General features: G+C 65.1%; 49 protein-coding genes and 3 tRNA genes (2 of these 52 only partly in view). 30 read left to right on the top strand and 22 right to left on the bottom strand.

The genetic code is table 11. The features are described from left to right. Positions 1-713, bottom strand: partial view of a 1-(5-phosphoribosyl)-5-[(5-phosphoribosylamino)methylideneamino]imidazole-4-carboxamide isomerase gene (gene hisA, locus AC5STI_RS07870; RefSeq protein WP_039189700.1) — the 5' portion only. Its footprint begins 10 nt before the window's first position; the window shows 713 of its 723 coding nt (coding positions 1-713); it begins with the start codon at positions 711-713; its stop codon lies off the left edge, out of view. A gap of 134 nt (positions 714-847) precedes the next feature. Between hisA and AC5STI_RS07865 the strand changes: the two genes are divergently transcribed. After that, positions 848-1,234 (top strand): DUF2147 domain-containing protein, encoded by a 387-nt coding sequence (locus AC5STI_RS07865; protein WP_495446271.1) that lies wholly within the window; start codon positions 848-850, stop codon positions 1,232-1,234. 14 nt (positions 1,235-1,248) lie between these two features. Here AC5STI_RS07865 and AC5STI_RS07860 read toward each other — a convergent pair whose 3' ends face one another. Together AC5STI_RS07860 and AC5STI_RS07855 are read right to left on the bottom strand one after the other, a co-directional pair. Beyond that, the gene (locus AC5STI_RS07860; RefSeq protein WP_058284404.1) at positions 1,249-1,500 is read right to left on the bottom strand and encodes a WGR domain-containing protein; all 252 of its coding nucleotides are present in this window, start codon (positions 1,498-1,500) and stop codon (positions 1,249-1,251) included. 108 nt (positions 1,501-1,608) lie between these two features. Further along, complete coding sequence (locus AC5STI_RS07855) at positions 1,609-2,145, bottom strand: peroxiredoxin-like family protein (protein WP_495446270.1); 537 nt, start codon at positions 2,143-2,145, stop codon at positions 1,609-1,611. Between the two features lie 106 nt (positions 2,146-2,251). Between AC5STI_RS07855 and AC5STI_RS07850 the strand changes: the two genes are divergently transcribed. Then, positions 2,252-2,983, top strand: a complete 732-nt coding sequence (locus tag AC5STI_RS07850) for an AraC family transcriptional regulator (RefSeq protein ID WP_495446269.1) — start codon at positions 2,252-2,254, stop codon at positions 2,981-2,983. A 66-nt stretch (positions 2,984-3,049) separates the two neighbouring features. Here the strand turns inward: AC5STI_RS07850 and hisH are convergent, their stop codons facing one another. Both hisH and hisB read right to left on the bottom strand, forming a co-directional pair. Further along, positions 3,050-3,688 carry an imidazole glycerol phosphate synthase subunit HisH gene (hisH, locus tag AC5STI_RS07845; protein ID WP_495446268.1) on the bottom strand — a complete coding sequence of 213 codons (639 nt, stop codon included), beginning with the start codon at positions 3,686-3,688 and terminating at the stop codon, positions 3,050-3,052. 1 nt (position 3,689) lies between these two features. Beyond that, complete coding sequence (gene hisB, locus AC5STI_RS07840) at positions 3,690-4,277, bottom strand: imidazoleglycerol-phosphate dehydratase HisB (RefSeq protein ID WP_027236985.1); 588 nt, start codon at positions 4,275-4,277, stop codon at positions 3,690-3,692. Between the two features lie 203 nt (positions 4,278-4,480). Between hisB and AC5STI_RS07835 the strand changes: the two genes are divergently transcribed. Then, a complete protein-coding gene (locus tag AC5STI_RS07835; RefSeq protein WP_027236986.1) occupies positions 4,481-4,720 on the top strand; it encodes an Lrp/AsnC family transcriptional regulator in 240 nt (79 codons plus the stop codon). Between the two features lie 75 nt (positions 4,721-4,795). Here the strand turns inward: AC5STI_RS07835 and AC5STI_RS07830 are convergent, their stop codons facing one another. The 7 genes from AC5STI_RS07830 to AC5STI_RS07800 form a co-directional block, all read right to left on the bottom strand. Continuing rightward, a complete protein-coding gene (locus AC5STI_RS07830) occupies positions 4,796-6,148 on the bottom strand; it encodes an aminotransferase (protein ID WP_475046530.1) in 1,353 nt (450 codons plus the stop codon). Between the two features lie 163 nt (positions 6,149-6,311). Further along, positions 6,312-6,386, bottom strand: a tRNA-Gly gene (locus AC5STI_RS07825). 144 nt (positions 6,387-6,530) lie between these two features. After that, a tRNA-Gly gene (locus AC5STI_RS07820) sits at positions 6,531-6,605 on the bottom strand. A 90-nt stretch (positions 6,606-6,695) separates the two neighbouring features. Then, positions 6,696-7,109 (bottom strand): very short patch repair endonuclease, encoded by a 414-nt coding sequence (locus AC5STI_RS07815; protein ID WP_495446267.1) that lies wholly within the window; start codon positions 7,107-7,109, stop codon positions 6,696-6,698. After that, positions 7,094-7,996, bottom strand: a complete 903-nt coding sequence (locus AC5STI_RS07810; RefSeq protein ID WP_495446266.1) for a NaeI family type II restriction endonuclease — start codon at positions 7,994-7,996, stop codon at positions 7,094-7,096. The genes AC5STI_RS07815 and AC5STI_RS07810 overlap by 16 nt, the downstream gene beginning before the upstream one ends. Before the next feature lie 105 nt (positions 7,997-8,101). Continuing rightward, on the bottom strand, positions 8,102-9,061 hold the full coding sequence (locus tag AC5STI_RS07805) for a DNA cytosine methyltransferase (RefSeq protein WP_366661516.1): 960 nt from the start codon (positions 9,059-9,061) through the stop codon (positions 8,102-8,104). A 145-nt stretch (positions 9,062-9,206) separates the two neighbouring features. Further along, a tRNA-Gly gene (locus tag AC5STI_RS07800) sits at positions 9,207-9,281 on the bottom strand. An 11-nt stretch (positions 9,282-9,292) separates the two neighbouring features. Between AC5STI_RS07800 and AC5STI_RS07795 the strand changes: the two genes are divergently transcribed. Then, positions 9,293-9,610 (top strand): hypothetical protein, encoded by a 318-nt coding sequence (locus AC5STI_RS07795; RefSeq protein ID WP_495446265.1) that lies wholly within the window; start codon positions 9,293-9,295, stop codon positions 9,608-9,610. A 201-nt stretch (positions 9,611-9,811) separates the two neighbouring features. On the opposite strand, the gene AC5STI_RS07790 is transcribed toward AC5STI_RS07795, so the two are convergent. Next, complete coding sequence (locus AC5STI_RS07790) at positions 9,812-13,255, bottom strand: pyruvate carboxylase (RefSeq protein ID WP_490399097.1); 3,444 nt, start codon at positions 13,253-13,255, stop codon at positions 9,812-9,814. 408 nt (positions 13,256-13,663) lie between these two features. Here AC5STI_RS07790 and AC5STI_RS07785 point away from each other — a divergent pair, with 408 nt between their 5' ends. Further along, complete coding sequence (locus AC5STI_RS07785; RefSeq protein WP_495446264.1) at positions 13,664-14,101, top strand: BLUF domain-containing protein; 438 nt, start codon at positions 13,664-13,666, stop codon at positions 14,099-14,101. A 13-nt stretch (positions 14,102-14,114) separates the two neighbouring features. Here AC5STI_RS07785 and AC5STI_RS07780 read toward each other — a convergent pair whose 3' ends face one another. Further along, positions 14,115-15,266 carry an alpha-hydroxy acid oxidase gene (locus AC5STI_RS07780; RefSeq protein WP_495446263.1) on the bottom strand — a complete coding sequence of 384 codons (1,152 nt, stop codon included), beginning with the start codon at positions 15,264-15,266 and terminating at the stop codon, positions 14,115-14,117. Between the two features lie 83 nt (positions 15,267-15,349). After that, positions 15,350-17,140, bottom strand: coding sequence for a sensor domain-containing diguanylate cyclase (locus AC5STI_RS07775; protein ID WP_495446262.1), 1,791 nt, complete (start codon positions 17,138-17,140; stop codon positions 15,350-15,352). Between the two features lie 225 nt (positions 17,141-17,365). Here AC5STI_RS07775 and AC5STI_RS07770 point away from each other — a divergent pair, with 225 nt between their 5' ends. Beyond that, complete coding sequence (locus tag AC5STI_RS07770) at positions 17,366-19,735, top strand: ATP-dependent helicase (protein ID WP_495446261.1); 2,370 nt, start codon at positions 17,366-17,368, stop codon at positions 19,733-19,735. Between the two features lie 395 nt (positions 19,736-20,130). Here AC5STI_RS07770 and AC5STI_RS07765 read toward each other — a convergent pair whose 3' ends face one another. Beyond that, positions 20,131-20,340 (bottom strand): DUF1127 domain-containing protein, encoded by a 210-nt coding sequence (locus AC5STI_RS07765; protein WP_490399889.1) that lies wholly within the window; start codon positions 20,338-20,340, stop codon positions 20,131-20,133. 364 nt (positions 20,341-20,704) lie between these two features. Here AC5STI_RS07765 and AC5STI_RS07760 point away from each other — a divergent pair, with 364 nt between their 5' ends. The 8 genes from AC5STI_RS07760 to mraY all read left to right on the top strand — a co-directional run bounded on the left by AC5STI_RS07760 (position 20,705) and on the right by mraY (position 30,249). Then, positions 20,705-21,769 (top strand): Mrp/NBP35 family ATP-binding protein, encoded by a 1,065-nt coding sequence (locus tag AC5STI_RS07760; protein ID WP_475046515.1) that lies wholly within the window; start codon positions 20,705-20,707, stop codon positions 21,767-21,769. 846 nt (positions 21,770-22,615) lie between these two features. Then, positions 22,616-23,119 (top strand): division/cell wall cluster transcriptional repressor MraZ, encoded by a 504-nt coding sequence (gene mraZ / locus AC5STI_RS07755; RefSeq protein ID WP_475046513.1) that lies wholly within the window; start codon positions 22,616-22,618, stop codon positions 23,117-23,119. Between the two features lie 3 nt (positions 23,120-23,122). After that, entirely contained in the window at positions 23,123-24,115 is a 993-nt protein-coding gene (gene rsmH / locus AC5STI_RS07750; RefSeq protein WP_495446260.1) for a 16S rRNA (cytosine(1402)-N(4))-methyltransferase RsmH, read from the top strand. Then, positions 24,112-24,462 (top strand): cell division protein FtsL, encoded by a 351-nt coding sequence (gene ftsL, locus AC5STI_RS07745; protein ID WP_495446259.1) that lies wholly within the window; start codon positions 24,112-24,114, stop codon positions 24,460-24,462. Before rsmH ends, ftsL begins: the two co-directional genes overlap by 4 nt. Beyond that, complete coding sequence (locus AC5STI_RS07740) at positions 24,459-26,243, top strand: peptidoglycan D,D-transpeptidase FtsI family protein (protein ID WP_475046507.1); 1,785 nt, start codon at positions 24,459-24,461, stop codon at positions 26,241-26,243. The genes ftsL and AC5STI_RS07740 overlap by 4 nt, the downstream gene beginning before the upstream one ends. A gap of 17 nt (positions 26,244-26,260) precedes the next feature. After that, on the top strand, positions 26,261-27,748 hold the full coding sequence (locus tag AC5STI_RS07735) for a UDP-N-acetylmuramoyl-L-alanyl-D-glutamate--2,6-diaminopimelate ligase (RefSeq protein ID WP_495446258.1): 1,488 nt from the start codon (positions 26,261-26,263) through the stop codon (positions 27,746-27,748). Continuing rightward, positions 27,745-29,145: a UDP-N-acetylmuramoyl-tripeptide--D-alanyl-D-alanine ligase gene (locus tag AC5STI_RS07730; protein ID WP_495446257.1), complete on the top strand. Its 1,401-nt coding sequence runs from the start codon at positions 27,745-27,747 to the stop codon at positions 29,143-29,145. Before AC5STI_RS07735 ends, AC5STI_RS07730 begins: the two co-directional genes overlap by 4 nt. A gap of 21 nt (positions 29,146-29,166) precedes the next feature. After that, positions 29,167-30,249 carry a phospho-N-acetylmuramoyl-pentapeptide-transferase gene (gene mraY / locus AC5STI_RS07725; RefSeq protein ID WP_475046501.1) on the top strand — a complete coding sequence of 361 codons (1,083 nt, stop codon included), beginning with the start codon at positions 29,167-29,169 and terminating at the stop codon, positions 30,247-30,249. Between the two features lie 599 nt (positions 30,250-30,848). Here the strand turns inward: mraY and AC5STI_RS07720 are convergent. After that, complete coding sequence (locus tag AC5STI_RS07720) at positions 30,849-31,763, bottom strand: glutaminase (RefSeq protein ID WP_490399894.1); 915 nt, start codon at positions 31,761-31,763, stop codon at positions 30,849-30,851. 129 nt (positions 31,764-31,892) lie between these two features. Here AC5STI_RS07720 and murD point away from each other — a divergent pair, with 129 nt between their 5' ends. Then, a complete protein-coding gene (murD, locus tag AC5STI_RS07715) occupies positions 31,893-33,290 on the top strand; it encodes a UDP-N-acetylmuramoyl-L-alanine--D-glutamate ligase (RefSeq protein ID WP_495446256.1) in 1,398 nt (465 codons plus the stop codon). A gap of 217 nt (positions 33,291-33,507) precedes the next feature. Here the strand turns inward: murD and AC5STI_RS07710 are convergent, their stop codons facing one another. Then, positions 33,508-34,689, bottom strand: a complete 1,182-nt coding sequence (locus tag AC5STI_RS07710) for a BaiN/RdsA family NAD(P)/FAD-dependent oxidoreductase (RefSeq protein WP_495446255.1) — start codon at positions 34,687-34,689, stop codon at positions 33,508-33,510. Between the two features lie 235 nt (positions 34,690-34,924). On the opposite strand from AC5STI_RS07710, the gene ftsW reads away from it, so the two are divergent. The 15 genes from ftsW to AC5STI_RS07635 all read left to right on the top strand — a co-directional run bounded on the left by ftsW (position 34,925) and on the right by AC5STI_RS07635 (position 51,930). Beyond that, the gene (gene ftsW, locus AC5STI_RS07705; RefSeq protein WP_495446254.1) at positions 34,925-36,091 is read left to right on the top strand and encodes a putative lipid II flippase FtsW; all 1,167 of its coding nucleotides are present in this window, start codon (positions 34,925-34,927) and stop codon (positions 36,089-36,091) included. Positions 36,092-36,119: 28 nt separating this feature from the next. Beyond that, positions 36,120-37,211, top strand: a complete 1,092-nt coding sequence (locus AC5STI_RS07700; RefSeq protein WP_475046492.1) for a UDP-N-acetylglucosamine--N-acetylmuramyl-(pentapeptide) pyrophosphoryl-undecaprenol N-acetylglucosamine transferase — start codon at positions 36,120-36,122, stop codon at positions 37,209-37,211. A gap of 4 nt (positions 37,212-37,215) precedes the next feature. Continuing rightward, positions 37,216-38,613 (top strand): UDP-N-acetylmuramate--L-alanine ligase, encoded by a 1,398-nt coding sequence (murC, locus tag AC5STI_RS07695; RefSeq protein WP_495446253.1) that lies wholly within the window; start codon positions 37,216-37,218, stop codon positions 38,611-38,613. Positions 38,614-38,712: 99 nt separating this feature from the next. Beyond that, entirely contained in the window at positions 38,713-38,961 is a 249-nt protein-coding gene (locus tag AC5STI_RS07690; protein WP_475046489.1) for a DUF2484 family protein, read from the top strand. 123 nt (positions 38,962-39,084) lie between these two features. Then, positions 39,085-39,396: a hypothetical protein gene (locus tag AC5STI_RS07685; protein WP_495446252.1), complete on the top strand. Its 312-nt coding sequence runs from the start codon at positions 39,085-39,087 to the stop codon at positions 39,394-39,396. Next, complete coding sequence (gene murB / locus AC5STI_RS07680) at positions 39,348-40,289, top strand: UDP-N-acetylmuramate dehydrogenase (RefSeq protein ID WP_495446251.1); 942 nt, start codon at positions 39,348-39,350, stop codon at positions 40,287-40,289. The genes AC5STI_RS07685 and murB overlap by 49 nt, the downstream gene beginning before the upstream one ends. 357 nt (positions 40,290-40,646) lie before the next feature. Further along, the gene (locus tag AC5STI_RS07675; RefSeq protein ID WP_495447740.1) at positions 40,647-41,525 is read left to right on the top strand and encodes a D-alanine--D-alanine ligase; all 879 of its coding nucleotides are present in this window, start codon (positions 40,647-40,649) and stop codon (positions 41,523-41,525) included. Next, complete coding sequence (locus tag AC5STI_RS07670; protein WP_495446250.1) at positions 41,513-42,406, top strand: cell division protein FtsQ/DivIB; 894 nt, start codon at positions 41,513-41,515, stop codon at positions 42,404-42,406. Before AC5STI_RS07675 ends, AC5STI_RS07670 begins: the two co-directional genes overlap by 13 nt. Before the next feature lies 1 nt (position 42,407). Continuing rightward, entirely contained in the window at positions 42,408-43,742 is a 1,335-nt protein-coding gene (gene ftsA / locus AC5STI_RS07665) for a cell division protein FtsA (RefSeq protein ID WP_495446249.1), read from the top strand. 372 nt (positions 43,743-44,114) lie between these two features. Continuing rightward, positions 44,115-45,830 (top strand): cell division protein FtsZ, encoded by a 1,716-nt coding sequence (gene ftsZ / locus AC5STI_RS07660; protein WP_495446248.1) that lies wholly within the window; start codon positions 44,115-44,117, stop codon positions 45,828-45,830. Between the two features lie 199 nt (positions 45,831-46,029). Continuing rightward, entirely contained in the window at positions 46,030-46,977 is a 948-nt protein-coding gene (lpxC, locus tag AC5STI_RS07655) for a UDP-3-O-acyl-N-acetylglucosamine deacetylase (protein WP_475046479.1), read from the top strand. A 240-nt stretch (positions 46,978-47,217) separates the two neighbouring features. Continuing rightward, on the top strand, positions 47,218-48,066 hold the full coding sequence (locus AC5STI_RS07650; protein ID WP_490399904.1) for an outer membrane protein assembly factor BamD: 849 nt from the start codon (positions 47,218-47,220) through the stop codon (positions 48,064-48,066). A 27-nt stretch (positions 48,067-48,093) separates the two neighbouring features. Next, on the top strand, positions 48,094-49,743 hold the full coding sequence (gene recN / locus AC5STI_RS07645) for a DNA repair protein RecN (protein WP_495446247.1): 1,650 nt from the start codon (positions 48,094-48,096) through the stop codon (positions 49,741-49,743). 91 nt (positions 49,744-49,834) lie between these two features. Then, positions 49,835-51,517, top strand: coding sequence for a chloride channel protein (locus AC5STI_RS07640; protein ID WP_495446246.1), 1,683 nt, complete (start codon positions 49,835-49,837; stop codon positions 51,515-51,517). A gap of 221 nt (positions 51,518-51,738) precedes the next feature. Beyond that, complete coding sequence (locus AC5STI_RS07635; RefSeq protein ID WP_475046473.1) at positions 51,739-51,930, top strand: hypothetical protein; 192 nt, start codon at positions 51,739-51,741, stop codon at positions 51,928-51,930. A gap of 192 nt (positions 51,931-52,122) precedes the next feature. Here AC5STI_RS07635 and AC5STI_RS07630 read toward each other — a convergent pair whose 3' ends face one another. The 4 genes from AC5STI_RS07630 to cobS all read right to left on the bottom strand — a co-directional run. Further along, positions 52,123-52,464 carry a DUF427 domain-containing protein gene (locus AC5STI_RS07630; RefSeq protein ID WP_490399907.1) on the bottom strand — a complete coding sequence of 114 codons (342 nt, stop codon included), beginning with the start codon at positions 52,462-52,464 and terminating at the stop codon, positions 52,123-52,125. Positions 52,465-52,537: 73 nt separating this feature from the next. Beyond that, on the bottom strand, positions 52,538-54,328 hold the full coding sequence (locus AC5STI_RS07625; protein WP_495446245.1) for an aminopeptidase P family protein: 1,791 nt from the start codon (positions 54,326-54,328) through the stop codon (positions 52,538-52,540). A gap of 372 nt (positions 54,329-54,700) precedes the next feature. Continuing rightward, a complete protein-coding gene (gene cobT, locus AC5STI_RS07620) occupies positions 54,701-56,578 on the bottom strand; it encodes a cobaltochelatase subunit CobT (RefSeq protein WP_495446244.1) in 1,878 nt (625 codons plus the stop codon). A gap of 193 nt (positions 56,579-56,771) precedes the next feature. Further along, positions 56,772-57,024, bottom strand: the end of a protein-coding gene (gene cobS, locus AC5STI_RS07615) for a cobaltochelatase subunit CobS (RefSeq protein WP_058284445.1). The gene runs 734 nt beyond the window's last position; only the last 253 of its 987 coding nucleotides appear in the window; the start codon falls outside the window, past its right edge; it ends in the stop codon at positions 56,772-56,774.

Genomic DNA, 57,024 nt, shown 5'->3' with positions numbered 1-57,024 from the left:
AGAACCGCCAGCGCCTCTTTCAGGTCGATGGCGCCATCATAAAGCGCCCGGCCCGAAATCGCACCATTGAGCGGCGCACCGCAGGATTTCAGCGCCCGCAGGTCATCCAGCGAGGACACGCCGCCGGACGCGATCACCGGGATGCTGACCGCATTGGCCAGATCGGCGGTGGCTTCCACATTCGGGCCTTTCATCGCGCCGTCGCGCAGGATGTCGGTATAGATGATCGCGGCAACGCCCGCGTCCTCAAATGACTTGGCGAGGTCGGTGACCATGACATCGGTCTCCTCGGCCCAGCCCTTGGTCGCGACCTTGCCGTTGCGGGCGTCGATGCCGACGGCGACCTTGCCGGGGAATTCCCGTGCCGCTTCGCGCACAAGGTCCGGGTTTTCCACCGCCACGGTGCCCAGGATGACCCGCGCCAGTCCCTTATCAATCCAGCGCTCGATGGTCGCCATGTCGCGGATGCCGCCGCCTAGCTGCGCGGGCACCTTTGTCTGCTTCAGAATTTCCTCGACCGGAGCCGCGTTCACTGGCTCGCCGGCAAAGGCGCCGTTCAGATCCACCAGATGCAGCCACTCGCAGCCCGCCTCGACAAACTCCAGCGCCTGGGCGGCGGGGTTGTCGTTGAACACGGTGGTCTTGTCCATCTCGCCATGCAGCAGGCGCACGGCCTGGCCGTCTTTGAGGTCAATCGCGGGGTAGAGGATCATCCGGGCGGTCCTTCGTGAAATCAAGCTGGCGGTGTTTTGCACAACGCGAGGGCAGATTGCAACGCGACCCGAAGTCAACCTTGCCAGAAGCGGCGCATCAGGGACAGGCTGCCTGAAAACAGGGAGGAAATGGAATGAAACATCTACTGGCAGGCATGGCTTTGGCCTTGGGGCTGGCAGGCGCCGCAGCGGCGGATCCGGTTCTGGGCGTCTGGAAGACGCAGCCCGACGACGGCTCCTATGCCCATGTCCAGATGGCTAAATGCGGTGCCGCCGTCTGCGGCAAGATCGCCCGCACCTTCAACAGCGAGGGGGAGTATAAATCCCCGAACCTCGGCAAGACGCTGGTGATCGACATGGTGCCGAACGGCGACGGCTCCTACGAGGGCAAGGTCTGGCGGCCGTCCAACAACAAGGTCTACATCGGCAAGATGGATCTGGCAGGCAGCTCCTTAGCCTTGCGCGGCTGCGTGGCGGGCGGGCTGATCTGCTCGAAACAGACCTGGACCCGGATCAAGTAAGTCCGGCGGGGGCTTTACAGCAGCCCCAGCTGCACCGGGATCGGCGCATAACCGCGTTTCAGCTGCCGGTCCCGGAACCCTTCGAAAATCGCCAGCGCCTCGGCATGGCCTGCAAAATAGGTCCGCTTCTGCGCCCCGCCCGGAGCGTTCAGCGGCCCCGAGACACGCTCAACACACCAGTCGCCGAACAGCGTCGGCGTCAGGCTCAGCAAGCAATAGCGGTGCTTGCCGTCGGCGTGGTCGTATTTCTCGAAACGGATGTGCAATGGGGGCTGCCGCAGTGACAATAGGTCCGCCCCGTATGCATCGAAGCGGACCCCTTGTCTATTGTTCAATCCGGCGAATTGCACCGGCCCCTGCGGCAGCTGTGACGCTTAGACCTCACCAGTGTATTCGCCGCGCGCCGGGTAGTTATTGGGGATCGCAAAATCCAGCGCCGCCACCAGCTCCGCGAAATGCGGGCGCACAAACGGCATGGTCTGGACCGAGCCATAGTACAGCGTCTGCTCCGGCGTCACCATGAACAGGCCGGGCTCGGAGAACAGCTCGGGCTCCTCGATCCCGATCGAGGTCTTGCCGCGCGAGGTTGAGATATAAAGCCCCCACTCCTTGGCCACGGACAGCGGCAGGTCATAGCCGAACCGCAGCTCCTTGGCCTCGATCTTGTCGGCCATCGCGCGGGTGCGCTCCTCGCCGTCGGAGCTGATCGCGATGCAGTTGACGCCGCGCTCGGCAAAGGCCGCAACCTTTTTCTCGAATTCCTTCAGGTAGGTCGCGCAGATCGGGCAATGCAGGCCGCGGTAAAAGCAGATCACGGTGCCGCGCTCGGCGTTTTCCGCCGACAGGTCAAACTGGCCGTGGTCCAGCGTCGGCAGGGTCAGGTCCGGGGTCTTCTGGCGGGGAATCAGCATAGTGACGCTCCATTTGTGTGATGTGAGTGGTGGTGGTGCTTGCTCAAAGGTATCGCGCAGTTTACTGTCGCATAAATCCGAAAAACCTGACGGGAACCCCGGAATTATGGATCGCCTGACCACATTGATGGACCGCTTTCAGCTGGCCGTGCAGGCGGCAGGACCGGGGGAGGCCAATCTGGCAGCGCTGGCGGACAGCACCGGCGCGCCGGTGCGCATTCTCTACTGCACAAAAGGGGTGATGCAGGGGCTGGATCCGGCCACGGTCATGTGGTCCGCGCGGGTGGAGTGGTCGGGGCAGAGCAACCCGTTTCTGGCCGCCTTGCCGCAGATGGTGGACTACGGCATCGCCGGCAATGCCGAAGCCCAGGGGCTGGTGCGGCTCATGCAGGAGGAAGCCGAGGGCCAGCACTGCGGCGCGCAGTCGGTGATCAACCGCCTGGGCGAGGTGCTGATGGTGCGCCTGTTGCGTAATCAGATCCAGAAGGGGGCGACAGAGCCGGGTCTTCTGGCGGGCCTCGCCGATCCGCGCCTCAGCCGGGCCATCGTCGCGATGCATGATCACCCCGGCAGGCTCTGGACCAATGCCGATCTGGCGCAGGAGGCGGGATTGTCGCTCTCACGCTTTGCAGAGCTGTTCGCTGCAGAGGTGGGCGAAACCCCGATGGGCTACCTGCGCCGCTGGCGGCTGATCCTGGCGCATCAGGATCTCGCGCGCGGCGACAGGGTGGAGGCGGTGGCCCGCCGCTATGCCTACACCAGCCCCGAAGGCTTTACGCGTGCTTTCCGCAAGGCCTATGGCGTGGCGCCGGTTTCGCTGAGGACGGCTGCCGCCTGAGCGCCGCGGCTTTCATCTTTCCCCAAATACTCCCGCCGGAGGCAACGGCGCGTCAGCGCCGTCCCCTTATGGTTTCCAGGTCAGGAAGTTTCCGATCATCCGCAGCCCGGTGGCCTGGCTTTTCTCCGGATGAAACTGCATCCCGACCATTGTGTCCCGGCCAATGACCGCGGTCACGTCGCCGGCATAATCCACATGCGCCAGCCGTTCCGCCGGATTGGCCACGCGGAAGTGGTAGGAGTGCACGAAATACACGTGATCGCCGCTCTGAATGCCGTCAAATACCGGGTGCGCGTGGTCGATCACCAGATCGTTCCAGCCCATGTGCGGCACCTTCAGCACCGGGTCTGCCGGCGTGATCTTCACGACATCGCCGCCGACCCACCCCAAACCCGGAGTGTCCTGATACTCGTGCCCGGTGGTCGCCATCAGCTGCATGCCGACGCAGATGCCCAGGAACGGACGGCCTTTCTGCTCCACCGCCTCAACCATCGCGTCATAGATGCCCTTGTGGCCGCGCAGTTCCGCCGCACAGGCGGGGAAGGCGCCGTCGCCGGGCAGCACCAGCCGGTCGGCACGCGCAACCACATCGGCGTCGGAGGTCACCACGACCTCGCCCGCATCCACTTCCCGCGCCATGCGCTGGAACGCCTTCTCGGCGGAGTGCAGGTTGCCGGATTCGTAGTCGATAATTGCCGTCAGCATGTCAGAGTGCACCCTTGGTGGAGGGAATCGCATCCGCCTTGCGCGGGTCGGTTTCCACCGCCAGCCGCAGCGCACGGGCGACGGCCTTGAACGCCGCCTCGGCGATATGGTGGCTGTTGAACCCGTGCAGCTGGTCGATGTGCAGGGTGATGCCGCCGTGGGTGCTCAGGGCTTGGAAGAACTCGCGCACCAGCTCGGTGTCGAACGCGCCGATCTTCTGGGTGGGCAGCTCAACGTTCCAGATCAGGAACGGGCGCGCCGACAGGTCCAGCGCGCAGCGCACCTGGGCGTCATCCATCGGCAGGTGGCACTCGCCATAGCGGCGGATGCCCTTCTTGTCCCCCAGCGCCTGCACCAGCGCCTGACCCAGCGCGATGCCGGTGTCCTCCACCGTGTGGTGATCGTCGATGTGGTAATCGCCCTTGGCCCGGATGGTCATGTCGATCAGCGAATGGCGCGCCAGCTGGTCCAGCATGTGGTCGAAAAAGCCGACGCCGGTCTGGTTGTCGTAAACCCCGGTGCCGTCGAGGTTGATTTCGACCGAGATATCGGTTTCCGCGGTCTTGCGGGTCACTTTGGCGGTACGCATCAGCGGCTTTTCCTTCGTCATGCTGCAAGAACTTTGGTTCTGCCCCGGCGCTTATAGGGCGGGCAGGGGGGCTGGCTCAAGTGCGGCATTGTGCAAGCAGGGCAATCTGTTGCAGCAATCCCGGTCCCATCCCGGTCTCTTGCGCCCGGATGCGGCGCGTGCGAGCTTGGGCGCAAATTCCTGATCAGCCATGAGGGCCTCCCATGTCCACCTGCGTCTTTGTCCAGATCCGCTGCAAGCCCGGCACCACCTACAAGGTGGCCGAAGAGATTGCGCTGCGGGAAATCCACTCCGAACTCTACTCCACCAGCGGCAACTTCGACCTGCTGATGAAGCTCTATATCCCCAGCGGCGAGGATGTGGGCAAGTACATCAACGACCAGCTGCTGCAGATCGAAGGGATTGAGCGGTCGCTGACCACGATGACCTACAAGGTGTTCTGAGGCCACTGGCAGCCAAGAGGCAGACAGCAAAACGCCCCGCAGTGCGGGGCGTTTCTCGTTTCCGGCACAGGCTGGTCAGGCAGCAATCAGGCCTTTGTCCTGCAATTCTGCATAAGCCGTATCTACCGCGGTCTTCATCCGGGCCAGCATGTCGTCCACTTCTGCCTTGGTGATGATCAGCGGCGGGCACAGCGCCAGCGCATTGCCGGCGACTGCCCGCAGGATCAGCCCGTTGTCCTGGCAGGCCTTCTGCGCGGCGGCACCCGCGGCCCCCTTGTCAAAGCTCGCGCCGGTGGTCTTGTTCGACACCAGCTCCAGCGCCGCGATCAGGCCCTTGCCGCGGACCTCGCCCACAAGCGGGTGGCTGCTGAACACCTCGCGCAGCTGCGCCTGCATGTAAGCCCCCACTTCGGCGGCGTGCTCGAACAGGTTGTCGCGCTCGTAGATCTCCAGCGTCTTCAGCGCTGCGGCGCAGGCCGCCGGGTGGCCGGAGTAGGTGTAGCCGTGGCCGAACACGCCGACTTCATTGGTCTGCGCGATCATCGCCTCATACATCCAGCCGGGGATCACAGAGGCCGAGATCGGGAAATAGGCCGAGCTCAGCTGCTTGGCAAAGGTCATCAGGTCCGGCTTGATGCCCATGGTGGTGCAGCCAAAGTCAGCACCGGTGCGTCCGAAGCCGCAGATCACCTCATCGGCCCAGACCAGGATGCCATGCTTGCGCAGCAGTGCCTGCAGCTTCTCATAGTACCCTTCCGGCGGCACGATCACGCCGGACGCGCCGGTGATCGGCTCGACGATCATCGCGGCGATGGTGTCGGGGTCTTCGGCCAGAATCTGCTCTTCCAGATTGCTGATGATCCGGTCGACGAACTGCTCTTCGGTCTCATTGCCCTGGCGGCCGGTGTAATAATGCGGCGCGTCCGAACGCAGGATATGCAGCGCCTCCAGCGGCGCGTCGAAATGCGCCAGGTTCGCGGGCAGGGAGGTCAGCGAACCGGCCGCCACGGTCACCCCGTGATAGCCGCGCTCGCGGGTGATGATCTTGCGCTTCTCCGGCTTGCCGATGGCATTGAAGTAATAGCGCAGCATCTTGTAGTGGGTGTCGTTGGCGTCCGAGCCGGAGTTGCCAAAGAAGATATAGGCATCCTCCACCGGCACCATCGCCTTGAGCTTCTCGGCCAGCTTCATGATCGGCTCATGGGTCTTGCCGCCGAAGGTGTGCGAGAATGGCAGCTTGTGAAGCTGCTCGGTGATCGCATCCATCACCTCGGTGTTGCTGTAGCCCAGCGAGGTGCACCACAGGCCCGCCAGGCCTTCGATGTATTTGTTGCCGTCCGTGTCATAGACATAGATGCCTTCGCCGCGGTCCAGGCACAGCTGCTCGGTCGCGGTGAAATTGGTGGTGGGATAGATGACAGGGGCCATGTCCAAACTCCTACAATGACCTGCCGCAGGGGCTGTTTGGCAGTAGCTTTGGCGTGTTTTGCAGCGCGCGTCAAAGGGAATTTGATCAAATTCCAGGATGCAGGAGCCCGGGTGCCTGAAAAAGCGAAAGGCCGCCCCGAAGGGCGGCCTGTTCGTTTCCCGATGGAGCGGGCGATGAGATTCGAACTCACGACCCTTACCTTGGCAAGGTAATGCTCTACCCCTGAGCTACGCCCGCGCTGCCATCCGGTGAGGCGGTGAATAGGAAATCCGGCAGGAGGCTGCAAGCGGAAAGTGACAGTCTGATGAAGAAAATGCCGCTGGTGCCGCGGGGCGGAAAAGCGAAAGGCCGCCCCGAGGGACGGCCTTTTCGGCTTTCGAATGGAGCGGGCGATGAGATTCGAACTCACGACCCTTACCTTGGCAAGGTAATGCTCTACCCCTGAGCTACGCCCGCGCTGCCATTCGGTGAGGCGGTGTTTAGGGTTTTCCCAAACGGGCCGCAAGAGGAAATTTTCAGAACCGCGCAAGTATCTGTGGATAAGCGTTATTCTGTGGATTTCAGAAAGTCCGCGAGGCGGTTTTTCAAGGCCGCGCGATCCTTGGTTTCGCATTCCCAGATCGTCAGTACCTGCCAGCCCGCTGCCCGCAGCGCGGCCAGCTGCTCTGCGTCGCGTTCGGAATTGCGCCGCAGTTTCGGCTCCCAGTAGTCGCGGCGGCTGGACGGAATGCGCCCGTCGCGGCACTCATGCAGATGCCAGAAACAGCCATGCACAAAAATCACTTTGCGGCGCGGCCCGAACACCAGGTCCGGCTTGCCGGGCAGGTCTTTGCGGTGCAGCCGGTAGCGGAAGCCCATCCCGTGCACCATCCGCCGCACCAGCATTTCGGGCTTGGTGTGCTTGGCGCGGATCTTCGCCATATTGGCGCTGCGCCGTTCCGGTGTCAGCTTGTCGGCCATTCCAACTTGTGCCTGGATTGTTCCACCATGCGGGCATGGTAGCTGCTTTCAATCCGGCAGGAAATAAACGCGCTGGCCGGGCAGGGCGGCAGACCCAGTGCCTTGATCAGCTGGGCATCCTTCTGGCCTTCCAGCAGCACGATCTGCTCGCGCGCCAGCATATCGCGGGTGCCGTGGCCGCCATCGGCCCGGATGCGGCGCATGAAGTCCTTCTGCTGCGCCACCGCCTCCACCACGTCGCGCGGCACCGGGCGGCCCTGAATCAGCCGGAACAGCCGCGCCATCCGCTCGTTGCCAGTCTCACCGGTAAAGATCTGCTCCACCGCCGCCTCATCGGCGGTGCGCCAGAAATTCGCCGGATACGGCTGATCCTTCAGCAGCCACAGGATATGGCGGAACCCCTCGGCCGAGATGCTGCGCTTGGCGTCCTTGTTTTGCCCCGCGGTCAGATACTCAGGCCGGGCCACAATCAGCCCGAGATAGCAGCGCGCCCGCACCTCATCCGCGGCGACCAGCAGGCAGGCGCAATCAATCGCCTCTGTCGGAATCATCCAATTGCCGCCCATGGTGTGCTTGATGTCGACATCCTGGCCCAGGATCTCGGTGTCCAGCCGCCCCTTGCGCAAGCGCAGCAGCGCCCGCAGCTCGATCTCGACCCGGGTGCCGATATAGGTCTTTTCGGTCTTCTCCAGCTCTTCATAGGCGCGCCGCCCGGTCTTGGGCGTCATGATCACATCATCAATGCACTGCCGCAGCATCTGCGGCACATCGTATTCCAGCGCCAAGGCGCCGCCCGCACGGGTGGTGATTTCGTCTGCCAGCGGGAAAAGGATGCCGAAATCCGGATGGCCGGGAAGGACAAGGCTGTCGGGGAGCTTCTGTTTCAAGTGAGGATCTCCCGCCCGGCGGCACGCCGGGCAGTGCCCGACCGCCCCCATGGGCGGGCACTTCGTTTCCGCCCGCGGCCGGGCACTGCCCTTAACGCTCTGTTGCTACGCCCGCACAGCATGCAGCTTCGGCTTGGCAATCGCCGCCTTCAGTTCCCGCGCCACGGCTTCGGCCACCGGCGGCGGGAAGGCGTTGCCGACCTGGCGGTAGGCATTGGTCTTGGCACCTGTGAAATGCCAGGCATCCGGGAAGCCCTGAATGCGCGCCACCATCCGCACCGTCAGGCGCGGCATGTCGTTGTGAAACGGATCCGGCGCCTCGTTCGCGATGGTGCGGCCCTCGACGCCCAAAGCCGCCCAGGCGCGCCGTGCGCGGGTCGGGCCCAGGTCGGGGCCGCCATGTTTCTTGGAGCCGCCTACGATGGTTGGCGCGATCTCATCTGCCTTGGCGGCCCAGTCATCGGCCCCGCGCCAGCCGCGTTCCTTCATCAGGTCGATCAGGGTGGCACCAACGGTCGGCGGGTTATGCGGCAGCGGCTCGGGCCAGTTGAACTGACCTGCGAATTCCTTGCGCAGGGCGACAATCGCCACCCGCGGCCGCAGCTGCGGCACCCCGAAGTCGGAGGCATTGAGCAGCCGCCAGTCGGTCTCATACCCCAGCTTAGACAGCTGCTTCTTCAGCTTCTCGCGGTAGTCATGGAAAACCGCATCCAGAAAGCCGCGCACGTTCTCGATCATCACCGCACGGGGGCGGGTAGCGTCGACAATCTCGATCGCGTCATCGAACAGGTTGCGCTCGTCCTTCTCTCCCAGCTGCTTGCCGGCCACCGAAAACGGCGGGCAGGGCAGGCCGCCCGCCAGCAGGTCGATGCCCTTGTAGTCGCCCGCAACCTCCTTGAACTTGCGCACGTCCTCTTCCAGTACGTTCCACTGCGGCCGGTTGTGGCGCAGGGTGGCACAGCAGTGCTTGTCGATCTCAACCAGCGCCGTGTGGTCAAAGCCTGCCTTTTCCAGCCCAAGGGCCTGGCCGCCCGCACCTGCGCATAGTTCTACCGATGTCAGCATTCTGCTCCGCCCGTATTTTTCGCGTTCTTGCTCTGTTCCTAGGCGGAAAGGTGATTCCGCACAAGGGATTCCGCACCGGGGCAGAGTAGGGGCAAACCGGCAAAAGCGAAAGGCCGCCCCGAAGGGCGGCCTGTCCGTTTCCCGATGGAGCGGGCGATGAGATTCGAACTCACGACCCTTACCTTGGCAAGGTAATGCTCTACCCCTGAGCTACGCCCGCGCTGCCATCCGGTGAGCGGTGAAATAGGGTTTTGGGGGCTGGGCTGCAAGAGGAAAATCGGCAGCAGGAGAAAAAAATCTGCACAGGCAGCGACGGAACGGCGCAAGACGCGCGTTTCATCCTCAAAGACCGGATTGTCAGGGGAGATTGATAGGATGCTTTGCAAGGATTTCCTGCGGATTGGCAGCCTCTGTGCCGCGATTGGCCTTGGGCTGCTGGCGCACAGCAAACCACCGCAGGCGGACAGCTGGGCGGGAAGGATTAATGTGATCAAGCCTGTGCAGGTCGAAACCGTGACCTTGCCGGAGCCTGCGGCGCTGCGTGTCTGAAACCTTGCGGCAGACCGTTTCCCGGCACGGGAAACGGCCAAAAATCCTGCGAGGATTTTCTGGCTTCGCACGCGAGCGAAGCCCCCAGTTTTCCGGGCCGGAAAACTGGCCGGAATTCTCGCAGAATTCCGGTTCCGCCGCGCAATGAAAAGGGCGCCCTGCCACTGGCAGGACGCCCTTGTTTCAAATCCGCCTAGCAGCTTATTCCAGCTCGACCAGCAGGTCCTTGGCGTCGATCTGGCCGCCGGCCTGAACATGCACTGCTTTCACAACCGCGTCGCGCTCTGCGTGGATGCCGGTTTCCATCTTCATCGCTTCGATGGTCAGCAGCATGTCGCCTTCATGCACCTGCTGGCCTGCCTGTACCGCGACCGATGCGACAACACCCGGCATCGGCGCGCCGACGTGGTTGGGGTTGCCCGCTTCCGCCTTGGGGTTGGCCTGGGTTGAAGCCTTGACCAGACGGTTCGGCACCCGGATCACGCGGGGCTGGCCGTTGAGTTCAAAGAAGACCTTCACCTCGCCCTTCTCGTCGGTTTCGGAGATGGCCTGCAGGCGGATTTCCAGGGTTTTGCCCGGGTCGATCTCGGCAGTGATCTCCTCGCCCGGCTCCATGCCGTAGAAGAAGGTCCGGGTCGGCAGGGTGCGCACCGGGCCGTACTGGCGGTGGCGGCCCATGTAGTCCAGGAACACCTTGGGATACATCAGGTAGCCGTTCAGGTCCTCGTCATCGACCTTGAAGCCTTCCAGCTGCTTGGACAGATCGGCACGGACCGCTTCCAGGTCGACCGGCTCCAGATGCGCGCCGGGGCGTTCGGTGTTCGGTGCCTCGCCTTTCAGAACCTTGCTGACGATGCCCTCGGGGAAGCCGCCCGGGGGCTGGCCCAGGTTGCCGCGCATCATGTCGACCACCGAGTCGGGGAAGGCCACGTCGGTGGCGGGATCCTCGACCTGCGCACGGGTCAGGCCCTGGCTGACCATCATCAGCGCCATGTCGCCAACCACTTTGGAGGACGGGGTCACCTTGACGATGTCGCCGAACATCTGGTTCACGTCAGCATAGGTCTGCGCCACATCCGCCCATTTCTCTTCCAGCCCCAGCGAGCGCGCCTGCGCCTTCAGGTTGGTGAACTGGCCGCCCGGCATTTCGTGCAGGTAGACCTCGGAGGCCGGGGCCTGCAGGCCGCTCTCAAACGCCACGTACTGCGCCCGCACCTGTTCCCAGTAGCCGGAGATCTCGCGCACCTTGGCGATGTCGATGCCGGTGTCGCGGTCGGTGTTGCGCAGCGCCTCCACGATGGAGCCCAGGCAAGGCTGCGAGGTGCCGCCGGAGAAGGCGTCCATGGCCGCATCCACCGCATCGACGCCCGCATCAGCCGCCGCCAGGATGGTGGCACCGGCCACGCCCGAGGTGTCGTGGGTGTGGAAGTGGACCGGCAGGCCGACTTCTTCTTTCAGCGCCTTGACCAGCTGGCGGGCGGCGGCGGGCTTCAAGAGGCCTGCCATGTCCTTCAGGCCCAGGATGTGGGCACCGGCGGCTTCCAGCTCCTTGGCCATGCCGACATAGTACTTGAGGCCGTACTTGGCGCGGTTCGGGTCCAGGATGTCGCCGGTATAGCAGATGGTGCCTTCGCAGACCTTGCCGCTCTCGACCACCGCGTCCATCGCGACGCGCATGTTCTCGACCCAGTTCAGCGAGTCGAAGACGCGGAACACGTCGACACCGGTCGTGGCCGCCTGACGCACGAACTCCCGCACCACATTGTCCGGATAGTTGGTATAGCCGACGCCGTTGGAGGCGCGCAGCAGCATCTGGGTCATCAGGTTCGGCATCCGCTCGCGCAGGTCGCGCAGGCGCTGCCACGGGCATTCCTGCAAGAAGCGGTAGGCCACGTCAAAGGTCGCACCGCCCCAGCACTCGACCGAGAACAGCTGGCTGAGGTTCTGCGCATAGGCCGGCGCCACCTTGATCATGTCGATCGAGCGCATCCGCGTCGCAAGCAGCGACTGGTGGCCGTCACGCATGGTGGTGTCGGTGAGCAGCAGCTGGCGCTGCGCCTTCATCCAGTCGGCAACGGCTTGCGCGCCTTTCTGCTCCAGCAGGTTGCGGGTGCCATAGGGCAGGTTGCCCGGCTCCGCCTTGGGCGCGCGCGGCTCTTTCAGGTCGGCAGCGGGGGCCGGGCGGCCTTCGGTCTCCGGGTGGCCGTTCACGGTGATGTCCGCGATATAGGTCAGCACCTTGGTGCCGCGGTCGCGGCGCTTCTTGAACTGGAACAGGTCCGGGGTCTCGTCGATGAATTTGGTGGTGTATTCATTCGACAGGAAGGTCGGGTGCTTCAGCAGGTTTTCGACAAACGCGATGTTCGTCGACACACCGCGGACCCGGAATTCGCGCAGCGCGCGGTCCATGCGGGCAATCGCCTTCTCCGGCGTCGGCGCCCAGGCGGTGACCTTGGTCAGGAGCGAGTCGTAATACCGGGTGATCACGCCGCCCGCATATGCGGTGCCGCCGTCCAGGCGGATACCCATGCCGGTGGCCGAACGGTAGGCGGTGATGCGGCCGTAGTCCGGGATGAAGTTGTTCAGCGGATCCTCGGTGGTGACGCGCGTCTGCAGCGCGTGGCCGTTCAGGCGGATGTCGTCCTGGCTCGCCTTGCCGGTCGCCTCGGCAATGGTCTTGCCCTCGGCGATCAGGATCTGCGCCTGCACGATGTCGATGCCGGTGACCTCTTCGGTCACGGTATGCTCCACCTGCACCCGCGGGTTCACTTCGATGAAGTAGAAGTTGCCGGATTCCATATCCATCAGGAATTCGACGGTGCCCGCGCACTCATAGTTCACATGCTGGCAGATCTTGCGGCCCAGGTCGCACAGCTCGGCGCGCTGCGTGTCGCTCAGGTACGGGGCAGGGGCACGCTCAACCACTTTCTGGTTGCGGCGCTGGACCGAACAGTCCCGCTCATAAAGGTGATAGATGTTGCCGTCCTTGTCGCCCAGGATCTGCACCTCGACGTGGCGGGCGCGGGTGATCATCTTCTCCAGATACCCCTCGCCGTTGCCGAATGCGGCTTCTGCCTCGCGGCGGCCTTCCAGCACCTTCTCTTCCAGCTCCTTTTCGGCGTGGATCGGACGCATGCCGCGGCCGCCGCCGCCCCAGGAGGCCTTCAGCATCAAGGGGTAGCCGATCTCAGCCGCTTCCTTGCGGATCGCGTCCATGTCGTCGCCCAGCACCTCGGTCGCGGGAATGACCGGCACGCCGGCTGCAATCGCCACCTTGCGGGCCGATGCCTTGTCGCCCAGGGCGCGCATGGTTTCCGCCTTGGGGCCGATAAAGGTGATGCCGTTGCGGGCGCAGGCGTCAACGAACTCCGGGTTCTCGGACAACAGGCCGTAGCCGGGGTGGATCGCATCGGCGCCGCTTTCCTTGGCGACGCGGATGATCTCGTCGATCGACAGATAGGCCGCAACCGGCCCCATGCCTTCGCCGATCCGGTAGGCTTCGTCCGCCTTGAACCGGTGCAGGCCGAGTTTGTCTTCCTCGGCATAGACGGCGACGGTGCGCTTGCCCATCTCGTTGGCGGCGCGCATCACGCGGATCGCGATCTCGCCACGGTTGGCAATCAGGATCTTTTTGAAGTCGGTCATTTCACCCTCGGGGTCCGTGCAAGTTGGTGCAGTGTTAGGCGGATATTAGCGATCCGCACAACCGTAGTTCTGGGTATTTCCGGCATGATTGCGCTCTCAAGCGGCCTGTTTTTGGATTTTTGTTACATACCGGATGCCGGTTTTTTCCGCTTTGTAACGGGCCCCGCGCCGGCTGATGAGCGCGGCAGGGCCGGAAAGCGGCAGCCGGGGGTGCGCCGCTTTAGGATGGCGTGCTCAACTTTGGGTCAGAAATGCAGGGATTTGCGCAACCAAAGAGCCAGGACCTGACCTTCCGGTGCAGAGGCAGCGGGCGATTGCGCGGTTAGACTGAAAACAGAATTGGGTTCAATTGCTTGCCCTCATCAAACCAGCCGCGCCCGGTGCCGGCTGCTGTAAAGGAGAGTAAACATGCACCGTATTATCTACGTCAGCCAGGCAGCGGGCGGCATGACCAGCACAGATCTGGCCGTAATCGTCGGGAAAGCGCAGAAAACCAACGCTGCCGCCGAAGTGACCGGCATGCTGGTCGGCCACAAGGGGTGGTTCCTGCAGGTGATCGAAGGCCCGGCACAAGCGCTGGCTGCGCTGTTTCACCGCATCAGTGCCGCCCCGCGGCACGGCAATATCCGGGTTCTGGTCAGCGAGCCGGCGGAATACCGGGCCTTCCCCGAATGGCGGATGGCCTTCTCGGAACCGCACGTGCTGCCGGGGGCCGTGCAAAAGCACGTTTTTGCGCTGCAGAACCTGATCCCGATCAACAGCCCCGACCGCGGCAGCGAAACCGCCGTGCGGCAGGTCGTGCGCGACTTTCTCGCCGCCTTTGAGCGGCTGGAGAAGACAGCCTGACGCGGGCGGCGGTTCACCCCGCCGCCAAAAGACGCGGTTCCAGAGATCGAAGGGCCGCCAGATCCGGCGTTCCCAGCTGGCTCATATTGGCCTGCATGTCCTTGGCCAGAACATCGGTCAGATGCGCCGGGCCGTCAGCGCCAAGCGCTGCCAGCGCATAATGATAGGCGCGGCCCAGCATGACAAAATCCGCTCCCAGCGCCAGCGCCCTGATGATGTCCAGCCCGCCTTCGATTCCGCTGTCGAAGATCAGCGGAATCCGCACTGCTTCGCGGATCTCCGGCAGCAGGTCTATTGCGGCGGGGCAGCCGTCGAACTGGCGGCCGCCGTGGTTGGAGATCCAGACCGCATCGGCACCGGCCTCTTCCAGCCGTCTGGCATCCTGCGCCCGCTGCACGCCCTTGATGATGAACGGGCCGTCCCAGTTGCGGCGCAGCCACTGCACATAGTTCCAATCGGGCGAGGTGCGCAGCAAGTAACCGATATGGGCGGTTGGCGGCAGGTTTGCCTGCGCGCCGGAGATGTATTTGTCCAGCGTCCGCATATGCGGCATCCCATGCCGTGCCATCCCCAGCGCCCAGGCGGGCCGCATCGCGATCTGCGCCAGAAGCCGCGGGGTCAGCCGCGGCGGCTGGGTCAGGCCGGAGCGCGTCTGCCGCTCCCGGCGTGAGGCGGCGGGCACATCCACCGTCAGCACCAGCGTCCGGAACCCCGCATCCCGGGCCCGCGCCAGCAGGTCGGTGCGGATGCCCTCATCCTTTGGCGGATAAAGCTGAAACCAGGCGTCCTCCCCCAGGTGCGGCGCCAGATCCTCGGGCGAGCGGCTGGCCACGGTTGACAGGCAAAAGGGAATGCCCGCCGCGGCGGCGCTGCGGGCCAGGATGGCCTCGGCATCCGGCCAGATCAGTCCTGACATGCCGACGGGCGCGATGCCAAACGGCAGGGCCTGCGGCTTGCCCAGGAACTCAGTCCTCAGGTCCGGCTCCATCGGTCCGTGCAGGATGGACGGAAGAAACCGCACCCGGTCCAGCCCGGTGCGGTTGCGCGCCTTGGCGGCCTCGCCGCCGGTGCCGCTGTCCAGATAGTCCCAGACGAAACGCGGCAGCCGGGCCCGGGCGCGGTCTCTCAGATCGCTAAGGCCCGGGTATCTTTGATGCAAATCCATGCACGCATTGGTACGCGGCGGGCGGCAGAGTGCAAGAAAAAGCGCCCGGCGCCTGTCACAGCTTCCGGGCGCCCGGCTGCGGCCTAGGCCGCGGCATCCTTGTCCTGCGGTTCCGGGGCGCCAGCGGCCTGCACCGCCGGATTGCGCGGGGCGGGGATTGCGCCATCCGCAACGCAGACCTGATTGCGGCCCTTGGCCTTGGCATCATACAGCGCATCGTCAGAGGCGCGCAGCAGATCCTGCGGCATGGTGCCATGCGCCGGGTAATGCGCCACGCCCAGCGAAATGGTGATCCGCGGCAGCGCCTTTTCACCATAGCGGACGACCACATCCTCAACCCCTTGGCGCAGCAGTTCAGCCTTGGTCATCACGTCCTCCTGGCTCAGGTCAGGCAGAATCAGGGTGAACTCCTCGCCGCCGGGACGGCAGGCGATCTCGTCGCCGTCGCAGGCCTGTTCCAGCACCGAGCCGACCGCACGCAGCACCATATCGCCCGCATCATGGCCATGGTTGTCGTTGAATTTCTTGAAGTGGTCGACGTCGATCGACACCACGCTGAGCCGCCGTCCGCTGTTCTGGCTGGCGCCGATGAGCTTGCGAAGGCTTTCCGTCATGTGACGGCGGTTGAACAGTCCGGTCAGCGGATCGCGCACCGACTGGTCGTGCAGCTGGTCGCGCATCCGCACGTTTGCGATTGCCATTGAAATCTGCTCCGCGCACATCTGCGCCAGTTTCTTGGTGCCGACAAACTCCGGGCATTCGTCCTTGATCGCCCGCAGATGCATCAGGCCAACGGTTTCACCATGCGCCAGGATCGGAAAGCAGTAATAGCTCCGGCCGTCATGCGGCTCCGCGTGCTCGCAGACGAAATCAATCTCAGAGGTGCCGAACTCATAGGTGCGGCCCCGGCGCAGGCCCCAGCATTCCTCAGGGTGGATGTGATCCTTGTGGCTGCCGCCGTTCCAGCTGGCACAGCCGTCCAGCACATCGCGGGAGTTGGAGTAAACATAGATGCTGCCCTCGGCGGTCGGCAGGATGTGGGTCATGAAACGGGCAACCATGTCGAACAGCTCATCCAGGGAGCGGCTTGACTGAAGCCATTCGTTCAGCTCCCCCAGCAGCTGCACCTCGCGCGCCAGCCGCAGCTGTTCATCCAGGATGCCGCGCTCTTTCTTGTTCTGCTGCTGCATCTGGTTCATGCTGAACCGGTTGGTCCTGAACACCACATAGACCGCGATGGTCATGGCCAAGAGCGCAATGGAGGTCAGCACAATCAGCGACAGCTGGGCGCGGCGGATAAACGTCGTCCTCAGGTCGGTGATATCGGTGTAGAAATCAATCGCACCGTCGAATTGACCATTGTGAATCAGCGGCACATAGACCTGCGCAACCTCCCGCGTGATGCTGCTGTCAAAGCCGTTGGACTGCAGCGGGAACCCATCCACCTCATAGGCGGGCAGCGGCTCGTGCATGTAATAGACCTCGCCGCGCGCGACCTGTGTGCTGAAAAAGGCGTTGGTCTCATACTCGCCGATCTCTTCGCTGCGGGTGGACCAGAAAATTTCCCCGTCGCTGGTCAGCAGGCGGAACCGGAATACGTCCGTCTCCTCTGGCAGCAGCAGCAGATCCTGCGCGTCCGCGGGCCGGATCCGCCCCTCTTCAAAGGAGTCCCCGACGTCTGTCATGTGCAGCACCACCCTGCGCTGCCAATGCTGCGACTGCTTGCGCAGATCGTTTTCGATCATCCGGTCCACGATGGGCGTGGGGACCGCAAACACAGCCCAGGCCGAAGCGCCCGCGGCTGCGACAAGGACCAGGATCAGCGATAAGCTGCGGATCTTTTCAGCAAGGCTGGATCTCAAGTTTTTCTTCATTTTTCTGCGCCTGAAGTGCTGTAAAGTTAAGGGGCGGTATGCAACCGCGACCCTAGCCGGGATTGCTTTCGGTCCCGTTAATCTCCCGTAAGTTTCCTGAAATCTTTCTTTCCGCTGAGCACTTTACAGCCGCCGCCCATGGGTCCCGAAGATGTGGCGCAAGGCAGGTGAACAGAGTGTGAACGTCCTCTTTCCGCCAGGCTTGAATCAGGCTAAGATCGCGCCATGAGCAGTTTTGACGAAATGGACGCCTTTGAGGGCGCTTCGCTGTCGGCCCGCGCCATGCAGGCGCGGCCGATGCCGTATCTGGACAGCCTCAACCCCGCCCAGCGGGAGGCCGTTGAATGCCTCGACGGCCCGGTGCTGATGCTGGCGGGCGCGGGCACCGGCAAGACCAAGGCGCTGACCACCCGCATCGTGCATCTCCTCAGCACCGGCCGCGCGCGCCCGAATGAGATCCTGTCGGTGACCTTCACCAACAAGGCCGCCCGCGAGATGAAGGAGCGGGTCGGGGCGATGCTGGGCCAGGCTGTTGAAGGGATGCCGTGGCTCGGCACCTTCCATTCGATCTGCGTCAAGCTGCTGCGCCGCCACGCTGAGCTGGCGGGGCTGAAATCGAACTTCACCATTCTCGACACCGACGACCAGATCCGCCTGCTCAAGCAACTGATCCAGGCCGCGGGCATCGACGACAAGCGCTGGCCCGCGCGGATGCTGGCGGGCATCATCGACGACTGGAAAAACCGCGCACTGACACCGGAGAAGGTGCCCGCAGGCGATGCCAGCGCCTATAACAGCCGCGGCACCGAGTTCTACGCCCAGTACCAAACCCGCCTGCGCGAGCTGAACGCGGTGGATTTCGGCGACCTGCTCTTGCACATGGTCACGATTTTCCAGAACCACCCCGACGTGCTGGAGCAGTACCAGCGCTGGTTCCGCTACATCATGGTGGACGAATACCAGGATACCAACGTCGCCCAGTACCTCTGGCTGCGGCTGCTGGCGGGCAAGCATAAAAACGTCTGCTGTGTCGGCGACGACGATCAGTCGATCTATGGCTGGCGCGGCGCCGAGGTCGGCAACATCCTGCGGTTTGAGAAGGATTTTCCCGGCGCAATGGTGGTCCGGCTGGAGCAGAACTACCGCTCCACCGGCCATATCCTCGCGGCCGCCGGCGGTGTGATCCGCGGCAACCAGGGCCGCCTCGGCAAAGAGCTGTGGACCGAGGCCGGCGACGGCGAAAAGGTCCGTCTGATCGGCCATTGGGACGGCGAGGAAGAGGCTCGCTGGATCGGCGAAGAGATTGAATCGATGCAGCGCGGCACCCGCGGCCAGGCACCGCTGGGGCTGGACCAGATGGCCATTCTGGTGCGCGCCTCCCACCAGATGCGCGCGTTCGAGGACCGCTTCCTGACCATCGGCCTGCCGTACCGCGTGATCGGCGGCCCGCGCTTTTATGAGCGGATGGAGATCCGCGATGCGATGGCCTATTTCCGCGTCGTGGTTTCCCCCGACGACGACCTGGCATTTGAACGCATCGTCAACACCCCGAAACGGGGCCTCGGCGACAAGGCGCAGCAGACCATCCAAAGCATCGCCCGCGAAAATGGCGTTTCACTGGTGGAAGGTGCGCGGCTTGCAGTCGAGAGCGGCCAGATCAAGGGCAAGGGCGGCGGCGCCCTGCGCCAGCTGGTCGAGGGCATCGCCCGCTGGGGCCGCATGGCCGGCGACGCCGACATGACCCATATGGAGCTGGCCGAAATCATCCTGGACGAGAGCGGCTACACCGGCATGTGGCAGAACGACAAGACGCCGGAGGCGCCGGGCCGCCTGGAAAACCTCAAGGAATTGGTGAAGGCGCTGGAGTCTTTCGAGAACCTGCAGGGCTTCCTCGAACATGTCAGCCTGGTGATGGACAACGACAAGCAGGACGCGGACGAGAAGGTCTCGATCATGACCCTGCACGCCGCCAAGGGCCTGGAATTCCCCGCGGTCTTCCTGCCGGGCTGGGAGGACGGGCTGTTCCCCTCGCAGCGCTCAATGGACGAAAGCGGACTTAAAGGTTTGGAGGAGGAGCGCCGCCTTGCCTATGTCGGCATCACCCGCGCCGAACAGATCTGCACCATATCTTTCGCCGGCAACCGGCGGGTGTTCGGGCAATGGCAATCGCAGCTGCCCTCGCGCTTCATCGACGAGCTGCCGGAGGAGCATGTCGAGGTGCTGACGCCCCCGGGCCTTTATGGCGGCGGCTACGGCGCTGCGGCGCCCGGCGGCGCGATGGCGGGCGGGCAGGTGCGCTCGACGATCGAAGAGAAAATGGCGCAGGCCGATGGCTACAACTCGCCCGGCTGGAAGCGGATGCAGGCCCGCGCGGGCCAGCGCGGCCTGTCGCAGCCAAAGGAGAGCAAGCATCAGGTGATCGACCTGACCGCGACCTCCAGCTTCACCTTGGGGGAGCGGGTGTTCCACCAGAAGTTCGGCTACGGCGCCATCACCGGCATCGAGGGCGACAAGCTTGAAGTGGACTTTGAGAAGGCAGGCACCAAGAAAGTGGTCGCCCGCTTTGTTTCTGCCACGGACGACGTTCCGTTTTAAACGAAGTATTTAAGCCGGCAGGGCCGGCGGATCGGATCGCGCAGCGATCCGATCCGGGCGCGGGCGCGGCGGGCAGCATGGCTGCCCGCCGCGCCCGCGCCACCCCTTTCCTCTCAAGCAAGCGCGGCTTTGGCCGGGCGTGTGCCTGGCTGCAGCTGCGCGTCAGCGGGAGGGCTAAGTTCTGATGTCCCGGAAAAACAAGAAACGGCGGCGCCCAGGGAGGAGGAGGGGCGCCGCCGTTCTGTCATACACCGGGGAAAAGGGAGGAGGAGACCCCGGTGATCCAAACCCGGCTTCTTGGGCCGGTATAGGGTGCGGCGGCATCAGGGAGGAGGAGGATGCCGCCGCGTAGCACAGGCTCTTCAAAGGGAGGAGGAGGAAGAGCCTGATCTCTATTAGTTGTTCTCGTATGCGGCCTGATAGGCGACGCGCTTGATTTCGCTGCGGCTCAGGCCCAGGTCCGCCAGCTCGCGGCCCGACAGCGCCGACAGCTCATTGACGGTCTGGCGGTACAGCCGGTAACGGACGAACTTGACCAGAAGCGTGTTCAGAAAGCCAACCGGGGATGCCACGCTCACCGCGGAGATTTGATGTGCTGCAGCCATGGGTCTGTTCCTTCGTCCAACCGTTTCGTCATCTGCGTCTTGCGCCTCAGCGGCGCCGCTTGAGCCACAATTTAGGGATCTCGCCAGAAGTCGCAATCCCGTGCTTCGTCATTGCTGCTATGCAGCATTTGCATGGGTGACGTATCGGTATGTAGCTGGAATATGGCGATATTTTCAGCAGCCGCTTACGCAACTGTATAATTTCCCGGCACCGCGCGGAAGCCTGTGCATGGCTGGTGCCGCCGCTGTTGACAGGCGGGCAGGCTGCCGTTCCAGGCCGCGTCTGCGGCGTTCGGGCCGGACGGGTTCCAAGCGCCGCTGCCGCGGCATATATATGTGCCGGATAACACGCAGGAGCGCAGACATGCCGGTCACCCAGGAACAGATTCACGCAGTATTGGAGCGGCTCGCCCTGCCGGATGGCGGCACTCTGGTGTCGCGCGACATGCTGCGGGCGCTGCGCATTGAGGGCGGAAAGGTCAGCTTCGTGATCGAAGCGCCCAGCCTGGAAATCGCCAAGCTGATGGAGCCTTTGCGCCAGGCGGCCGAGGCGGCCGTGCTGTCGCTGGACGGGGTGGAGGCCGTGGCCGCGGCGCTGACCGCCCACGCGCCGCAGCAGCCCGCCCCCAGTCTCAAGGTGGGCGGCCACCCGAAACCGCAGGCGGAGCCGCTGAAACCCGCAGGCGTCAAGCGGATCCTGGCCGTGGCCTCCGGCAAGGGCGGGGTGGGGAAGTCCACCGTTTCCTCCAACCTCGCCGTGGCACTGGCCAGGCAGGGCCGCAAGGTGGGGCTGCTGGACGCCGATATATACGGCCCCTCCCAGCCCCGCATGATGGGCGCCAAAGGCCGCCCCGCCAGCCCCGACGGCAAGACCATCGAGCCGCTGCACGCTCATGGCGTCACCCTGATGTCGATCGGTTTCATGCTGGAGGAGGGCAAGGCGGTGGTCTGGCGCGGCCCGATGCTGATGGGCGCGCTGCAGCAGATGCTGGGGCAGGTGAATTGGGGCGAGCTGGACGTGCTGATCGTCGACCTGCCGCCCGGCACCGGCGATGTGCAGCTGACGCTCTGCACCAAGGCAGAGCTGACGGGCGCCATCGTCGTCTCCACCCCGCAGGACGTGGCGCTGCTGGATGCGCGCAAGGCGCTGGACATGTTCGGCACGCTGAAAACCCCGGTGCTTGGGCTGATCGAGAATATGTCCTTCTTCGCCTGCCCGGATTGCGGCAGCGAGCATCACATCTTCGGCAATGGCGGCGTCGCGGCGGAGGCGGAAACGCTTGGGCTGCCGCTGCTGGGGGCTTTGCCGATCGACCTGGAAACCCGGCTCGCGGGCGACAGCGGCACGCCGGTGGCTGCGGGCGAGGGCGCAATGGCCCAGGCCTATGCCCGGATCGCCGAAGGGCTGGTCAGGGGCGGCATGGCCTGACGCGCCGCAGGGCGAACTCTCTATATATAGTGGCACCCTGCATCTGATGGCCCGCCCTTGTGGCGGGCCTTCTGCCGTTCGGCGTTGCCGAATGGGCGCAGACGGGAACGCCTGCCCGGTCCGGGACCGGATGGGACGGGCCGCCCGGAATGGGACCGCATGGGGCGGCTGGGAAACCATGGGACGGCTGGGAATTTGCGGGACAGGCGGGAAATCATGGGCGGCATGGGAAATCATGGCCCGGATTTCCGCTTATTCCCTCTTGCCAGCACGAATCACCGCGTGCTCAAACGCAAGCAATGGAACTTTCCGGCTTGTTGGGGGCAGGCGGCTTGAGAACACAGCGCGAACATACGCGGTTTCAGCGAGTCGTCTGACGGAATCGCGGGAAACTATGGGAAAAAAATCACCTCCGCAACTCGCACCTATATCTAGTGTTTGCGGTCGCTTTGCTCACAACAAATTCGTAAATTTGGCCTGAGATGGCCACGAATCTCTTGCGAATCTCTGCGTTCGCCGCCAATCCCTGAGCGATTTCCCGCAAAAAACAGTTGCAGGACCATCAATTCCCATAGTATCCCTGTTTCATCAGATGAGACGAGGGACGGGGCGCCAAACGACCCCAGACCAAAAAACAAAACAAGCAGGTTTCATACAGGCCTTCGCTTTCATCGAACCAAGAGATCCGGCGCGCGAGCGAGCAGACATCCCCCCAGGTGGCGCGCGCAGTCGGACATCCCGCAAAGCGGGCCAAGGCGGCGGGTTGATCAGTGGCAGCAGATCAACCCGCCCCTTTTCATTCTGGGGGACGGATTAACGCGAGGGACGCGCGAAAAGGACGGTAAATTGGGCCGCAGGTTCAGAGGCGAAAGCCACCATAAGGTGGACAGCAAGGGGCGGGTGTCAATTCCCGCCTCCTTTCGCCGTGTTCTGGAGGCCGCCGATCCGAACTGGCAGCCGGGCCAGAACCCCGAACTGGTGATCGTCTACGGCGACCATCGCCGCAATTTCCTGGAATGCTATACTATCGAGGCGATCGAAGAGGTCGACGCCAAGATCGACCAGCTGCCGCGCGGCTCGATGCAGCGCAAGATGCTGCAGCGTATGTTCCACGGCCAGTCCTTCCCGACCAACGTGGACGAGACCGGCCGCCTGGTGCTGCCCGCCAAGCTGCGCCAGAAGATTGATCTGGAGGCCGAGGCCTTTTTCATCGCCGCGGGCGACACCTTCCAGATCTGGAAGCCGGAAACCTACGAGGCCGAGGAGCTGGCACAGGCCGAAGAGTGGATGGATGACCTGCCCGAGGGCTTCGATCCGATGGAATTCCTAGATGGCGCCGGGAGCGCTTAAGACATGACCCAGGACCAGAACGCTGCCAATGGTCCCCACATCCCCGTTCTTCTCCGGCCGCTCCTGCAGGCGGTTGCCCCCGTTACCGGCCGCTGGCTGGATGGCACCTTCGGCGCCGGCGGCTATACCCGGGGCCTGCTGGAAGCCGGGGCGGAGCAGGTGATCGGCGTTGACCGCGACCCGCTGGCCTTTGAGCTCGCAAAACCCTGGGCAGGAGAGTACGGCGACCGCCTCATCCTGCAGCAAGGCGTGTTTTCCCGCATGGATGAATATGCCCAGGACCTCGACGGCGTGGTGCTGGACCTCGGCGTTTCCTCCATGCAGCTGGACCTGGCCGAACGCGGCTTCTCGTTCATGAAGGACGGCCCGCTGGACATGCGGATGTCGCAGTCCGGCCCCTCCGCCGCCGACCTGATCGCGGAACTGACCGAGGCGCAGATCGCCGACATCCTGTTCCACTACGGCGAGGAACGCGCCAGCCGCCGCATCGCCAAGGCGATCGTCCGGGAACGCGAAATCGAGCCGATCACCACCACCCTGCGCCTTGCGGGCATCATCGAGAGCTGCCTGCCGCGCCCCAAGCCGGGCCAGTCGCACCCTGCGACCCGCAGCTTCCAGGGCCTGCGCATCGCGGTGAACGCCGAATATGACGAGCTGTTCGAGGGCCTGCTGGCCGCCGAGCGGGCGCTGAAGCCGGGCGGGCTCTTGGCCGTTGTCACCTTCCACTCGGTCGAGGACCGCATGGTCAAACGCTTCTTCCAGCACCGCGCAGGCAAGACCGGCCGCGCCAACCGCTATGCGCCGGAGCAGGAGGAAACCCCCGCCCAGTTCGAACTGGTCACCCGCAAGGCCGTGGGCCCGGACGAGCAGGAGCTGGCCGAAAACCCGCGCGCCCGTTCCGCCCGCCTGCGGGTGGGGCGCCGGACTGATGCCGCGCCGGGGCCGATCTCGGCCAAGGAGCTTGGAATGCCGCAGCTGAAAGAGACGCGTAAATGAAGACCCTGCTGTATGCCGCAACTTGTCTGGCTGTCTTTGGCCTTGCCTTTTGGGCCTACCGCGAAAACTACGCCACCCAGCAGGTGCTGAAGGAAACCCGGGCGCTGCAGCAGCAGATCGGCGCGGCGCAGGTCCGGCTCAGCGTGCTGCGCGCCGAATGGGCCTATCTCAACCGCCCGCAGCGGCTGCGCGATCTGGCGGACATCAATTTTGACCGCCTCGGCCTTCTGCCGCTGCGCCCGGATCAGTTCGGGCGGGTGGATGAGGTCTCCTACCCGGCACCGGCGGAGCTGGAGATCACCAACGAGGTTGAAGTCTCCGGCCTGAACCTGAGGACGCAGCCATGATCCGCACACCGCTCCGCCCGCTGGCCCGCATCCTTCATGCCCGCGCGACCGGCGAAAACCCGGATGCGATCGAACGCGAGAACCTCAGCCTGCGCCATCAGGAAATGCAGGTGCAGTCCCGGCAGCGCGCCGAGGGGCGGCTTTTGGTTCTTGGGCTGTTCTTTGTCTGCGCCTTCGGGGCGATCATTGCCCGCATGGCCACGACAGCGGTCTCCGAACCTGCAGAGCCGGTGGCCAGCGTGCCCGGCAGCGCCATCGCCATGCAGCGCGCCGACATTGTCGACCGCAAGGGCCGCCTGCTGGCTACCAATTTTGAAACCCATTCGCTTTATGCCCAGCCGCCGCAAATGATCGACCCCATCGGTGCCGCGGAAAAGCTGGTGGAGATCTTCCCGGACCTGGACCGCGAGCGGCTGATCAAGGATTTCACCGGTAAGCGCAAGTTCCTGTGGGTAAAAAAGAAAATCAGCCCCGAGCAGCTGCAGGCGGTGCATGATATCGGCGATCCCGGCCTGATGTTCGGCCCGCGCGAGATGCGGCTTTACCCCAATGGCAGCCTGGCCGCGCATGTGCTGGGCGGGGCGGGCTTTGGCAAGGAAGGCGTGAACGCCGCCGAAGTGATCGGCGTTGCCGGTGTGGAGCGCCAGTTCGACGACTACCTGCGCGACCCGGCCAACGGCGGCAAGCCGCTGCAGCTGTCGCTGGACCTGACGGTTCAGGCAGCGGCTGAGCAGGTGCTTTATGGCGGCATGAAGCTGATGAACGCCAAGGGGGCCACTTCGATCCTGATGGACGCCCAAACGGGCGAGGTGATCTCTGTGGTTTCCTTCCCCGACTTCGATCCGAACGACCGGCCGCGCCCGCCTGCCTCCGGCTTTGACCCCTCGGTCAGCCCGCTGTTCAACCGCGCGGTTCAGGGCGTGTATGAGCTTGGCTCCACCTTCAAGATCTTCACCGCCGCGCAGGCGATGGATCTGGGTCTGGTCGGCGCCGACACCGTGATCGACACCCGCGGGCCGCTGCGCTGGGGCCGTTTTGCGATCCGCGATTTCCGCAACTACGGCAACGAGATGTCGGTGACCAAGATCATCGTCAAATCCTCCAACATCGGCACCGCACGGCTGGCGCAGCAGATCGGGGTGGAGCGGCAGAAAAGCTTCCTCGACACGCTGGGGATGCTGGAGCCGACTCCGTTTGAAATTTCCGAAGCCGCAGGCGGCAAGCCGCTCCTGCCGGCCAACTGGTCGGAGCTGTCGGCGATGACGATTTCCTACGGCCACGGCATCTCCACCACGCCGATGCATCTGGCGGCGGGCTATGCCGCGGTGGCCAACGGCGGCCGCTACGTGGCGCCGACGATTCTGAAGCAGAACGGCCCGCAACTGGGCGAACGGGTGATGAGCGAGGCCTCCGCCGCCGCTGCGCGCAAGATGTTGCGCAAGGTGGTCAGCGAAGGCACCGCATCTTTTGCCGAGGTCGAGGGCTATCAGGTGGGCGGCAAGACCGGCACCGCCGACAAGCCCAAGCCCCGCGGCGGCTATTATGATGACAAGGTGATCGCCACTTTTGCCTCTATTTTCCCGGCACATGACCCGAAATACGTGCTGATCGTGACGCTGGACGAACCGTCTATTATTGCCCACGGCGAGGAGCGACGCACAGCAGGCTGGACCGCCACCCCGGTGGCGGCTGAGATGATCGGCCGTGTCGCGCCGCTCTTGGGCCTGCGTCCGCAAGTTGAACCCGCAGAGGTGACTGGTATAACCCTGACCTCGAACTAATCCAGGTGAGGGCCGCCATGAGCAGCAGCAGACCAGACCAGCCCCTGAGCCAATTGGGGCTGACCGCCCGCGGCGGCGCCGACCCGCAGATCAGCGGCCTGGCGGTGGACAGCCGCGAGGTGCGCGAGGGATATCTTTTCGCAGCACTGCCGGGCAGCCAGGTGCATGGTGCCAAATTCATCCCCGGCGCGCTGGAGAAGGGCGCCTCTGCCATCCTGACAGATGCCGCCGGGGCAGAGATCGCCGCCAAGGTGCTGGATGAAAGCCACGCCGCGCTGGTTGTGGTCGAGGACCCGCGCCAGACGCTGGCCTATGCCGCCGCCCTGTGGTTCGGCGGCCAGCCGCAGACCGTGGTCGCGGTGACCGGCACCAACGGCAAGACCTCGGTCGCGACCTTCGTGCGCCAGATCTGGATGGAGCTGGGTCATCAGGCCGTCAACATGGGCACTACTGGCATCGAGGGCGCCTGGAGCTACCCGCTGGCCCATACCACGCCGGAACCGATCACCCTGCACCGCGCGCTGGCAGAGGCCGCCGCGGCGGGTGTGACCCATGCGGCGATGGAGGCGTCTTCGCACGGGCTGGACCAGCGGCGTCTGGACGGGGTGCAGCTGGCCGCTGCCGGCTTCACCAATTTCACCCAGGACCATCTGGACTATCACGAAACGTTTGAGGCCTATTTCGCCGCCAAGGCGGGCCTGTTCCGCCGGGTCCTGCCGGAGGAGGGCGTCGCCGTCATCAACATGAACGACCCCCGGGGGCCGGAGATGCGCGCGGTGGCCGCCGCCCGCGGGCAGGAGGTGATCAGCGTGGGCCGCGGCCTGGGCGACCTCAGCCTTCTGGGGCTTCGTTATGACGGCACTGGCCAGGACATGCGCTTTGCCTGGCATGACAAGCCGTATCAGGTGCGGCTCAACCTCATTGGCGGCTTTCAGGCGGAGAACGTGCTGCTGGCCTGCGGGCTGGTGATTGCCGGCGGCGAGGATCCGGAGCGGGTGTTTGAGACCCTGCCGCATCTCACCACTGTCCGCGGCCGGATGCAGCTGGCGGCGGAGCGGGACAACGGCTCGGCCGTCTTTGTCGATTACGCCCATACGCCGGACGCGGTGGCCAGCGCCATCAAGGCCCTGCGCCCGCATGTGCTGGGCCGTCTGATTGCCATCGTCGGCGCGGGCGGCGACCGCGACACCACCAAGCGGCCTCTGATGGGGCAGGCGGCGCATGAGAACGCGGATGTAGTGATCGTCACCGACGACAACCCCCGCAGCGAGGATCCGGCGGTGATCCGCGCCGCTGTGAAGGGCGGCGCGCCGGACTGCATCGAGATCGGCGACCGTGCCGAGGCGATCCTGCGCGGGGCCGACATGCTGCAGCCAGGCGATGCGCTGATTGTCTGCGGCAAGGGCCATGAGACCGGCCAGACCGTGGGCGACACGGTGCTGCCCTTTGATGATGTGGAGCAGGCCAGCATTGCCGTGGCTGCGCTGGACGGGAGGATCGCATGACCCTTTGGACCGCATCCGAGGCCGCCGCCGCCACCGGCGGGCAGGCGCAGGGGGACTGGGCTGTCTCAGGCCTGTCGATCGATACCCGCACGATTGAGCCGGGCGACATGTTCGTGGCGCTAAAGGCCGCCCGTGACGGCCATGACTTCGTGGCGCAAGCGCTGGAGAAGGGCGCCGGTGCGGCGCTGGTCTCCCGCGTTCCGGAAGGTCTTCCGGCGGATGCGCCGCTGCTGATCGTGGACGACGTGCAGGCCGGTCTGGAGGCCTTGGGCAAGGCGTCGCGGGCGCGGACACAGGCCAAGGTCGTTGCGGTCACCGGCTCGGTCGGCAAGACCTCGACCAAGGAAATGCTGGCGCGGATGCTGTCCGATCAGGGCCGCACCCATGCCGCAGTGGCCAGCTACAACAACCATTGGGGCGTGCCGCTGACGCTGGCGCGGATGCCGCGCGATACTGAATACGCGGTGATCGAGATCGGCATGAACCACCCCGGCGAGATTGCGCCCTTGGCAAAACAGGCCCGCCCGCATGTGGCGATGGTGACCACCGTGGCCGCGGTGCATCTGGAAGCGTTTGAAAACGTCGAAGGCATCGCCCGCGAAAAAGCCGCGATAATGGAAGGGCTGGAACCGGGCGGCGCGGCGGTGCTGAACGCCGATGTCGCCGAGGCCCATGTGCTGCGGGACGTGGCGGCGGATCTGGGTGCAACTGCCCGCTGGTTCGGTGAAAGCGCCGCGGACTACACTCTGCATTCCGCCGGGATTGAAGGCGAGGAGACCGTCGCCCGCGCCACCGCCAACGGCCGGGAGGTTGAGCTGCATATTCAATCCCTTGGCGCGCATTTCGCGATGAACGCCCTGGGCGCGCTGGCCTGTGTTGAGGCGCTGGGAGCCGATCCGGTCAAAGCAGCCGAAAGCCTCGCCCTTTGGTCGCCGGTCAAGGGCCGCGGCGTGCGTGAGGTGATCCGGCTGGACAGCGGCACCATCACCCTGCTGGACGACAGCTATAACGCCAACCCGACCTCGATGGCGGCAGCACTTGCGGTGCTGGCGGCCACCCCCGGAAAGGGCCGCAGGATCGCCTATGTCGGCGACATGAAGGAACTTGGCCCGCAGGAGGCCGAACTGCACGCAGGGCTGGCGGATCTGGACGCGGTTCAGGGCATCGACAAGATCCACTGCATCGGCCCGCTGATGCACGCTCTGCACGGCGCACTGCCGGAGGGCAAGCGCGGCGCCTGGTATGAGACCAGTGCGGAGGCGGTGCCCGGGCTGGCAGGTGAAATCCAAGGCGGCGATATCGTGCTGGCGAAGGGCTCTTTGAGCATGGCATTGGCCAAGATCGTTGACGGCATCCGCGAAATGGGTCACTCCGGCCTCAACTCAGAAAACGCGTAAAAGAACGAGGGAAGGGCCAGGATGCTCTATTGGCTGACCGCTTTGTCGGACGGGGGGGATTTCTACAACCTGTTCCGCTATATCACATTCCGCGCAGGCGGCGCCTTTCTGACCGCGCTGATCTTCGGCTTCCTGTTCGGCAAGCCGCTGATCAACGTGCTGCGCAAGCGCCAGGGCAAGGGCCAGCCGATCCGCGACGACGGGCCGGAGGGGCATTTCTCCAAGGCGGGCACCCCGACCATGGGCGGCCTGTTGATCGTTGGCGCGCTGCTGACTGCGACGCTGATGTGGGCGCGGTGGGATAACCCCTTTGTCTGGCTGGTTCTGTTTGTGACCATGGCCTATGGCCTCATCGGTTTTGCCGACGATTACGCCAAGGTCTCAAAGCAGAACACCAAGGGCGTGCCGGGCAAGGTGCGGCTGCTGCTGGGGGTGCTGATCGCAGTGACCGCGTCGCTGTGGGCTGCGGCCTATCACCCGGAGCCGCTGCAGCACCAGCTGGCGCTGCCGGTGTTCAAGGACACGCTGATCAATCTCGGGATCTTCTACGTGCCGTTTTCGATCTGCGTCATCGTCGGCGCGGCCAATGCGGTGAACTTGACCGATGGTCTGGACGGACTCGCCATCATGCCGTCGATGATTGCGGCCGGAACGCTGGGCGTGATTGCCTATGCGGTGGGGCGGGTCGACTTTACCGAGTATCTGGACGTGCACTATGTGCCCGGAACCGGCGAAATCCTGATCTTCACCGCGGCGCTGTTCGGCGCAGGGCTGGGCTTTCTGTGGTACAACGCGCCGCCGGCGGCGGTGTTCATGGGCGACACCGGATCGCTGGCGCTGGGCGGTGCCCTGGGCGCCATCGCGGTCGCCACCAAGCACGAACTGGTGCTGGCCATTGTCGGCGGCCTGTTCGTGGTTGAGGCGCTGTCGGTGATCATCCAGGTGCTCTACTTCAAGCGCACCGGGCGGCGGGTGTTCCTGATGGCGCCGATCCATCACCACTACGAGAAGAAGGGCTGGGCGGAGCCGACCATCGTGATCCGCTTCTGGATCATCTCGCTGATCCTGGCGATGATCGGCCTGGCGACGCTGAAGGTGCGTTAAGGCCGCGCAGTGGTGGGCGGAATCGCCCACCCTACGGCTCTTGGCCGCCGCGCCGTGTCTTAGGCGGGGCGGTTTGACCTCTCTGATCTCTGGAACCGCTCGGGGCTGCTGCTTCGGGCGGTTTATCTTTTTGGAAGAAGGCGGCGCCGCCGGAGGGGCGGAGCATCGGATGGCCCTTGCCACGGGGCCATGTCCGTCTATCGGCCTGTGCGGACCCGCCCTGCACCCAATGAGGAGGTGGTCTGAGGGGGCCGGTCTCCTGGTCTGCTCGTTGCAACGGTTCGACCGTAGCGCAGGCGAGTGAAGGTCCGGTGAGGGCACCGGTCGCTGGCTGCGCAACACCTGCTGCAAGACACCCGCCCGGCGGCACGCCGGGCAGCGCCCGGACCGACCCCACGGGGAGGGCGCTTCACGCCCACCCCTCGGCCCGGGCGCCGCCCTAGGTGGCGAGCACATGGTTTTCACTTCTGTGAGGTTTGATTGCGCCCGGTTCAATTGAGGCCTTAGACCGGATTGAAATTTAAGGTATCAAGGGCGTTTTAAGCGCATTCCCGCCGCCGCTCTGTACATGCTGCGCCGGGGTGCCCGGTGCAACCGGTTCAGAACACCGACCAATCCATCTCACGGGCCAGCCGCTCCATCGCTTCGGTGCCCAGCTTGGAATTGCCGTTGTGGTCCAGGCCCGGGGACCACACCGCAACGCTGGCCTTGCCCGGCACAATCGCCAGGATGCCGCCGCCGACACCGCTTTTGGCGGGCAGGCCGACGCGGTAGGCGAACTCCCCCGAGCCATCATAATGGCCGCAGGTCAGCATCAGCGCATTCAGGCGCCGGACGCGGCCCTGCGACACCAGGCTTGGCCCCTTGTCGGCACCGATCAGGAAGCGCCCGGCCTTGGCCAGCTGCACCGTCGTCATCTCGGTGGCGCATTGGTGGAAATAGGTGCCCAGCGTCTTTTCCGGCGTGTTCTTGAGGTTGCCGAAGGAGGCCAGGAAATTGGCATGGGCAAAGTTGCGGTGGCCGTGGCGGGTCTCCGAACTGGCCACCGCCTTGTTGATGTGGATGTCCTCATCGCCTGCCGCGGCGCGGATGAAGCCTAGGATTTCCGCCAGCGCCTCCCGGGGCTCGCGGCCCGCCAGCAGCTCATCCGTGGTGACGATGGCGCCGGCGTTGACGAACGGGTTGCGGGGGCGGCCGCGCTCATGCTCAAGCTGGACGATGGAGTTGAAGGCGGTGCCCGAGGGTTCGCGCCCGACACGGCTCCACAGCTGGTCGCCTGCGCGCCCGAGCGCGATGGCGAGGGTGAACACCTTGGTGATGCTTTGGGCGGAAAACCGGGTCTGCGCATCGCCGGCGTGAAACAGCTTGCCGCCGGCGGTGGCCACCGCGATGGCGAATTGGTCCGGGTCCACTTGGCCGAGTTCGGGGATGTAGCTGGCGACTTCGCCGCGGTCGGCGCGGCCGTGCATGTCTGCGCTGATCCGGTCGAGCAAGGTTTGAATATCCGGTGCCAAGCGTCACTCCTTCCTCTGTCCTGAGAGGGAACTTCGGGTATGGGCGGGGCCTTGTCAATCTGACAGCACTGGCAAAGCCCGGATGGATCGGGTAGCGGTTTCAGCACCAATTTCGAGGGAGTGCAGGCGATGATCCCGGTCAAAGGATATGAGGGCGCGAAACTGGCGGTTCTGGGGCTGGGGCGGTCCGGTCTGGCGACCGCGCGGGCGTTGAGGGCCGGCGGCGCCGAGGCGCTGTGCTGGGACGACAACCCGGCCGCGCGGGAGGCGGCGGAGGCGGAAGGTTTCACCTGCCGCGACCTGCACAAACCGGGTGCCTTTGACGATGTGGCAGCGCTGATCACTTCGCCCGGCATTCCGCATCTGTATCCCAAGCCGAACCCGGTGATCCGTGCGGCGATGGAGGCCGGGGTGCCGGTGGACAATGACATCGGGTTATTCTTCCGCTCCTTTGCGGACGCCGAATGGCAGATGCACGACCAGCCGCCGCGGGTCGTGGCGGTCACCGGCTCCAACGGCAAGTCGACCACGGTGGCGCTGCTGCACCACATCCTGCAGGAGGCGGGCCGCGAGAGCCAGTTGGCGGGCAACATCGGCCGCGGCGTGCTGGACATCGACCCGCCGGGCGAGGGCGGCGTGGTGGTGCTGGAGCTATCGAGCTATCAGACCGAACTCGCCCGCGCGCTGACCCCGGATGTGGCGGTCTTCACCAACCTGTCGCCCGACCATCTGGACCGGCACGGCGGCATGGGCGGCTATTTCGCCGCCAAGCGACGCCTGTTCGCCGAGGGCGGGCCGGACCGGGCCGTCATCGGCATCGACGAGGACGAGGGGCTGTTCCTGGCAGGCCAGCTGTCCGAGGGGGCCAGCGACGACCGGGTGATCCGGATTTCCGCGGCGCGCAAGCTGACCGGTCCGGGCTGGCAGGTCTTTGCCCGCAAAGGGTTCCTGAGCGAGTACCGCAAGGGGCGGCAGGCGGCCTCCATCGACCTTCGCGGGATGATGGGGCTGCCCGGTGCGCACAACCACCAGAACGCCTGCGCGGCCTATGCGGCGGCGCGCACCCTGGGGCTGGCGCCGCGGCTGATCGGCGATGCGATGGCAACGTTCCCGGGCCTGCCGCACCGCAGCCAGACCATCGCAGAAGCGGCAGGCGTGCGCTATGTGAATGACAGCAAGGCCACCAACCTCGACAGCGCGGTCAAAGCCTTGAGTGCCTTCAAGAACATCCGCTGGATCTGCGGCGGGCTGGAGAAGGACGGCGGGCTGGACGCGCTGAAGGGGCAGACCGGCAATGTGGTGAAGGCCTATGTGATCGGGCGCGAGGCGGCTGCCTTTGCTTTGCAGCTGGATGTGGAGGCGGAGGTCTGCACCACCATGGCGGCGGCGGTGGCGCGGGCCATGGAAGACTCGCAGGAAGGCGACACCGTGCTGCTGGCGCCGGCCGCGGCGAGTTTCGATCAGTACGACAACTTCGAGCAGCGCGGCGATGATTTCACCGCGGAAGTGAAGACGCGGCTGGGGTGACGGGAAGGCGCAAAGGGGCTTCAGGCTCACCTAAGCGGAAAATCCGCTTCGCACCCGCCTTCACTTGTCCTGGGCCTGCCAGAGCTGCCGCGCGCGGCCAAGCGAAATAGCGGTATCCGCCTGCGGCGGAGCCTCCGCGATTTCCCTTGACCCCGCCCGTCATCCCTGGCCGCCTTGGCCCAAGCGCAGGCGGCTCCGAAGCGGAAAACCTAAAGGCTCAGCCCTTGGCGGCGATGGCGGCGCCGGCGGCATAGCCAGATGACCAGGCCCATTGGAAGTTGTAGCCGCCGAGCCAGCCGGTCACGTCTACGGCTTCGCCGATGGCGTAGAGGCCGGGGGCGGGTTTGGCCTCCATGGTCTTGGAAGAAAGGCCGTCCGTGCAGATGCCGCCCAGGGTGACTTCCGCCGTGCGGTAGCCCTCGGTGCCGGCAGGCAGCAGGCGCCAATTTTGCAGCGCCTCGCACAGCGCGGTCAGGGCCGCGTCGGATTGATCCGCCAGGCGGCCCTTGAGGCCAAGCTGCGGCGCGAGGAACTCCACCAGCTTGCCGGGCAGGTGGCGGGAGAGTTCGGTGGTCAGGTCGCGGCGGCCCTCGGCCTGGCGCTGTTCACGCAACAGGCCGTAAAGCGGCGTCTCCGGGATCAGGTTCGCGGTGATCTCCTCGCCTTCGCGCCAGTAGGAGGAGAGCTGCAGCACCGAAGGTCCTGAGAGGCCGCGGTGGGTGAACAGCAGCGCCTCGTCGAAGGACGTGCGCTCGTTCGACAGGCGCGCGGGCAGGGAGACGCCGGCCAGCGGTTGGAAGCGCCCGTCCGGGAAGGTGAAGGGGACCAGCGCGGGGCGGGTGTCTGTGATCTCCAGCCCGAACTGGCGGGCGAGGTCATAGGCAAGCCCGGTGGCGCCCATCTTGGGGATCGACTTGCCGCCGGTGGCCAGCACCAGGTTGCGGCAGGTGACGGTCTGCGCCTTGCCCTCGCGCAGCAGTTTGACGCGGTAGCCGTCTGCGGTCTGCTCCACGTTCTCTACCGACGTGTGCAGCCAAAGATCTGCGCCGGCCTGCCGCATCTCGTCCACCAGCATCGTGATGATCTGTTTGGAGGAACCGTCGCAGAACAGCTGGCCCAGGGTTTTCTCGTGCCAGGCGATGCCGTGGCGGCTGACCAGTTCGATGAAATCCCACTGGGTGTAGCGGGCGAGGGCGGATTTGCAGAAATGCGGATTGGCGGAAAGGTAGTTCTTCGCCTCTGTATACATGTTGGTGAAGTTGCAGCGGCCGCCGCCGGAAATGCGGATTTTCTCGCCCGGCGCTTTGGCGTGGTCGATCACCAGGGTGCTGCCGCCGGCATGAGCCGCGCACATCATGCCAGCCGCGCCGGCGCCGAGAATCAGAGTGTTGGTCTGCATGGCGGGCATCGACCACGGAACCGGCGCCGGCGCAAGGGGGAGGCCGGGCGGCGGGCTTTTGCGGATTGCTGCCGGCTGCCGGGCAACTTCCTGCCTGTCAAGACAGGCGCGCGGCGGGGTGGTAGGATTCCGCCGAAGGGTGTTCTTTTTCTGGCGCCATGGCTCACGAATCGTTACAGTTTAGGTGAGACCCCGAAAAATGGGGCGGAGCGAGGCAAATAGTGGCGGTATTCCCATGACTGAGATGGTCTATGGCGCGGTTCCTGTGCGGACAGGCGAGCCGATCCTTCCGAAATGGTGGCGGACGCTGGATAAATGGACGATGTCCTGCATCCTGATGCTGTTCGTGATCGGGCTGCTCCTGGGGCTTGCCGCCTCGGTGCCGCTGGCGGAGCGGAACGGGTTCGGCAATTTCCACTATGTGCAGCGGCAGGCGGTTTTTGGCCTGACGGCGCTGGCCGCGATGCTGATCACATCGGTGATGTCGCCGACGCTGGTGCGGCGGCTGGCGGTGGTCGGCTTTGCCGTGGCTTTTGTGGCGCTGGCCTTCCTGCCGATCTTCGGCACCGATTTCGGCAAGGGTGCGGTGCGCTGGTATTCCCTGGGGTTTGCCTCCCTGCAGCCGTCGGAGTTCCTGAAGCCGGGATTCATCGTTGTTGCCGCCTGGATGATCGCCGCCAGCCAGCAGATCAACGGCCCGCCGGGCACGCTGATGTCCTTTGCGCTGTGCATGATGGTGGTAATGATGCTGGTTTTGCAGCCGGATTTCGGCCAGGCCAGCCTGATCCTGTTCGGCTGGGGGGTGATGTACTTCGTCGCCGGCGCGCCGATGCTGCTATTGGTCTGCATGGCCGCCGTTGTCGTGCTGGGCGGTGTCTTTGCCTATAACAGCTCAGAACACTTTGCCCGCCGCATCGACGGCTTTTTGAACCCCGATGTCGATCCGACCACCCAGCTGGGATATGCCACCAACGCGATCCGCGAGGGCGGGCTGTTCGGGGTGGGCGTTGGCGAAGGGCAGGTGAAGTGGTCGCTGCCGGATGCGCACACCGATTTCATCGTCGCGGTTGCGGCCGAGGAATACGGGCTGGTGCTGGTGGCGGTGCTGATCGCGCTTTATGCGCTGATCGTGGTGCGCTCGCTGTTTAGGCTGATGCGCGAGCGCGATACCTTTATCCGCCTCGCGGGCACGGGCCTGGTGTGCATGTTCGGTGTGCAGGCGATGATCAACATGGGGGTTGCGGTGCGGCTCTTGCCCGCAAAAGGCATGACTTTGCCGTTTGTCAGCTACGGCGGATCCTCGCTGATTGCCACCGGGATCGCAGTGGGTATGCTGCTGGCCTTTACCCGGACGCGCCCGCAGGGCGGGATTGCCGACTACCTGAACGGCCGCGGCCGCTGACGAGATTTAGAAAAGAGACCACCTGGGAATGGCACAGAAACTGCTTTTGATGGCTGCCGGCGGAACCGGCGGCCATATGTTTCCTGCACAGGCGCTGGCCGAGGCAATGCTGGCGCGCGGCTGGCGCGTGAAACTGTCGACCGACGCGCGCGGCGCACGCTATACCGCGGCGTTTCCGAGCGCGGTTGAGATCTCGCAGGTGTCTTCGGCCACCTTTGCCCGCGGCGGGCTGCTGGCCAAGGCGCTGGTGGGGCCGAAGATTGCGGGCGGTGTTCTGTCGATGGCGATGCAAATGCGAAGCGACCGCCCCGATGCGGTGATCGGCTTTGGCGGTTACCCGTCGATCCCGGCGCTGGGCGCGGCAACGCTGTTGAAGCTGCCGCGGATGATCCACGAGCAGAACGGTGTGCTGGGGCGTGTGAACCAGATCTTTGCCACCCGCGTGGCCGGGGTGGCGTGCGGCACCTGGCCCACCTCTCTGCCCGACGGCGTGCCGCATGAGCATGTGGGCAACCCGGTGCGCAGCGCGGTGATGGAGCGGGCGGGCGCCGGCTATATCCCGCCCGGCGACTACCCGATGTCGCTATTGGTGATGGGCGGCAGCCAGGGCGCGCGCATCCTGTCCGACGTGGTGCCCGCAGCGGTAGCGGCGCTGCCGGACAATATCCGCCGGCACCTGCGCGTTTCGCATCAGGCGCGCGAAGAAGACCTGGAGCGGGTCAGCGCCTTTTATGCCAGCAATGGCATCAATGCCGATGTGCAGACATTCTTTACCGACGTGCCTGCGCGCATGTCGGAGGCGCAGCTGGTGGTCTCGCGATCGGGCGCGTCTTCAGTGGCCGATATCTCGATCATCGGGCGTCCCTCGATCCTGATCCCCTTTGCCGCCGCCGCTGGCGACCACCAGACCGCCAACGCCCGCGGGCTGGTTGACGCCAATGCCGCTGTTATGATCCCGGAAAGCGCCCTTGATATCCCCGTGCTGGCAGAGCATATGGGCGCGATTCTGAGTAACCCGCAGGCTGCCACGCAAATGGCGGCAGCCGCTTTGAGCGCCGGAGTTCCCGATGCCACCGACCGGTTGGCGGCATTGGTGGAGCAACTGGCCGAGGAAGGATGAGAGTATGAACCCAGCAACCAAACTGCCCGGTGATGTCGGCCCGATCCACTTTGTCGGTATCGGAGGCATCGGCATGTCGGGCATCGCCGAGGTGCTGTTGAACCTCGGCTATATGGTGCAGGGATCGGACCTGAAATCCTCCAAGATCACCAGCCGCCTGCAGGAGCTGGGGGCGCGCATCTTTGTGGGCCAGAAGGCGGAGAACCTGGAGGAGGCCGCGGTTGTGGTGATCTCCTCGGCGATCAAGCCGGGCAACCCGGAGCTGGACGAGGCCCGCCTGCGCGGCCTGCCGGTGGTGCGCCGCGCCGATATGCTGGCGGAGCTGATGCGGCTGAAATCCAACGTCGCCATTGCCGGCACTCACGGCAAGACCACCACCACCACGATGATGGCAGAGCTGATGGTGGCGGGCGGCTTTGATCCGACGATCATCAACGGCGGCATCATTCACGCCTATGGCTCCAACGCGCGGATGGGGCAGGGCGAATGGATGGTGGTCGAAGCGGATGAGAGCGACGGTTCTTTCAACCGCCTGCCCGCGACCATTGCCGTGGTGACCAACATCGACCCCGAGCATATGGAGCATTGGGGCGACTTCGACCGCTTGCGCGACGGGTTTCTGGAGTTTGTTTCCAACATTCCGTTCTACGGCATCGCGGTTTGCTGCACCGATCACGCCGAGGTGCAGGCGCTGGTGGGCCGGATCTCCGACCGCCGGGTGGTAACCTATGGCTTCAACGCACAGGCCGATGTGCGGGCGGTGAACCTGACCTACAAGGGCGGCGTGGCGCATTTCGACGTGGTGCTGCAGGCCGAGGACCGGGTGATCGAGGGCTGCACCCTGCCGATGCCGGGGGACCACAATGTCTCCAACGCCTTGTCCGCCGTCGCGGTAGCGCGGCATCTGGGCATGAACAGCACCGAAATCCGCACCGCGCTTGCGGCCTTTGGCGGCGTGAACCGGCGGTTCACCAAGGTGGGCGAAGTGAACGGCGTCACCATCATTGACGATTACGGCCACCACCCGGTGGAGATTGCCGCGGTGCTGAAGGCGGCGCGCCAGGCCTGCGAGGGCCGGGTGATCGCTGTGCATCAGCCGCACCGCTACTCGCGCCTGTCGAATCTTTTTGACGACTTCTGCGCCTGCTTCAACGAGGCGGACGTGGTGGCAATTGCCGAGGTGTTTGCCGCCGGCGAAGACCCGATCGAGGGCGCCAGCCGCGATGACCTGGTGGCGGGCCTGATCCGCCACGGCCACCGCCACGCCCGTGCCCTGCTGAACGAGGAAGACCTGGAGCGCCTGGTGCGCGAGCAGGCGCGGCCCGGCGATATGGTTGTCTGCCTGGGGGCCGGCACCATCAGCACCTGGGCCAACGGTTTGCCTGCGCGGCTGGAACGTTGAGGGCGCGATTGCAGAAAGGGGGCTCTGCCCCCCGCCGCCTGCGGCAGCTCCCCCGGGATATTTCCGGCCAGATGAAGCTGCCGGATTGAGGAGGCGGAAATGACGCTGTCTTTGACGCTTGCCGCTGTCTGGGCGCTGGCCGCCAATATTCTGGGAATGATCCCCAGCCGCGACGGCCATTGGACCCGGGCTTATGTGCTGATTGCGCTGGGCATTCCGCTGCTGGGCTATGTCGCCTGGGAGAACGGCCCCTGGTGGGGGCTGGCCGTGCTGCTGGCGGGGATGTCGGTGCTGCGCTGGCCGGTGATTTACCTGGGCCGCTATATCAGGCGCTCCCTGGGACGCTGACGGCCGCGCCGCAGCCAGGCGCCGGACTTAACGAAATATTTCCTGTGGTGGCCTACCAATGCGCGAGGAGCGATTGTTCCTTGTTGCGTTCCGGCATGTTTTTGCCGCCGGTGGAGGCTGCTCATGGCCGCTGTGTTTGCAGCCTGGCTCGCGTTTGGCGCGGCTTGGCTGATTGGCTTCTATTGTCTTGCCCGCTACCGGAGGCTGCGGCTCGCCAAGGGGGTGGCAGTGCTCTGGGCTGGTATTCTGGCGGGGCTGGCTGTCAGCGTGTTTGAGCAAAATCATGAACACGATCTCCGCCGGAGCGTGTTGTCCCTTTATTTCAACGGCCATCTTGTTTACGGACTGTGCGCGTTCATAGGCTGGAAACTGGGGCAGAAAAGACGATGGCGGCGCGTTCTGAAATCATACTTCCGGCGGCTCGCGGGCGGCTGACCCGGCAGAAGCTGCTGGCGGAGCTGACCTGGCTGCGGGTGGGCGGTCCGGCGGACCACCTGTTTCAGCCTGCGGATACCGAGGATCTGGCCGAATTCCTGCGCCAGCTGGACCCGGCAGTGCAGGTGTTTCCGATGGGAGTCGGTTCCAACCTGATCGTGCGCGACGGGGGCTTGCGCGCGGTGGTGATCCGGCTGGGGCGCGGTTTCAACAGCATTGAAACGGATGGCGATACCGTCACCGCAGGGGCGGCAGCGCTGGATGCGCATGTGGCAAAGAAGGCTGCGGATGCGGGTGTCGACCTCACCTTCCTGCGCACCATCCCCGGCTCGATCGGCGGCGCGGTGCGGATGAATGCGGGCTGCTATGGCAGCTACACCGCCGATGTCTTTGTCTCGGCCACCATCGTGACCCGCCAGGGAGAGATCCGCGAGATCACCGCCGGCGAACTGGGCTTTCAGTACCGCCAGACCGCGTTCCCCGAGGGCGCGGTGCTGGTCTCGGCGAAACTGCGCGGCCCCAAGGGCGACCCGGCGGAGCTGCACGCAAGGATGGAGGCTCAGCTGCAAAAGCGGGATGAGACGCAGCCGGTCAAGGACCGCTCGGCCGGATCGACCTTCCGCAACCCGGCGGGTTTCTCCTCGACCGGGCGGGCGGATGATGTGCATGACCTCAAGGCCTGGAAGGTGATCGACAACGCCGGCATGCGCGGCGCCCGGCGCGGCGGCGCCCAGATGAGCGAGAAGCATTCCAACTTTCTGATCAACACCGGTGGCGCAACCGCCGCAGATTTGGAGGGCTTGGGCGAGGACGTGCGGAAAAAGGTTTACGAGAATTCCGGCATCACGTTAGAGTGGGAAATCATGCGGATTGGTGATCCGCTTCCCGAATAACTGGAAAACCTGAACGCTGACAAAGGCTTCTGCAGCCGCAGCTTGAGGCACCATATGGTCCCGGCGGGACCCGGGCAGCGGCAATTGTTAAACGTGGTAAAGGCAGTGTTAACACCCCGGTAAGTATTTGGGCGTTAGGGTGCCGAAGAGGCGGCAATGGCTTGCCGGTTTTCAGGGGTGCGGCCCCCGCAGGATCCGGGGCGAAGAGCCCCGCAAAAATCAGCCGGAGGCATTCCGGCGCTAAGGCATGAGGCGGGCCCTGACGGGGTCCCAAGAACCAGGGGCAGAAAAGCCCCGCATATTGAGGCGCTTGTGGTGAGTAAGTCGAGCAGGGCACTCCCGAAAGTCGCGGTGCTGATGGGCGGACCGTCGGCCGAACGCGAGGTATCGCTGTCCAGCGGCCGCGAATGCGCGGCCGCTTTGCGCGGTGAGGGGTTCGAGGTTGTAGAGGTGGATGCAGGCCGGGACCTGCACGCGCGCCTGGCAGAGATCAAACCAGACGTGGTGTTCAACGCGCTGCATGGGCGCTGGGGCGAGGACGGCTGCGTCCAGGGCCTGCTGGAGTGGCTGGGCATTCCCTATACCCATTCCGGCGTGCTGGCCTCGGCGCTGGCGATGGACAAGCAGCGCTCCAAGGAAGTCTACCGCTCTGCCGGCCTGCCGGTGGTCGACAGCGGCCTGTTTGCCAAGGATGACGTCACGGCCGGCCATGTGATGGCGCCGCCCTATGTGGTGAAGCCCAACAACGAGGGTTCCAGCGTCGGCATCTATATCGTGCATGAGGCCGCCAACGGCCCGCCGCAGCTGTCGGAGGAGATGCCGCAGCAGGTGATGGTCGAGACCTACGCGCCGGGGCGCGAGCTGACCACCACGGTGATCGGGGACCGGGCGCTGACGGTGACCGATATCCTGACCGACGGCTGGTATGACTATGACGCCAAGTACAAGCCCGGCGGCTCGCGCCATGTGCTGCCTGCGGATCTGCCGCGGGAAATCCATGACCTGTGCCTGGAATACGCGCTGAAGGCGCATGAGGCTTTGGGTTGCCGCGGTGTCAGCCGCACCGATTTCCGCTGGGATGAGGCCCGCGGCGCCAGCGGGCTGGTGCTCTTGGAGACCAACACCCAGCCCGGCATGACACCGACGTCGCTGGTTCCGGAGCAGGCGGCCCATTGCGGTATGACCTTTGGCCAGCTGTGCGCCTGGATGGTGGAGGATGCTTCATGCAACCGCTGAAGGGGCGTTTCCGCCGCAGCGTCGAAGGGCGGGCGGATCCGGCGCCGTCGCGGCTGAAATACCGGCTGCAGCGCTGGATGCTGACGCCGGGCATCCGGTTCGGCTTGCGGTTCGGGGTGCCCTTGTGCCTGGTCCTGGCGGCCGGCAGCGCCTACCTGGCGGATGAGGGCCGCCGCGATGCGCTGCAGGGGCTGATCAACGATGCCCGCGCTGCGATCGAGGAACGGCCTGAGTTCATGGTCAAGGTGATGGCGGTGGACGGCGCCGGCACCAGCGTGGCGCAGGACATTCGCGAAGTGGTGCCGCTGGATTTTCCGGTCAGCTCCTTCGATCTGGATCTGGAGCAGATCCGCGACGTGATCACCGGGCTCGACCCGGTGAAATCCGCAAGCGTCAGGATCCGTCCGGGCGGCATTCTGCAAGTGGATGTCGAGGAACGCGCGCCGGCGCTGATCTGGCGCAGCCGCGAAGGGCTGGCGCTGCTGGACGAAAACGGCATTCACGTGGCCGAGCTGGGCCGCCGCAGCCTGCATCCCGATCTGCCGCTGATTGCGGGCAAGGGCGCGGCCAGGCACGCAGGCCAGGCGCTGCGGCTGTTCGCAGCAGCGAAACCGCTGGGGCCGCGGCTGCGCGGCCTGGTGCGGGTGGGCGAACGGCGCTGGGACGTGGTGCTGGACCGCAAGCAGCGCATTATGCTGCCGGCAGACAACCCGGTCCGGGCGCTGGAGCGGGTGCTGGCGGTGAGTGAAGTACAGGATTTGCTGGAACGCGATGTGGCGGCGGTGGATATGCGCTTGGCTGGGCGCCCGACCATCCGCATGACCGAAAACGCAGTGGAAAACTGGTGGCGCATCCGGCAGTTGAATGGGGGCGGGCAGTAACATGACAGATCTCTATCAGTCGCAGCGGGCAATGCGGCAGATGCGGCGCCAGGCGATGCAGCGCGGCGTGGTCGCCATTCTGGACGTGGGCAGCTCCAAGATCGCCTGTCTGGTGCTGCGCTTTGACGGCACTGGCAAGCTGAGCGAGGATGGCTCCATCGGTGCGCTGGCCGGGCAGTCGGGCTTCCGGGTGATTGGTGCGGCCACCACGCGGTCGCGCGGGGTGCAGTTCGGCGAGATTACCGCGATGCAGGAGACCGAGCGCGCCATCCGCACCGCGGTGCAGGCGGCGCAGAAGATGGCAGAGGTGCGCGTCGATCACGTGATCGCCTGTTTCTCCGGCGCCAATCCGCGCTCCTACGGGCTGGACGCCAAGCTGGATCTGGAAGGCCAGGTGGTTTCGGAGAATGAGGTCGCCCAGGTGCTGGCCTCCTGCGAAGTGCCGGAATACGGCGCCGGCCGCGAGGTGCTGCACGCCCAGCCGGTGAACTTTGCGCTCGACAACCGCTCCGGCCTCGCCGATCCGCGCGGCCAGATGGGGCAGACCCTGGCGGTCGACATGCACATGCTGACGGTCGATGCGATCGCGGTGCAGAACCTGGTGCGCTGCATCCAGCGCTGCGACCTTGAGCTGGCGGGGATCGCGTCGTCGGCCTATGTCTCCGGCTTCTCGGCGCTGGTCGAGGATGAGCAGGAGCTGGGCGCGGCCTGCATCGACATGGGCGGCGGCTCCACCTCGATCTCGATCTTCATGAAGAAGCACATGATCTATGCCGACGCGGTGCGGCTGGGCGGCGATCACATTACCAGCGACATCTCGATGGGGCTGGGGGTGCCGCTGGCCAATGCCGAGCGGATCAAGACCTTTTGCGGCGGCGTCCACGCCACCGGTGCCGACGACCGCGACATGATCGACATCGGCGGCGATACCGGCGACTGGGAGCATGACCGCCGCACCGTCAGCCGGGCCGAGCTGATCGGCATCATGCGCCCGCGCGTCGAGGAGGTCCTTGAGGAAGTGCGCGCACGGCTGGATGCGGCCGGGTTCGAATACCTGTCCAGCCAGCAGATCGTGCTGACCGGCGGCTCCAGCCAGATCATGGGGCTGGACGGGCTGGCCAGCCGCATCCTCGGCCAGCAAGTGCGCCTGGGCCGCCCGCTGCGCGTGCATGGCCTGCCGCAATCGGCGACCGGTCCGGGCTTTGCCTCTGCCGTGGGGCTGTGCCTGTTTGCGGCGCACCCGCAGGATGAGTGGTGGGATTTCGACATGCCTGCCAGCCGCCATCCGGCGGGCACCCTGGGCCGCGCCGTGCGCTGGTTCCGCGACAACTGGTAACCGGCAAATCAATTCAACCTGGATGGGCAAAGAGGGCGTGACAGCGCCGGCAGGACCCGTTAGGTTGTTCTTAACGTCCGCGCAAAAGCGGCGATTCAGCAGGCCGGGCAGTGGCCAGCCACAGATCAGGGAAACGTCCTCCGCACTAAGGATTTTGCGGATGGATCCTCTGTGTTGTGTTGGTCTTGTGCGTAAACCGCAATATCTGCTAGGGACGGCGAAATACCGCGGTTTGGTCTTAGAATTGAGACCTTATTTTGTGGCACATTGTGCTTTTTGGGATGACGAAACATCCCCTCCGCGGTAAGATTATGGTGAATAGGACAGGAACAAGCCCTTTGCGGGAGGGCGGGTAACACAGGCGGTAAGAGCATGACGTTGAATCTTTCGATGCCCGGGCAGGAAGAGTTGAAGCCGAAGATCACGGTATTTGGTGTCGGCGGGGCCGGCGGCAACGCCGTCAACAACATGATCGAGAAGGAATTGGACGGCGTTGAATTCGTCGTGGCCAATACCGACGCGCAGGCCCTGCAGCAAAGCGCGGCCAAGGCCCGCATCCAGCTGGGTGTGAAAGTGACCGAGGGCCTGGGCGCAGGCGCCCGCCCGCAGGTGGGCTCCGCCGCGGCTGAGGAAAGCATCGAGCAGATCGTCGACCATCTGGCGGGCGCGCATATGTGCTTTATCACTGCCGGCATGGGCGGCGGCACTGGCACCGGCGCGGCACCGATCATCGCGCAGGCGGCGCGGGAACTCGGCGTGCTGACCGTTGGTGTCGTGACCAAGCCGTTCCAGTTCGAGGGCCTCAAGCGGATGCGCCAGGCCGAAAGCGGTGTGGAAAGCCTGCAAAAGGTTGTGGACACGCTGATCATCATCCCGAACCAGAACCTGTTCCGCCTCGCCAACGAGAAGACCACCTTCACCGAGGCGTTCTCGATGGCGGATGACGTGCTGTATCAGGGCGTCAAGGGTGTGACCGACCTGATGGTGCGCCCGGGCCTGATCAACCTCGACTTTGCCGACGTCCGCGCCGTGATGGACGAGATGGGCAAGGCGATGATGGGCACCGGCGAGGGCGAGGGCGAAGACCGCGCCGTGCAGGCCGCCGAGAAGGCGATTGCCAACCCGCTGCTGGACGAAATCAGCCTCAAGGGCGCCAAGGGCGTGCTGATCAACATCACCGGCAGCCACGACCTGACCCTGTTCGAACTGGACGAGGCGGCCAACCGCATCCGCGAGGAAGTGGACCCGGATGCCAACATCATCGTCGGTTCCACCCTGGACACCGGCATGGAAGGCAAGATGCGGGTCTCCGTCGTGGCCACCGGCATCGACGCCACCGACGTGAACACCGATATGCCGGTGCCGCGCCGCCCGATGTCGGCACCGCTGCGCCAGACTGTCACCGTCGAGGAAACCCGCGCCGCGCCGCTGGAACTGGAAACCCCGGTTGAACAGCCGCGGCCTGTGGAGGCCGCCCCGGCACCGGCTGCGGAAGCTGCTCAAGCCCCCGCCGCGCTGGAAGAGCCGTCGCTGTTCGAAGAGATGAACGTGCAGCAGGCCGCTGAGCAGGACCAGTCCGGCGACGTCTTTGAAGAGTCGGAGCAGATGGGCGATGACGGCCTGCCGCCGCCGGCCTACCAGCCGCAAGTGCCTGAGTTCCGCCCGCAGGCGGATGTTGCCGGGCAGCAGGCAGACGCCTTTGTCGCACCCAAGGCGCCCGCGCCGGGCACCCCGTCGCCGCAGGCGCTGGAGCGTCTGCAGGCCGCTGCCCAGCGGGTTCAGCAGCCGCAGGCGCAGCAGCCGCGTCCGGTGGCGCCGGTTGCACCGGCTCCGCAGCAGCAGCAGCAACAGCAACAACAGCAGCAGCCCGAGGGCCAGCGCCGGTTCGGCCTGAATTCGCTGATCCACCGGATGACCGGCACAACTGAGACCCCGGCGGCCAAACAGCAACCCCAAGCGGTGCGCCAGCAGCCCGCAATGCAGGCGCCTGCACCCTCGGCACAGCCGCAGCAGGCCCAGGCGCAGCAGCCTGATCCCGACCAGGAACGCATCGAAATCCCCGCGTTCCTGCGCCGCCAGGCCAACTGACGCATCACATCTGACGCTGACGAAAGCCGCCTTTTGGGCGGCTTTCTCTTTTTGGATCAGTGCTTTGCGCGGATCTAAGCGGTGTTTTGCCTATCTGTTACAGCCATGTTTCAAACCGTTACAAAGATTGAGTTGTAGGTTTTTTTCCAAAACCTTAACTCTCTTTCGCAACACGGCCCGGGAGGCCGGACATAGTGAAATGAGGCACAACGTGCAAAATACGCTCAAGGCATCGGTGGCATTTGAAGGGGTCGGCCTGCATTCCGGCAAGCCCGCCCGCATGATCCTGATCCCGGCTCCGGCGGGGCATGGGATCGTGTTCAAGCGCACCGACATCGCATTGGGCAACACTATGGTTCCGGCCCGCTGGGACCTGGTTGAGCGCAGCCCGCTGTGCACCCGGCTGGTCAACACCTCCGGTGTGAGTGTTTCCACAGTCGAGCACATTATGGCGGCGCTGGCTGGCTGCGGCGTGCACAATGCGCTGATCGAAATCGACGGCCCGGAAGTGCCGATTGTGGATGGTTCCTCGGCACCGTTTGTGCGCGGCATCATGAAATACGGCGTGCAGCGCCAGGGCGTGCCCGCGACTGCCTATGAAGTGCTGAAGCCGGTGACGGTTGAAAAGGACGGCGCCCGCGCCACCCTGCTGCCGTCGGACCGCCTGACCATCGAATTCCACATCGACTTTGCCGAAGCCGCGATCGGCCGCCAGAGCAAGGTCCTGGACATGCGCAACGGCAGCTTTGCGCGTGAGCTGTGCGACAGCCGCACTTTCTGCCGTCAGGCGGATGTCGAATCCATGCAGGCCAACGGCCTCGCCCTGGGCGGTGTGCCGGGCGAGAACGCGGTTGTGTTTGACGGGGACCGGGTCGAGAGCGGCGCGGGCCTGCGCCACTCGGACGAGCCTGTACGCCACAAGATGCTGGATGCCCTGGGCGATCTGGCACTGGCCGGGGGGCCGATCTTGGGGCGCTACGTTGGCGAGCGCGCGGGGCACGCGCTGACCAACACCTTGCTGCGAGCCTTGTTTGCGGAGCCGGGTGCAGTCCGGGCCGTCGTCTGCGATGCAGCGATGACCGCACGGCTTCCAGGGCAGGGGCTGATCTGGTCGGAAATCCCGGCTGAACAGCGCCGCGTGGCATAAGGCAGAAAACCAGGAACGAGCGGACAACTGGCCCGGGACCCCCTTGTCCCGGGTCTTTTCATGTGGCCGCAATGGCAGCCGTTGCGGCAGGGAATTCCCGCGCAGCCTTGACCGCGGGCGGCTTTCTCTGCCATGTGAACGCGGAAGTGGCGAAAGGCATTTTGCGCGCCATTCGAATATGCTAGAGACGGCATAACCGGGGCGGACACCCGTAAGTCAATGACGGTGAGGTTAGGCATTATGAACGGCATCAGGGCAGGAGCCAGAACCTTGGGCGCGGTCGTTCTGATGGCGGTGCTTGCGGGTTGCGGCGGCGATGGCGGCGCAGTCAAGCGCGGCGAGTCGGTTGAGGCCTATTCCCCCGATCAGATCTATGAGCGCGGCGAGTTCGAGCTGGCCAACCGGCGTCCCAAGGATGCCGTTTATTATTTTGCCGAGATCGAGCGCCTGTACCCCTATTCCGAATGGGCGAAACAGGCGGTGATCATGCAGGCCTTTGCGTATCACTCCACCAAGGATTACGAGAACAGCCGCGCCGCCGCGCAGCGGTTCATCGACTTTTACCCGGCAGATGAGGATGCGGCTTATGCCCAGTATCTGCTGGCGCTCAGCTATTACGACCAGATCGACGAGGTGGGCCGCGACCAGGGGCTGACCTTCCAGGCGCTGCAGGCGCTGCGCACGGTGATCGAGGTTTACCCGGACAGCCAGTATGCCACCTCGGCAATCCTGAAATTCGACCTGGCCTTTGACCACCTGGCGGGCAAGGAGATGGAGATCGGCCGCTACTACCTGCGCCGCGGCCATTACACCTCTGCAATCAACCGTTTCCGGGTGGTGGTGGAGGATTTTCAGACCACCAGCCACACGCCAGAGGCGCTGCACCGCCTGGTCGAGGGCTATCTGTCGCTGGGCCTGACTGCCGAAGCACAGACTGCGGCGGCCATTCTGGGCCATAACTTCCAGTCCACCGAATGGTACGAGGACAGCTACAGGCTGCTGACCGCGCAAGGGCTCAAGCCCAAGGACCGCGGCAACAACTGGCTGAGCCAGATCTACCGGCAGACGGTGAAAGGGCAGTGGCTGTAAGGGCCGCTGCGGCAATGGGGCGGGGCAATGCTGCGCGCGCTTGATATCCGGGATATCCTGATCATTGACCACCTGGAGCTGAACTTTCAGCCCGGGCTGAATGTGCTGACCGGCGAGACCGGGGCGGGCAAATCCATTCTTCTCGACAGTCTCGGCTTTGTGCTGGGCTGGCGCGGCCGCGCCGAACTGGTGCGCCAGGGCGCCAAGCAGGGCGAGGTGCTGGCGGAGTTCGACCTGCCAGCTGATCACCCGGCTCATGCGATCCTGGAAGAGGCCGGGCTGCCCGGCGGCGACAGCTTGATCCTGCGCCGGGTGAACACCGCGGACGGTCGCAAGACCGCCTGGGTTAATGACCGGCGCTGTTCGGGCGAGGTGCTGCGGGCGCTGTCGGAAACTCTGGTTGAACTGCACGGCCAGCATGACGACCGAGGGCTGCTGAACCCGCGCGGCCATATGGCGCTGCTGGACCAGTATGCCGGTACCCAACCGCTGCTTGCGGACGTGCGCGCGGCCTGGGCCGGAGCGGCCAGGGCGCGCAAGACGGTGGCGGCCACCCGTGCCGCGCTGGAGGCCGTGCGGGCCGAGGAAGAGTTCCTGCGCCATGCGGTTGCGGAACTGGACAAGCTGGATCCGCAGCCGGGCGAGGATGAGGCGCTGGACACCCGCCGCCGTCAGATGCAGGCGGCTGAGCGCATCCGCGGCGACATCGCCCGCGCCCATGCGCTGCTCAGCGAGGGCGCCGAGTCCGCCATGGGCGAGGCGCAGCGCTGGCTGGAGGGCGTTGCGGGCCAAGAGGAAGAAACAGGCCTGGATGAGCCGCTGGCGGCGCTGAGCCGCGCGATGATTGAGCTGGGCGATGCCCAAGACGGTGTGGAGCGTGTGCTTGGCAGCCTGGACTTCAACCCGGGTGAGCTGGAAGACTGCGAGGAGCGGCTGTTTGCGATCCGCGCGCTGGCGCGCAAGCACGGCGTGCAGGCGGATGAACTGGGTGACTATGCCGAAACCTTGCGGGCGAAGCTTGCCGCGCTGGATGCGGGCGATCAGAACCTGGCCGATCAGGAGGCCGCGCTGAAGGCGGCAGAAGACTCTTACACGCAAGCCGCCAAGCAGTTGGGTGCTGTTCGCCGCCAGGGCGCCGCATCGCTGGACAAGGCGGTGATGGCAGAGCTGGCGCCTCTCAAGATGGAGCGGGCGGTGTTTGAGACCCGCATTACCACGGCAGAGCCGGGACCGGACGGAACCGACGCGGTGGCCTTTACCGTCGCCACCAATCCGGGCGCGCCTGCCGGGCCGCTGAACAAGATCGCTTCGGGCGGGGAGCTGAGCCGCTTCCTGCTGGCGCTCAAGGTCTGCCTGCGCGGCGAGGATGCCAGCAAGACGCTGATTTTCGACGAGATCGACCGCGGGGTCGGCGGTGCAACGGCGGATGCTGTGGGCCGCAGGCTGCGCAACCTTGCAAGCGGCGGCCAAGTGCTGGTGGTGACCCACTCGCCGCAGGTGGCGGCGCTTGGCGGCCATCATTGGCAGGTGCGCAAACAGGTGATCGACGGCATGACATTGTCACAGGTGGTGCCGCTGGATGGAACGGAACGGGTGGATGAGCTTGCCCGTATGGTGTCCGGTGATACCATCACCAACGAGGCCCGTGCCGCGGCCCGCGCGTTGCTGGCCGGATAACCTGCCGGAACACCTGGCGGGGTGAGGGTTCTTTAACCGGCTTCATGGCAGTTGTAGGCCATTGAAAACAAAAAAGACCCGCTGACAGGTTATGGTGCAAGAAATCCGTTCGTCCCTTTCCGCAATTTCCCTGCAATGGCTGGCTGGCCTCAAGGATATCTGGCGGGTGATGCGCCACCGCGGCCCCAGCCAGTTCCAGTTCTGGCTGATCGCGCTGCTGATCGGTATCGCCGCGGGCTTTGCGGCGCTGTTTTTCCGCAAGGGGATCGCGGCGTTGCAGGCCTGGGTCTATGGTGCGCCGGATGTGGATTACCTGCACAGCTTTGCGCAGGGGCTGCCGTGGTACGTTCTGGTGTCCATTGCTGCGGGCGGCGGTCTGGTGGTCGGCCTGATCCTCGACCGGTTCACCCCGGACGGGCGGGTCCGTTCGGTCGCCGACGTGATCGAGGGCGCGGCGCTGCACGACGGCCGCGTCGAGCAGCGGGAGGGGCTTGCCTCGGCGCTGGCGTCCTTCATCACGCTGTCCACCGGCGGCTCAACCGGGCGTGAAGGGCCGGTGGTGCATATGGCCGGGGTGATCTCCACCTGGGTCAGCAACCGGATCAATGCCGACGGCATCACCGGGCGCGACCTGCTGGGCTGTGCGGTGGCGGCGGCGGTGTCTGCCAGCTTCAACGCGCCGATTGCCGGCGCCCTGTTCGCGCTGGAGGTGGTGCTGCGCCACTTCGCGGTCAATGCCTTTGCGCCTATCGTGATTGCCTCGGTCGCGGGCACCGTCATCAACCGGCTGGAATACGGCGATGTCACCGAATTCACCCTGGTCACGCCCGGTGCGCTGCAATTCTATGTGGAGCTGCCGGCCTTCCTGATCCTGGGGCTGATCTGCGGCCTGGTGGCGGTGGTCCAAATGCGGGCGATCTTCTTTGCCGACAAGGTCGGAAACAAGGTGCAGGAACGGCTGTGCCTGCCGCGCTGGCTGCGCCCGGCGGTATCCGGCGCCATGCTGGGGGTGATCGCGGTCTGGTACCCCCACATCATCGGCGTCGGCTATGAAACCACCGTGCTGGCGCTGACCGGCGGGCTGCTGCTGGCGGAGGCGGTGATCTTCACCGTGGTCAAGACCGCCGCCGTGGCCATCACCATGGGCGGGCGCATGGGCGGCGGGGTGTTCTCCCCCTCGCTGATGATCGGGGCGCTGACCGGGCTGGCGTTTGGCCTTATTGCGACCTCGGTGCTGCCGGATGTGTCCGGCACCCATACGCTTTATGCCTTTGCCGGCATGGGGGCGGTAGCCGCCGCGGTGCTGGGCGCGCCGATCTCCACCACGCTCATCGTGTTCGAACTGACCGGCGACTGGCAGATTGGCCTGGCGGTGATGGTTTCGGTCTCCATGTCCACTGCGCTGGCGTCACGGCTGGTGGACCGCTCCTTCTTCCTCACCCAACTGGAAAAGCGCGACATTCACTGCGCAGCGGGGCCGCAGGCCTATTTGCTGGCGCTGATCCGCGCGGGCGCCGTGATGCGGCCGATGGGCGACAGCCGCTGCGCCACGCTGGAAGAATGCCAGGCGCTGGTGGAGGAGGGGCTGTGCATCCGCGCCGCCGCCTCGCTGGAGGCGGCGATGCCGGTGTTCGACCGCGCCGACGCGGCCTTTCTCCCGGTGGTGATGGAGGAGGCCGGGACGGACGAGATCATCGGCGCACTTTACCATGTGGATGCGCTGAAGGCCTACAACCGCGCCCTGGCCGCCACCGCCGCCGAGGAGCACAGATAGCCCCAGAAGCCGGCTGCCCTGGCAGGGCAGGCGCGGATTGTGCGGCTGCCGCCCCGCTTTAGGCGCTTCGCAAGGGGGAAACCGGGCCGGATCTTCCCCGCATCTGTGAGAAATCCGCTACAGGTAAATGGAAAGTTAAGATTTGCGTTGCCCTGCGGCTGAGCCTCCGACAACACTACAACCAGGACATAGCAAGACTTACTCACTTCGGTAGGAAACTCATGCGTAACCTCGAAATCGGCCCGCAAGAGGCTGGTGCGAAAAATACGGCGGACGAGCGGGAAAATGAACGGGCGGCACTGGAGGCAGTGATCAACTACGCGATCCAATGCGCCCGGGAAACGGATATCCTTGGCGCAGGCGACGCGCTGGAGGAAGCCAGGCTGAACCTCAGCCGGGCCATTCTGACCTAGCCCCCTTCTTCCGGAACAAGGAACTGCAGCTTCCGGCCCGCAAGGCCGGATGTGAGGTACCTGTTGCCGCGCACCCCCCCCCAAAAAAAACACCGGCGCCTTGGCACCGGTGCGGTCCGGATTAGGCTTCCGGAAATTCATAGCTGCCCCCGCGCGGGGCGGCGGCGGGGGGCCGCCGCGGACGGGTAGGGCTCAGACCTGCTCAACCTTGACAGAGTCGCTCAGCACAAATGCCAGGCAGCCTTTGATCTCTGCCGCTGCCTCTTTCGGATCCTCATAGCTCCAGGCCGCGTTTTCGGTGACCGAGGATTTGTTGGCGATGGAGAAATAGCTGGCCTCGCCCTTGTGCTCGCACTGGGTGGTCTTGCTGGTGCGGTCCAGGAACGCCATGGCAATGTCTTCGCGCGGGAAATAGATGACCGGATCCATATCGCCCTCCGTCAGCTCCAGCGCATTGGAAGTTTCGCCCAATACGGCGCCGCCGGAACGGACGACCCAGGTGCCTTCGGCCTTGCGGATACGGATATTTGTCATGCGTGATTTCCCATTTTCTTCGTTCGTGTCATCTTTTGTTCAGTCCATGTAACAGCCGGGTGTCAGACCCGGGTCACAACGGCGCGGTTGCGGCATCAAGCCACGCCTGCGCGGCGGGGCTGAGCTGCGGTCCGATCTTTGCTGCAACCTCCCGGTGGTAGCTGTCGAGCCAGTCTTTCTCGTCTGCTGTCAGCATGGAGGCATCCACCAGCCGCCGGTCTACCGGGGCGAAGGTGAGCGTGCGCCAGCACAGCATTTCGCGCTCCGGGTCACTGGTGTCAAGGGCCGGGGCCTCTTCAACAACCAGAAGGTTCTCGATCCGGATGCCAAAGGCGCCCTCGCGGTAGTATCCGGGTTCATTCGACAGGATCATGCCGGGCTCCAGCGGCACATGGCTGGTGCGCGCCAGCCGCTGCGGGCCCTCGTGCACGCTGAGATAGGCGCCGACGCCGTGGCCAAGGCCGTGATTGAAATCCTGCCCTGCCAGCCACAGCGGCATCCTGCCGATGGCCTCGATATCGCGGCCCGCCAGCCCCTTGGGCCAGCGCAGACGGGACATGGCGATCATGCCCTGCAGCACGCGCGTATAGGCGGCGCGCTCCTCGTTTCCGGGGGGGCCGATGGCGATGGTGCGGGTGATGTCGGTGGTGCCGTCCAGATACTGGCCGCCGCTGTCCAGCACCAGCAGGTGGCCGTCCTCCAGCCGCGTGTCGGTTTCCTCGGTCACGCGGTAATGCATGACAGCACCGTTCTCGCCGGTGCCTGCGATGGTTTCAAAGCTGATGTCGCGCAAGCTGGGGTCTTCGCTGCGCAGGCTTTCCAGCTTTTTGACCGCATCAATCTCGGTGATTGTGCCGGGCGCCTGCGCGTCGAGCCAGGCCAGCATCTCCACTACCGCGGCACCATCGCGCAAGTGGGCCGCTGCGCTGCCTGCGATCTCGGCGGCGTTCTTGCGGGCCTTGGGCAGGGCGCAGGGGTCGCCTGCGGGCACCAGCCGCTCGCCCAGCTTGTCCGCGACGATCTGCGGGACCGTGCCGGAGTCCGCTGCGACAGAGCCGTTGAGAGCTGCCGCGGCCTTGAGGAAGTCTTGGGGCGGATGCACGGTGACGGTGCTGCCGAAATGCCCCTCCAGGCCCGTGAGTTTCTCTGCCGCCATGAACAGGTCCACCCGCGCGTCGCTGTGCAGGATGGCAAACCCATGCGCCACGGGGTTGCGCGCCACGTCGCTGCCGCGGATGTTCAGCAGCCACATGATGCTGTCGGGCAGGGTGATGACGGCTGCCGTCTGGCCTGCGTCCTGCAGGCCCTTGGCCAGCCGCGTGCATTTGTCCGCGGCGCTTTCGCCCGCATAGTCCAGCGGATGGGCGGCCACGGGATTCATTGGCGGTGCGGGCTGGTCCTGCCAGATCCGGTCCACCAGGTTCTCGGATTGCGCCAGGGTGATGCCGCTGCCCGCCAGCTCCTTGGTGAGCGACGTGATCTGTCCTGCGGGGTGCAGCCAGGGATCAAACCCCACCTTGCCCCCATGCGGCAGCTGCTCCTTCAGCCAGTCCGCCAGCTGCACCTCGGGCCAGGGCACGGGCGTGAACTCCTCGGCAACCTGGCGTTTCACCTGGGTGCGGTAGCGGCCATCGATGAACACACCGGCGATGCTCTGCAGCACCGCACAAAAGCCCGCCGAGCCGGTGAAACCGGTGAGCCAGCTGAGGCGCTCGTCATTAGGGGCCACATATTCGCCCTGATGGGCATCGGCGCGGGGCACCAGGAAACCGTCCAGGCCTTCCGCCGCCAGCTCCTTGCGCAGGGCGGCCAGCCGGGGCGGGCCCTGTTCCGGGCGGGCGGTCACGTCGAAAGACTGATACATCGGCATGTCTCCTGCTGAAGGGGCGGAGCGGCGGGAAGCTTGCGCACTCCGGGGCCGCGGTAAAGAAAACGCGCGGGCCGGCGCGCGCGCCCCTTCTTGTCCCAAATCGCCCTGCTGCTGGCAAGGGCGGCGGCAGAGAGATTTCCCGGGACCTGACGGCACAACGCAAGGGGTAATCAAACGGGAGTGCTCCCGCCCGGCCGCGAGAGCATCACAGATGCCCTCCGGCCCGTTGGGCCAAGCGCCGGGAGCCTTCGGCACCCGGCGCCGCCGCGCGCGTCAGCGCGCGGCCATGCCCAAGGCTGAGGGCGGCATCTTTGATGCAGGCCAAAGGCGCGGGAGGGCTCCCTTGGCCGTCTGAGGGAGCTGGCGTCAGCTGGCGCGTTTGATGCCCATCACCCGTGCGCGGGCGCGCGGGTCGCTGTCGAACAGGGCGGCCAGCTGCTCGGTCATTGCGCCGGCCAGCTGCTCCACGTCGGTGATCGTCACCGCGCGTTCGTAATAGCGGGTCACGTCGTGGCCGATGCCGATTGCCAGCAGTTCCACCTGCTTGCGCTTTTCGACCATCGCGATCACGTCGCGCAGGTGTTTCTCCAGGTAGTTCGCCGGGTTCACCGACAGCGTCGAGTCATCCACCGGCGCGCCGTCGGAGATCACCATCAGGATTTTGCGGGCCTCACGCCGCGCCACCATGCGGCGGTGCGCCCATTCCAGCGCCTCGCCGTCGATGTTTTCCTTCAGGAGGCCCTCTTTCATCATCAGGCCCAGGTTGGCGCGGGTGCGGCGCATCGGGGCGTCGGCGCCCTTGTAGATGATATGGCGCAAGTCGTTCAGACGCCCCGGCTGCTGCGGGCGGCCGTCGTTCAGCCAGGCCTCGCGCGCCAGGCCGCCCTTCCAGGCGCGGGTGGTGAAGCCGAGGATCTCGACCTTCACGTTGCAGCGCTCCAGGGTGCGGGCAAGCACGTCAGCGCAGATCGCCGCGATGGAGATCGGGCGGCCGCGCATGGAGCCGGAGTTGTCCAGCAGGAGAGTCACCACGGTGTCGCGGAACTCAGTGTCCTTTTCGACCTTGAAGCTGAGCGGCGTGGTCGGGTTGGCAACCACCCGCGCCAGGCGGCCGGCATCCAGGATGCCTTCCTCGCGGTCGAACTCCCAAGAGCGGTTCTGCTGCGCCTGCAGGCGGCGCTGCAGCTTGTTGGCCAGCCGCGACACGGCCCCCTTCAGCGGCTCCAGCTGCTGGTCGAGATAGGCGCGCAGACGCTCCAGTTCAGCTGGCTCCGCCAGCTCCTCGGCGTTGATTTCCTCGTCATGGCTGTCCAGGAACACCTTGTAGTCCGGGTCCGCATCAGAAACCGGCGGCGGGGCAGGCGGCTCCAGCGGCGCCTCGCCGTCGGGCATCTCGGTGTCCTCGGCCAGCTCGTCTTCGGCCATCTCGTCCATCGAGACCTGGGCCTGGCTTTCGTCCTGCTGCTGCTCCTGGCTCTGCTCGGGAGACGCGTCGGCCTGTTCCTCGTCGGAATCGTCCTGGCCGGTGCTGTCCGGATCCTGCTGCTCCTCGGCGTTGTCTTCGGCCTCGTCATTGGCCTCGTCGTCCAGATCATCCGGGTCATCGCCCAGCTGGTCGCCATAGCCGAGGTCCGAGATCACCTGCCGCGCCAGTTTGGCGAAGGCGGCCTGGTCGGCAATGGTTTCGTCCAGGTTTTCCAGCGTGCCGCCGGCCTGGGATTCGATGAACCCGCGCCACAGCTCCATGATGTTGGCAGCGCCTTCCGGCAGCTCGCGGCCGGTGGCGAGGTGGCGGATCAGATAGCCCGCAGAGGCGGCCAGCGGTGCCTCGGAGGAGGATTTCATCTGGTCATAGCCGCGCCGGATCGACTCGTTGCGGATCTTCACGTCGATGTTTGACGCGGTGCCGGGCATGTGGCGCGCACCCATCGCCTCGCAGCGGGCGGTCTCCATCGCCTCATAGAGGTCGCGGGCCATCTCGCCCTGCGGCACGTATTTCGCGTGGGTGGCGTCGTCGTGGAACTTGTGGCGCAGCGCAAGCGCATCCGCGGTGCCGCGGGCCAGCAGCACCTCCTCGCGGCTCATCCGGCGGGAGACCTGAGGCAGCCGCATCGAGTCGCCCGACAGCCCGGAGGGGTCGACGGTATAGCTCACCGACAGTTCCGGGTCGTCGGCCATCACCTTGGTGGCTTCGGCCAGGGCTTTCTTGAACGGATCGGCGGGGTTGTCGTTCGGCTTTTTCATGGTCGCAAGGTGTCCTTGATCGAAGCATTCCGCCAAGTGCAGCCGTTGTCCAGCCTTCTTTGATTGTATCAAAGGGCATTGCCCGGCCGCGGGCGGGAAACGAAGTGCCCGCTCCGTTTTGCCGAAGGCGAACCTTGGGTTCGACGGGGCGGTCGGGCACTGCCCGGCGTTGCCGCCGGGCGGCACCTTGCTGTTAGCCCAGGCTCACGCTGGCGGCGCTTTCCGGCAGCTCCTCGTCGAAGCAGCGCTGGTAGAACTCGGCCACGGTCTGGCGCTCCAGCTCGTCGCATTTGTTCAGGAACGACAGGCGGAAGGCATAGCCCACGTCGCGGAAGATCTCGGCGTTCTGGGCCCAGTTGATTACGGTCCGCGGCGACATCACTGTGGACAGGTCGCCGTTCATAAAGGCGGTCCGGGTCAGGTCGGCAACGGTCACCATCTGGCTG

The sequence above is a fragment of the Leisingera sp. CC-HEC096 genome, from assembly GCF_059429235.1.
This window is presented reverse-complemented; position numbering and strand designations above follow the sequence as displayed.

Bases quoted from the DNA above. Each gene is read 5' to 3' on its own strand.
- AC5STI_RS07865 (WP_495446271.1), top strand. From the start codon at position 848: ATGAAACATCTACTGGCAGGCATGGCTTTGGCCTTGGGGCTGGCAGGC.
- AC5STI_RS07855 (WP_495446270.1), bottom strand. From the start codon at position 2,145: ATGCTGATTCCCCGCCAGAAGACCCCGGACCTGACCCTGCCGACGCTG.
- AC5STI_RS07850 (WP_495446269.1), top strand. From the start codon at position 2,252: ATGGATCGCCTGACCACATTGATGGACCGCTTTCAGCTGGCCGTGCAG.
- hisH (WP_495446268.1), bottom strand. From the start codon at position 3,688: ATGCTGACGGCAATTATCGACTACGAATCCGGCAACCTGCACTCCGCC.
- hisB (WP_027236985.1), bottom strand. From the start codon at position 4,277: ATGCGTACCGCCAAAGTGACCCGCAAGACCGCGGAAACCGATATCTCG.
- AC5STI_RS07835 (WP_027236986.1), top strand. From the start codon at position 4,481: ATGTCCACCTGCGTCTTTGTCCAGATCCGCTGCAAGCCCGGCACCACC.
- AC5STI_RS07830 (WP_475046530.1), bottom strand. From the start codon at position 6,148: ATGGCCCCTGTCATCTATCCCACCACCAATTTCACCGCGACCGAGCAG.
- AC5STI_RS07815 (WP_495446267.1), bottom strand. From the start codon at position 7,109: ATGGCCGACAAGCTGACACCGGAACGGCGCAGCGCCAATATGGCGAAG.
- AC5STI_RS07805 (WP_366661516.1), bottom strand. From the start codon at position 9,061: ATGCTGACATCGGTAGAACTATGCGCAGGTGCGGGCGGCCAGGCCCTT.
- AC5STI_RS07790 (WP_490399097.1), bottom strand. From the start codon at position 13,255: ATGACCGACTTCAAAAAGATCCTGATTGCCAACCGTGGCGAGATCGCG.
- AC5STI_RS07785 (WP_495446264.1), top strand. From the start codon at position 13,664: ATGCACCGTATTATCTACGTCAGCCAGGCAGCGGGCGGCATGACCAGC.
- AC5STI_RS07780 (WP_495446263.1), bottom strand. From the start codon at position 15,266: ATGGATTTGCATCAAAGATACCCGGGCCTTAGCGATCTGAGAGACCGC.
- AC5STI_RS07775 (WP_495446262.1), bottom strand. From the start codon at position 17,140: ATGAAGAAAAACTTGAGATCCAGCCTTGCTGAAAAGATCCGCAGCTTA.
- AC5STI_RS07770 (WP_495446261.1), top strand. From the start codon at position 17,366: ATGAGCAGTTTTGACGAAATGGACGCCTTTGAGGGCGCTTCGCTGTCG.
- AC5STI_RS07765 (WP_490399889.1), bottom strand. From the start codon at position 20,340: ATGGCTGCAGCACATCAAATCTCCGCGGTGAGCGTGGCATCCCCGGTT.
- AC5STI_RS07760 (WP_475046515.1), top strand. From the start codon at position 20,705: ATGCCGGTCACCCAGGAACAGATTCACGCAGTATTGGAGCGGCTCGCC.
- rsmH (WP_495446260.1), top strand. From the start codon at position 23,123: ATGACCCAGGACCAGAACGCTGCCAATGGTCCCCACATCCCCGTTCTT.
- ftsL (WP_495446259.1), top strand. From the start codon at position 24,112: ATGAAGACCCTGCTGTATGCCGCAACTTGTCTGGCTGTCTTTGGCCTT.
- AC5STI_RS07740 (WP_475046507.1), top strand. From the start codon at position 24,459: ATGATCCGCACACCGCTCCGCCCGCTGGCCCGCATCCTTCATGCCCGC.
- AC5STI_RS07735 (WP_495446258.1), top strand. From the start codon at position 26,261: ATGAGCAGCAGCAGACCAGACCAGCCCCTGAGCCAATTGGGGCTGACC.
- AC5STI_RS07730 (WP_495446257.1), top strand. From the start codon at position 27,745: ATGACCCTTTGGACCGCATCCGAGGCCGCCGCCGCCACCGGCGGGCAG.
- mraY (WP_475046501.1), top strand. From the start codon at position 29,167: ATGCTCTATTGGCTGACCGCTTTGTCGGACGGGGGGGATTTCTACAAC.
- murD (WP_495446256.1), top strand. From the start codon at position 31,893: ATGATCCCGGTCAAAGGATATGAGGGCGCGAAACTGGCGGTTCTGGGG.
- AC5STI_RS07710 (WP_495446255.1), bottom strand. From the start codon at position 34,689: ATGCAGACCAACACTCTGATTCTCGGCGCCGGCGCGGCTGGCATGATG.
- ftsW (WP_495446254.1), top strand. From the start codon at position 34,925: ATGACTGAGATGGTCTATGGCGCGGTTCCTGTGCGGACAGGCGAGCCG.
- AC5STI_RS07700 (WP_475046492.1), top strand. From the start codon at position 36,120: ATGGCACAGAAACTGCTTTTGATGGCTGCCGGCGGAACCGGCGGCCAT.
- murC (WP_495446253.1), top strand. From the start codon at position 37,216: ATGAACCCAGCAACCAAACTGCCCGGTGATGTCGGCCCGATCCACTTT.
- AC5STI_RS07690 (WP_475046489.1), top strand. From the start codon at position 38,713: ATGACGCTGTCTTTGACGCTTGCCGCTGTCTGGGCGCTGGCCGCCAAT.
- AC5STI_RS07685 (WP_495446252.1), top strand. From the start codon at position 39,085: ATGGCCGCTGTGTTTGCAGCCTGGCTCGCGTTTGGCGCGGCTTGGCTG.
- murB (WP_495446251.1), top strand. From the start codon at position 39,348: ATGGCGGCGCGTTCTGAAATCATACTTCCGGCGGCTCGCGGGCGGCTG.
- AC5STI_RS07675 (WP_495447740.1), top strand. From the start codon at position 40,647: ATGGGCGGACCGTCGGCCGAACGCGAGGTATCGCTGTCCAGCGGCCGC.
- AC5STI_RS07670 (WP_495446250.1), top strand. From the start codon at position 41,513: ATGCAACCGCTGAAGGGGCGTTTCCGCCGCAGCGTCGAAGGGCGGGCG.
- ftsA (WP_495446249.1), top strand. From the start codon at position 42,408: ATGACAGATCTCTATCAGTCGCAGCGGGCAATGCGGCAGATGCGGCGC.
- ftsZ (WP_495446248.1), top strand. From the start codon at position 44,115: ATGACGTTGAATCTTTCGATGCCCGGGCAGGAAGAGTTGAAGCCGAAG.
- lpxC (WP_475046479.1), top strand. From the start codon at position 46,030: ATGAGGCACAACGTGCAAAATACGCTCAAGGCATCGGTGGCATTTGAA.
- AC5STI_RS07650 (WP_490399904.1), top strand. From the start codon at position 47,218: ATGAACGGCATCAGGGCAGGAGCCAGAACCTTGGGCGCGGTCGTTCTG.
- recN (WP_495446247.1), top strand. From the start codon at position 48,094: ATGCTGCGCGCGCTTGATATCCGGGATATCCTGATCATTGACCACCTG.
- AC5STI_RS07640 (WP_495446246.1), top strand. From the start codon at position 49,835: ATGGTGCAAGAAATCCGTTCGTCCCTTTCCGCAATTTCCCTGCAATGG.
- AC5STI_RS07635 (WP_475046473.1), top strand. From the start codon at position 51,739: ATGCGTAACCTCGAAATCGGCCCGCAAGAGGCTGGTGCGAAAAATACG.
- AC5STI_RS07630 (WP_490399907.1), bottom strand. From the start codon at position 52,464: ATGACAAATATCCGTATCCGCAAGGCCGAAGGCACCTGGGTCGTCCGT.
- AC5STI_RS07625 (WP_495446245.1), bottom strand. From the start codon at position 54,328: ATGTATCAGTCTTTCGACGTGACCGCCCGCCCGGAACAGGGCCCGCCC.
- cobT (WP_495446244.1), bottom strand. From the start codon at position 56,578: ATGAAAAAGCCGAACGACAACCCCGCCGATCCGTTCAAGAAAGCCCTG.